At 68.3% G+C, this 46,092-nt stretch carries 44 protein-coding genes; 27 read left to right on the top strand and 17 right to left on the bottom strand.

All coding sequences use genetic code 11. The annotated features are described in order from the left end of the window. Positions 1-505, top strand: a 505-nt coding sequence (locus F9K34_RS03075; RefSeq protein ID WP_291335260.1) for a 5-formyltetrahydrofolate cyclo-ligase, incomplete at its 5' end; no start/stop codon positions are given. Positions 506-541: 36 nt separating this feature from the next. Here the strand turns inward: F9K34_RS03075 and F9K34_RS03070 are convergent. Continuing rightward, positions 542-1,198, bottom strand: coding sequence for a PEP-CTERM sorting domain-containing protein (locus F9K34_RS03070; RefSeq protein WP_291335258.1), 657 nt, complete (start codon positions 1,196-1,198; stop codon positions 542-544). A gap of 215 nt (positions 1,199-1,413) precedes the next feature. On the opposite strand from F9K34_RS03070, the gene F9K34_RS03065 reads away from it, so the two are divergent. Both F9K34_RS03065 and F9K34_RS03060 read left to right on the top strand, forming a co-directional pair. Continuing rightward, on the top strand, positions 1,414-2,226 hold the full coding sequence (locus F9K34_RS03065) for a TIGR00282 family metallophosphoesterase (RefSeq protein WP_291335256.1): 813 nt from the start codon (positions 1,414-1,416) through the stop codon (positions 2,224-2,226). 186 nt (positions 2,227-2,412) lie between these two features. Then, a complete protein-coding gene (locus tag F9K34_RS03060; protein ID WP_291335255.1) occupies positions 2,413-4,191 on the top strand; it encodes an SLC13 family permease in 1,779 nt (592 codons plus the stop codon). Positions 4,192-4,197: 6 nt separating this feature from the next. Here the strand turns inward: F9K34_RS03060 and F9K34_RS03055 are convergent, their stop codons facing one another. After that, positions 4,198-5,967, bottom strand: coding sequence for an SLC13 family permease (locus F9K34_RS03055; protein ID WP_291335253.1), 1,770 nt, complete (start codon positions 5,965-5,967; stop codon positions 4,198-4,200). Positions 5,968-6,081: 114 nt separating this feature from the next. On the opposite strand from F9K34_RS03055, the gene F9K34_RS03050 reads away from it, so the two are divergent. Next, positions 6,082-6,822 (top strand): YebC/PmpR family DNA-binding transcriptional regulator, encoded by a 741-nt coding sequence (locus F9K34_RS03050; protein ID WP_291335251.1) that lies wholly within the window; start codon positions 6,082-6,084, stop codon positions 6,820-6,822. Between the two features lie 13 nt (positions 6,823-6,835). On the opposite strand, the gene F9K34_RS03045 is transcribed toward F9K34_RS03050, so the two are convergent. Continuing rightward, a complete protein-coding gene (locus F9K34_RS03045; protein ID WP_291335249.1) occupies positions 6,836-7,702 on the bottom strand; it encodes a LysR family transcriptional regulator ArgP in 867 nt (288 codons plus the stop codon). An 89-nt stretch (positions 7,703-7,791) separates the two neighbouring features. On the opposite strand from F9K34_RS03045, the gene F9K34_RS03040 reads away from it, so the two are divergent. Together F9K34_RS03040 and F9K34_RS03035 are read left to right on the top strand one after the other, a co-directional pair. Then, positions 7,792-8,394: a LysE/ArgO family amino acid transporter gene (locus tag F9K34_RS03040; protein ID WP_291335247.1), complete on the top strand. Its 603-nt coding sequence runs from the start codon at positions 7,792-7,794 to the stop codon at positions 8,392-8,394. A 53-nt stretch (positions 8,395-8,447) separates the two neighbouring features. Then, entirely contained in the window at positions 8,448-9,353 is a 906-nt protein-coding gene (locus F9K34_RS03035) for a DMT family transporter (protein ID WP_291335245.1), read from the top strand. A gap of 79 nt (positions 9,354-9,432) precedes the next feature. On the opposite strand, the gene choV is transcribed toward F9K34_RS03035, so the two are convergent. From choV to F9K34_RS03020, 3 genes are all read right to left on the bottom strand, one after another. After that, on the bottom strand, positions 9,433-10,476 hold the full coding sequence (gene choV / locus F9K34_RS03030) for a choline ABC transporter ATP-binding protein (protein ID WP_291335243.1): 1,044 nt from the start codon (positions 10,474-10,476) through the stop codon (positions 9,433-9,435). Next, entirely contained in the window at positions 10,473-11,330 is an 858-nt protein-coding gene (gene choW, locus F9K34_RS03025) for a choline ABC transporter permease subunit (RefSeq protein ID WP_291335241.1), read from the bottom strand. Before choW ends, choV begins: the two co-directional genes overlap by 4 nt. A gap of 86 nt (positions 11,331-11,416) precedes the next feature. Further along, positions 11,417-12,355, bottom strand: coding sequence for a choline ABC transporter substrate-binding protein (locus F9K34_RS03020; protein ID WP_291335239.1), 939 nt, complete (start codon positions 12,353-12,355; stop codon positions 11,417-11,419). 225 nt (positions 12,356-12,580) lie between these two features. On the opposite strand from F9K34_RS03020, the gene betI reads away from it, so the two are divergent. From betI to F9K34_RS03005, 3 genes are all read left to right on the top strand, one after another. Further along, the gene (gene betI / locus F9K34_RS03015; RefSeq protein WP_291335238.1) at positions 12,581-13,156 is read left to right on the top strand and encodes a choline-binding transcriptional repressor BetI; all 576 of its coding nucleotides are present in this window, start codon (positions 12,581-12,583) and stop codon (positions 13,154-13,156) included. After that, positions 13,153-14,805 (top strand): choline dehydrogenase, encoded by a 1,653-nt coding sequence (gene betA / locus F9K34_RS03010; RefSeq protein WP_291335237.1) that lies wholly within the window; start codon positions 13,153-13,155, stop codon positions 14,803-14,805. Before betI ends, betA begins: the two co-directional genes overlap by 4 nt. A 63-nt stretch (positions 14,806-14,868) precedes the next feature. Then, the gene (locus F9K34_RS03005) at positions 14,869-15,396 is read left to right on the top strand and encodes a DUF1003 domain-containing protein (RefSeq protein WP_291335236.1); all 528 of its coding nucleotides are present in this window, start codon (positions 14,869-14,871) and stop codon (positions 15,394-15,396) included. 27 nt (positions 15,397-15,423) lie between these two features. On the opposite strand, the gene F9K34_RS03000 is transcribed toward F9K34_RS03005, so the two are convergent. Both F9K34_RS03000 and F9K34_RS02995 read right to left on the bottom strand, forming a co-directional pair. Further along, positions 15,424-16,050, bottom strand: a complete 627-nt coding sequence (locus F9K34_RS03000) for an aminotransferase class IV family protein (RefSeq protein ID WP_291335235.1) — start codon at positions 16,048-16,050, stop codon at positions 15,424-15,426. Beyond that, positions 16,014-17,147 carry an aminodeoxychorismate synthase component I gene (locus F9K34_RS02995; protein WP_291335234.1) on the bottom strand — a complete coding sequence of 378 codons (1,134 nt, stop codon included), beginning with the start codon at positions 17,145-17,147 and terminating at the stop codon, positions 16,014-16,016. The genes F9K34_RS03000 and F9K34_RS02995 overlap by 37 nt, the downstream gene beginning before the upstream one ends. 173 nt (positions 17,148-17,320) lie before the next feature. Here F9K34_RS02995 and F9K34_RS02990 point away from each other — a divergent pair, with 173 nt between their 5' ends. Then, positions 17,321-17,560, top strand: a complete 240-nt coding sequence (locus tag F9K34_RS02990; RefSeq protein WP_291335233.1) for a YdcH family protein — start codon at positions 17,321-17,323, stop codon at positions 17,558-17,560. Between the two features lie 3 nt (positions 17,561-17,563). Here the strand turns inward: F9K34_RS02990 and F9K34_RS02985 are convergent, their stop codons facing one another. The 3 genes from F9K34_RS02985 to F9K34_RS02975 form a co-directional block, all read right to left on the bottom strand. Further along, the gene (locus F9K34_RS02985; RefSeq protein ID WP_291335231.1) at positions 17,564-18,958 is read right to left on the bottom strand and encodes a helix-turn-helix domain-containing protein; all 1,395 of its coding nucleotides are present in this window, start codon (positions 18,956-18,958) and stop codon (positions 17,564-17,566) included. Positions 18,959-19,034: 76 nt separating this feature from the next. Beyond that, a complete protein-coding gene (locus tag F9K34_RS02980; RefSeq protein ID WP_291335229.1) occupies positions 19,035-20,249 on the bottom strand; it encodes a multidrug effflux MFS transporter in 1,215 nt (404 codons plus the stop codon). Positions 20,250-20,318: 69 nt separating this feature from the next. Further along, entirely contained in the window at positions 20,319-20,672 is a 354-nt protein-coding gene (locus tag F9K34_RS02975; RefSeq protein WP_291335227.1) for a DMT family protein, read from the bottom strand. Between the two features lie 179 nt (positions 20,673-20,851). Between F9K34_RS02975 and F9K34_RS02970 the strand changes: the two genes are divergently transcribed. From F9K34_RS02970 to F9K34_RS02935, 8 genes are all read left to right on the top strand, one after another. After that, positions 20,852-22,384 carry an acyl-CoA carboxylase subunit beta gene (locus F9K34_RS02970; protein WP_291335225.1) on the top strand — a complete coding sequence of 511 codons (1,533 nt, stop codon included), beginning with the start codon at positions 20,852-20,854 and terminating at the stop codon, positions 22,382-22,384. Positions 22,385-22,487: 103 nt separating this feature from the next. Further along, entirely contained in the window at positions 22,488-22,907 is a 420-nt protein-coding gene (locus F9K34_RS02965; RefSeq protein ID WP_291335223.1) for a DUF6497 family protein, read from the top strand. 211 nt (positions 22,908-23,118) lie between these two features. Next, positions 23,119-23,250, top strand: a complete 132-nt coding sequence (locus F9K34_RS02960) for a hypothetical protein (protein ID WP_291335221.1) — start codon at positions 23,119-23,121, stop codon at positions 23,248-23,250. Positions 23,251-23,325: 75 nt separating this feature from the next. Next, a complete protein-coding gene (locus F9K34_RS02955) occupies positions 23,326-23,679 on the top strand; it encodes a hypothetical protein (protein WP_291335219.1) in 354 nt (117 codons plus the stop codon). A gap of 262 nt (positions 23,680-23,941) precedes the next feature. Next, positions 23,942-24,220, top strand: coding sequence for a hypothetical protein (locus F9K34_RS02950; RefSeq protein ID WP_291335217.1), 279 nt, complete (start codon positions 23,942-23,944; stop codon positions 24,218-24,220). Positions 24,221-24,346: 126 nt separating this feature from the next. Continuing rightward, a complete protein-coding gene (locus tag F9K34_RS02945; protein ID WP_291335215.1) occupies positions 24,347-26,347 on the top strand; it encodes an acetyl-CoA carboxylase biotin carboxylase subunit in 2,001 nt (666 codons plus the stop codon). 2 nt (positions 26,348-26,349) lie between these two features. Then, the gene (locus F9K34_RS02940) at positions 26,350-27,903 is read left to right on the top strand and encodes a hypothetical protein (RefSeq protein ID WP_291335213.1); all 1,554 of its coding nucleotides are present in this window, start codon (positions 26,350-26,352) and stop codon (positions 27,901-27,903) included. Continuing rightward, positions 27,900-28,796, top strand: a complete 897-nt coding sequence (locus F9K34_RS02935; protein WP_291335211.1) for a hypothetical protein — start codon at positions 27,900-27,902, stop codon at positions 28,794-28,796. Before F9K34_RS02940 ends, F9K34_RS02935 begins: the two co-directional genes overlap by 4 nt. Before the next feature lie 7 nt (positions 28,797-28,803). Here F9K34_RS02935 and F9K34_RS02930 read toward each other — a convergent pair whose 3' ends face one another. After that, positions 28,804-29,241, bottom strand: a complete 438-nt coding sequence (locus tag F9K34_RS02930; protein WP_291335210.1) for a DUF4174 domain-containing protein — start codon at positions 29,239-29,241, stop codon at positions 28,804-28,806. A gap of 100 nt (positions 29,242-29,341) precedes the next feature. Here F9K34_RS02930 and scpA point away from each other — a divergent pair, with 100 nt between their 5' ends. Next, on the top strand, positions 29,342-31,474 hold the full coding sequence (gene scpA, locus F9K34_RS02925; protein ID WP_291335209.1) for a methylmalonyl-CoA mutase: 2,133 nt from the start codon (positions 29,342-29,344) through the stop codon (positions 31,472-31,474). A 42-nt stretch (positions 31,475-31,516) separates the two neighbouring features. On the opposite strand, the gene nhaA is transcribed toward scpA, so the two are convergent. Beyond that, positions 31,517-32,731 carry a Na+/H+ antiporter NhaA gene (gene nhaA / locus F9K34_RS02920; RefSeq protein ID WP_291335207.1) on the bottom strand — a complete coding sequence of 405 codons (1,215 nt, stop codon included), beginning with the start codon at positions 32,729-32,731 and terminating at the stop codon, positions 31,517-31,519. A 128-nt stretch (positions 32,732-32,859) separates the two neighbouring features. On the opposite strand from nhaA, the gene F9K34_RS02915 reads away from it, so the two are divergent. From F9K34_RS02915 to F9K34_RS02895, 5 genes are all read left to right on the top strand, one after another. Next, positions 32,860-33,471: a VOC family protein gene (locus tag F9K34_RS02915; RefSeq protein ID WP_291335205.1), complete on the top strand. Its 612-nt coding sequence runs from the start codon at positions 32,860-32,862 to the stop codon at positions 33,469-33,471. Beyond that, the gene (locus F9K34_RS02910; protein ID WP_291335262.1) at positions 33,471-33,956 is read left to right on the top strand and encodes a GNAT family N-acetyltransferase; all 486 of its coding nucleotides are present in this window, start codon (positions 33,471-33,473) and stop codon (positions 33,954-33,956) included. The genes F9K34_RS02915 and F9K34_RS02910 overlap by 1 nt, the downstream gene beginning before the upstream one ends. Before the next feature lie 63 nt (positions 33,957-34,019). Beyond that, the gene (locus tag F9K34_RS02905; protein ID WP_291335203.1) at positions 34,020-34,703 is read left to right on the top strand and encodes a molecular chaperone DjiA; all 684 of its coding nucleotides are present in this window, start codon (positions 34,020-34,022) and stop codon (positions 34,701-34,703) included. A 4-nt stretch (positions 34,704-34,707) separates the two neighbouring features. Continuing rightward, on the top strand, positions 34,708-35,739 hold the full coding sequence (locus tag F9K34_RS02900; protein WP_291335202.1) for an endonuclease/exonuclease/phosphatase family protein: 1,032 nt from the start codon (positions 34,708-34,710) through the stop codon (positions 35,737-35,739). Positions 35,740-35,783: 44 nt separating this feature from the next. Beyond that, positions 35,784-36,134, top strand: coding sequence for an AAA+ family ATPase (locus F9K34_RS02895; protein WP_291335201.1), 351 nt, complete (start codon positions 35,784-35,786; stop codon positions 36,132-36,134). On the opposite strand, the gene F9K34_RS02890 is transcribed toward F9K34_RS02895, so the two are convergent. From F9K34_RS02890 to F9K34_RS02875, 4 genes are read right to left on the bottom strand one after another with little or no spacing between them, the layout of a single operon-like run. Continuing rightward, a complete protein-coding gene (locus F9K34_RS02890) occupies positions 36,135-37,691 on the bottom strand; it encodes a Ppx/GppA family phosphatase (RefSeq protein WP_436405704.1) in 1,557 nt (518 codons plus the stop codon). Between the two features lie 36 nt (positions 37,692-37,727). Next, complete coding sequence (locus F9K34_RS02885) at positions 37,728-39,893, bottom strand: RNA degradosome polyphosphate kinase (protein ID WP_291335197.1); 2,166 nt, start codon at positions 39,891-39,893, stop codon at positions 37,728-37,730. Between the two features lie 52 nt (positions 39,894-39,945). Continuing rightward, entirely contained in the window at positions 39,946-40,617 is a 672-nt protein-coding gene (locus F9K34_RS02880) for a DnaA ATPase domain-containing protein (protein ID WP_291335195.1), read from the bottom strand. A 1-nt stretch (position 40,618) separates the two neighbouring features. Next, on the bottom strand, positions 40,619-41,686 hold the full coding sequence (locus F9K34_RS02875; RefSeq protein WP_291335194.1) for an AI-2E family transporter: 1,068 nt from the start codon (positions 41,684-41,686) through the stop codon (positions 40,619-40,621). Between the two features lie 141 nt (positions 41,687-41,827). Between F9K34_RS02875 and F9K34_RS02870 the strand changes: the two genes are divergently transcribed. The 3 genes from F9K34_RS02870 to F9K34_RS02860 form a co-directional block, all read left to right on the top strand. After that, entirely contained in the window at positions 41,828-44,386 is a 2,559-nt protein-coding gene (locus F9K34_RS02870) for a putative PEP-binding protein (RefSeq protein ID WP_291335193.1), read from the top strand. A gap of 184 nt (positions 44,387-44,570) precedes the next feature. After that, positions 44,571-45,260, top strand: a complete 690-nt coding sequence (locus F9K34_RS02865) for a cell wall hydrolase (protein ID WP_291335191.1) — start codon at positions 44,571-44,573, stop codon at positions 45,258-45,260. Positions 45,261-45,349: 89 nt separating this feature from the next. Beyond that, on the top strand, positions 45,350-46,092 hold a 743-nt coding region (locus F9K34_RS02860), incomplete at its 3' end, for a dihydroneopterin aldolase (RefSeq protein WP_291335190.1).

Genomic DNA, 46,092 nt, shown 5'->3' with positions numbered 1-46,092 from the left:
GCGCAAGACGGCCTTCGCGGGACGGGCGCCCGGCGACGCGGCGCGGCTTGCGGCCGGACTCGCGCGCTTCGCGGGCCAACCGCTCGCCGGCTACATGCCGATGCGGACGGAAATCGACTGCCTGCCGGCGATGGAAGCGCATGATGGTCCCGTCGCCGTGCCGGTGATCCTCGCCCCCGGCGAGGCGCTGAGGTTCCGCCGCTGGACTCCCCAGGCGCGGATGGTTCCCGGGGACTTCGGCGCGCTGATCCCCGAGGCGGGCGACTGGATCGAGCCTCGGGTGCTGATCGTGCCGCTTCTGGCCTTCGACCGGCGGGGCTACCGGCTCGGCTATGGCGGCGGCTTCTACGACCGGACGCTGGAGGGCCTCAGGGCCCGTGGCCCGGTGACCGCCATCGGCTTCGCCTTCGCGGCGCAGGAGGTGGCGGCGGTGCCAACGGAAGCGACCGACCAGAGGCTCGACCTGATCATCACGGAAGATGAAACGATCGCGCCCGGCGCATGATCCGGCCGGCCGTTGGGAGAGGCGCGCTGCCGGAGGTCAGCCCCGGCGCCGGCGCCAAGCCGCGATCGCCAGAACGCCCGCGCCGAGGAGGAGCCCCGAGGCCGGCAGCGGCACCGGGGCGATGCCGCCGAAGCTTATGCTGTCAAGCTCGATATGCCCGCAGGGCGCGTCGCAATTGGCCCGGGTATCGGGATAGATCAGTTCGATGGAGAACGCATCCAGACCGGCGAAGGCCGAGTCGAGCACGATATCCTGAGCGGTCCCGAAGACCGGCGACATCGTGACATGGTCACGGACAACCTGTACCCCGTCGAGGAAACCGCGGATAAGGATGCTGCCGGTAACGGTCGGGGCCTCGTCGAAGAAAGCGAAGCCAAGCGAGACGAAGGAGAAGCCGAGGACGTCAAAGGTCGAACCCGTCGTGAAGATCACCCCTTCGGTGAAGCCTGCGGGCGCGTCGTCGATGTGCAGGGCCCCGGCCATCGTGAACTCGGAAAGGATGCCGCCGAACGGGTCCGTCGAGGTCACGGTGACGCCGTTCTCGACATAGGGCAGGTCAAGGCCGCCATGGCTGTCGTAGTACGCCGGCGACAGGTAGTCGAAGGTGACGGTCCGTGCCGACGCGGGTTCCGCAAGTCCGGCAACGACAGAGCCTGCCAGGAGCGCGGCCGTCCGGAGGGATCTGATCACCATGGGGCACCTCGATACCGTGACTGCAATCGTTCCTCGAAGGGTAGCGGCGGTGTTCGCGGGGCGTCAACGAATACGGCAAGATCTGGGCAATTGGGGCGGAACTGAGGCGAATGGGTCACGCGCGCGCGCGGGCACAAGGCTGCCCGGCTTCCGGCGCCGAACTCCACCCGCGTCTCGTGCTTGCCCTTGGACCGCAGGCCGACTAGGCAGGAGCCATGCGGATCCTCTTTCTCGGCGATGTCATGGGGCGGGCAGGGCGCGCGGCCGTAACGGCGCGGCTGCCGGGCCTGCGCGCGAACTGGGCGCTGGATTTCGTGGTCGTGAACGGCGAGAACGCGACCTCCGGGGCGGGTCTGTCGCCCGAGCACGCCAAGGCGCTCCTCGCGGCCGGCGCCGACTGCCTGACGCTCGGCGACCATGCCTTCGACCAGAAGGACATGCTCTCCTTCATCGAGACCGAGCCGCGCATCCTTCGGCCGCTGAACTATGCGAAGACAGCGCCCGGGCGGGGCGCGCGCGTGTTCGCAGCCACCGGCGGCCGGAAGGTGATGGTCGCGCAGGCGCTCGGCCAGGTCTTCATGAAGCGGCCCTTCGACGATCCCTTTTCGGCGGTGGACGCCGTTCTGCGTGCGCATCCCCTTGGCGGCGCGGTGCAGGCGACGCTCATCGACATGCATTGCGAGGCGACGAGCGAGAAGATGGGCATGGGCCACTGGTGCGACGGACGCGCGAGCCTCGTCGTCGGCACCCATACCCATGTCCCCACGGCGGATGCCCAGGTGCTTCCGGGCGGCACGGCCTTCCAGTCCGACGCCGGCATGTGCGGCGACTACAACTCGGTCATCGGGATGGAAAAGCTCGAACCGATGCGCCGCTTCGTCACCGGCATGGGAAAGGATCGCTTCACCCCCGCGGCGGGCGAGGCGACGCTCTGCGGCACGCTGGTGGAGACCGACGACCGCAGCGGCCTTGCCACTGCGGTGCACATGATCCGGCTCGGGGGCCGGCTCGCGCCATCCGGCCCGTGATTCCCGGCCGCGAACCGGGGGCGCCCCGCCGGTTCCGGCCCATGCCCATGGCCGCATCGGCAACGATTCGGGCCCGTGCCCGGGATATGTGCCCCGTTTCGCGAGTCCTTGCGGCCCGTGCCGGCGCGGCTTGCCCAATCGCCCCGCGTCGATATGATCGCGCCGCATGACACGCGGTATCGGTGAATGATCACTCTGCCCCTCTCGCCGGACGGTGAGGCGATTCTCACATTGCTCATCGTCGCGGGCATGTTCGTCATGTTCGTGCGCGAGAGATTCCCGACCGAGGTCGTCGCGATCGCCGGCGCCGCGCTCTTCCTCGTCCTCGGCATCCTGCCCTATGACGAGGCATTGAAGTCGCTCACGAATCCCGCACCCTGGACGATCACGGCCATGTTCCTCATCATGGGGGCGCTGGTCAGGACCGGCGTGCTGGAATGGCTGACGCACACGGCCGAGGCCAATGCCGGCCACCGTCCGACGGTGACGCTGATCATCCTTTTCGGCTTCGTGGCGCTCGCGTCGGCTTTCCTGAACAACACGCCGGTCGTCGTGGTGATGATCCCGGTGATGGTCTCGATCGCCCGAAAACTCCACATCTCGGCCTCCAAGCTCCTGATCCCGCTGTCCTATGCGGCCATCCTCGGCGGCACCGTCACGCTCATCGGCACCTCGACGAACCTTCTCGTCGACGGTGTGGCCAAGGCGCAGGGAATGAAGCCCTTCTCGATCTTCGAGATCACTCCCCTCGGCGCGATCCAGGTCCTCGTCGGCATGATCTATGTCGCCACGATCGGCCGCCGGCTCCTGCCCGACCGGCAATCGATGGGCGTAATGCTCGGCGACCGGCGCAAGCTCAAGTTCTTCACGGAGGTCGCGGTGCCCGAGGACTCCAAGCTCGCCGGCCAGCGGGCGCTCGAGGTCGACCTCTTCAAGCGTCCGGGCGTGCGGGTGATCGACGTCCTGAGGGGCGACGCCTCGCTGCGCCGCGACCTCGATCCGGTGGTGCTGCAGGCGGGCGACCGCGTGGTGCTCCGCACCGAGATGGCGGAGCTGCTGGGCCTGCAGGAGAATAGGGACATCCGACTTGTCGACAAGCTCTCCTCCGTCCAGACCGAGACGGTGGAGGTGCTGATCTCGCCCGGATGCCGGATGGTCGGCCGCTCGCTCGGCGAACTGCGCCTGCGGCGGCGCTACGGTGTCTACACGCTCGCCGTGCACCGCCGGAACCAGAACATCGGCCGCCAGCTCGACGACCTTGTCGTCGTGGTGGGCGACACCCTGCTCCTCGAAGGCGCCCCCGAGGATATCCAGCGGCTCGCGGCCGACATGGAACTCGTCGACGTGACGAAACCCACCGTGAAGGCCTACCGGAGGTCGAAGGCCCCGATCGCCTTCGGTGTGCTCGCGGGGATCGTGGCGCTCTCGGGGCTTGGCGTCGCGCCGATCCTGTCCTTGTCGGTGGTGGGGGTGGCGCTCGTGCTTCTGGCCCGCTGCATCGACGCGGACGAGGCTTTTTCCTTCATCGAGGGCCGGCTCCTCGCGCTGATCTTCGCGATGCTCGCGGTGGGCGCCGCGCTCGACCATTCCGGCGCGGCGGAGCTTCTCGTCAGCTGGGTCAGCCCGGCCCTCCGCGACCTGCCGCCGCAGTTCGTGGTGCTTGCGGTCTATCTGCTGGCGATGGTGATGACCGAGATCATCTCGAACAACGCGGTGGGGGTGATCTTCACGCCCGTGGCCATCGAACTCGGCCATTCGCTCGGGCTCGACCCGCGCGGCCTTGTCGTCGCCGTCATGTTCGCGGCGTCTGCGGCCTTCTCGACGCCTATCGGCTACCAGACCAACATGCTGGTCTACGGGCCGGGGGGCTACAGGTTCTCGGACTACCTGAAGGTCGGCATTCCCCTGAACCTCCTCCTTGCGCTCACGGCCTGCATGACCATCCCGGCTCTCTGGCCGCTCTAGGTCGGGTCAAAGCGGCCAGAAGAAGAGGATCGCCGGCAGGCCCGTGGCGATCACGAGAACCTCGAGCGGCAACCCCATCGGCCAGTAGTCGCCGAACCGGTAGCCGCCGGGGCCGAGGATCAGCATGTTGTTCTTGTGACCGATGGGCGTGAGAAACGCGCAGGAGGATGCGACGGCCACCGCCATCAGGAACGGATCGGGCGAGGCTCCCAGCGCATGGGCCATGGAGATGCCGACCGGCGCGGCGACGATCGCGGTCGCAGTGTTGTTGAGCACGTCCGACAGCGACATCGTCACCACCATCAGCAGGAGCAGCGCCACCCATGCGGGCGCGCCGAGCGAGAGGCTGACGAGCGCCGCCGCAATCAGGTCCGTGCCGCCGGAGCTTTCGAGCGCGCCGCCGAGCGGGATCATCGAGCCGAGAAGTACGATCACCGGCCACTCGACATGATCGTAGATCTCGGCCAGCTGCAGGACGCCACTGGCGACATAGGCGATCACGACGATGCCGAGGGCGATGGGAAGGTCGATCAGCCCGACGCTCGCCGCGACCACGGCCGCCGCGAAGATGCCCACGGCGGGCCAGAGCTGGTGCTCCTTCGTGACCGAAACGCTGCGCCCCCCGAGTGGAAGGCAGCCCAGCCACTCGATGACCTGGTCGGCCGCATCCGCCGGAGTCAGGAGCAGCAGGATGTCGCCGGCCCGGATGCGGGTCTTTCGCAGAGGGCCGCGGATCCGCTGGCCGCGGCGGGAAATGCCGAGCAGCACACTGCGCTGGCGCCAGGTCAGCCCGACCGCATCGGTCGTCTTGCCGCGGACGCGCGCCGTGGCCGGAACCACCGCCTCGACCACGTCGAAGCCGGCCTTCTCGGCGGTGAGATAGGTCTTGCGGCGCTGGTCGGCGAAGTCCAGCCGCAGACCGGACCGCAGCTCGTCGAGAGCCTCGGCTCCCGCCTCGAAGAGCAGCACGTCGCCCGCTTCGATGATCCGGTCGCGGGCCACGGCATAGCGCCGCTTGCGGTCGCGGATCAGGGCCAGGACGGTTGCGTTCGACCTGTCGGCCTCGTCGAGAAGCGCCGACATCGGCTTGCCCACGAGGCGCGATTGCTCGCCGACGACCAGTTCGGCGAGATAGGCGGCGGGGGCCGCGGCCGTCCCGGCATCTGCCCGGCGGGGGATCAGTCGCCAGCCGACCAGCGCGACGAAGAGTGTGCCGGCCAGCGCGACGACCGCCCCGACCGGCGCGAAGTCGAACATCCGGAACGGCGCTCCGAGCGACTCCTGCCGCAGGGTCGCGATGATGATGTTGGGGGGCGTGCCGATCAGCGTGATCATCCCGCCGAGAATCGTCGCGAAGGACAGCGGCATGAGCGACATCGCCGGTTCGCGCCCGGCCTTGCGGGCGGTCTCCACATCGACGGGCATGAGCAGCGCGAGGGCCGCGACATTGTTCATGAAGGCCGACAGGAGTCCGCCCGTGGCCCCCATCACCGCGATATGGCCCTGAAGCGGACGCTCCGGACTGAGCAGCCGCCGCGCGATCGCCATGACGACCCCGGCGCGCGTGAGACCGGCCGAGACGACGAGGACGAGCGCCACGACGAGGGTCGCCGGGTGGCCGAACCCCGCGAACGCGGCCTCGGCGGGCACGACGCCGAGCACGACGGCGGCCAGCAAGGCCGAGAAGGCGATGAGATCATAGCGCCAGCGCCCCCAGATGAGCGCTGCGAAGACAAGCCCGAAGAGCGCGAAGAGGATGGTCTGCTGCTGTGTCATGACCCCAGTGAACCGGTCGCGTCTGCGGAATGCAACCGGTGCTCCGGCTTGCAGGTTCCCCGCCCTCTGACATATAGAGGCGCCGGTTTACCGAAAGCACGGACGGAGAGGGTCATGGCAGGCCATTCGAAATGGGCCAACATCCAGCATCGCAAGGGCAAGCAGGACAAGCTGCGCTCCAAGATGTTCTCGAAGCTTGCGAAGGAAATCACCGTCGCCGCCAAGATGGGCGACCCCGATCCCGACAAGAACCCGCGCCTCAGGCTCGCCGTGAAGGCGGCGAAGTCGCAGTCGATGCCGAAGGACGTGATCGACCGCGCGATCAAGAAGTCGCAGGGCGGTGACGCGGCGGACTACACCGAGATCCGCTACGAGGGCTATGGCCCGAACGGCATCGCCGTGATGGTCGAGACGATGACCGACAACCTCAACCGCACCGCTTCCAACGTGCGCAGCACCTTCGCCAAGTTCGGCGGCAACCTCGGTACCACCGGCTCCGTCAGCTTCATGTTCGACCGGGTGGGAGAGATCACGTTTGCCGCCTCGGCCGGGGATGCCGACACGGTGATGATGGCCGCGCTCGAAGCCGGCGCCGAGGACGTGGAGTCCGACGACGAGGGCCATTGGATTTACTGCGCTGCCGACAGCCTTTCGGACGTGACCGAAGCGCTGGAACGGCAACTCGGCGAATGCGAGGAAGCCAAGCTCGTCTGGAAGCCGCAGACCCGCACCGATGTGGACCTTGAGACCGCGCAGAAGCTGATGCGGCTCATCGACACGCTCGAGGAGGACGATGACGTGCAGACCGTCACCGCGAACTTCGACGTGCCGGAAGAGGTGGCCGCCCAGCTCTGACCGCGCGCGGATCTCAGGCCAGCGCAGCCGCGGCCGCCCGTCGCACGGAGGCCGTGAGCGGAGCCAGCGCCCGCCCGGCGAGTCGCGTCACCTGCCAGTGGAGCGCGAGATCCAGCGTCCTGTCCGCCAGTGCCACCAGCTTGCCGGCGGCGATTTCCCCGCGGATGAGGGGCAGGGGGTTCATGCCCCAGCCGATCCCGAGCCGGGCGGCCTCGACGAAGGCATGGCTTGACGCCACGAGATGGGTCGGCAGCGATACCGTCCGCCCGGCAATGTCGCGTGCCCAGTCGGCCTGAAGCCGGTCCTTGCGGTTGAAGGTGAGGGCAGGGGCCGCGGCAAGGGCCTCTGCCGTCACCCCGTCCGGAAACCAGCGCGCCACGAATGCGGGGCTGGCCGTCGCGACGTAGGCGAGCCGGCCGAGCGGGTGCGCGTCACAGCCGGCGAGGGGGGCGCCATGGGCGGTCACTGCCGCCTGCACCTCGCCCCGGCGGAGGAGGTCGGCCGAGTGGTCCTGATCGTCGATGACAAGATCGAAGAGAAGCCCCGGCACCGTTGCGAGCGCCGGCAGGAACCAGGTCGCGAGGCTGTCGGCGTTGACGGCGATGCGCACCTGCGCCAGACCCTCAGCCTGCCCGAGATCGGTGGCGAGCGTGCGCTCCAGAAGCGCCACCTCCTCGGCGTGCCGCGCCAGCCGGGCGCCGGCCGTGGTCGGCCGGCACGGGTCCGCGCGGACGACGACGGCGGTGCCGAGCCGTTCCTCGAGGCCGCGGATGCGCTGCGAGACCGCCGAGGGCGTGACGTTCAGCGCCGCTGCGGCGGCCTCGAAACTGCCGGTGCGGAGGATCGCGGCGAGTGCCTGCAGATGAGCGGGTTCAAACATTAGCCGAACTTATCTGAGCTTCATCAGTTTAACTGGAATGATCTCCTCCGCAGGGATAGTCAAGGCGCGTCGCGGTCACGGAGCCCACAATGCCCATCCCCTTTCTCGCCGGTTTCCAGATTTCGCTCGGCCTGATCATGGCGATCGGGGCGCAGAATGCCTTTGTCCTGCGCCAGGGTCTCCGGCGCGAGCATGTGCTCGCCGTCTGCCTCTTCTGTGCCGCCTCGGATGCCGTTCTCATCGCCGCGGGGGTGGCCGGCATGGGGACGCTGGCCGACCGCGTGCCGGCGGCGGGTGCGGTACTGCGCTGGGGCGGGGTGGCCTTCCTTCTCTGGTACGGCGCGCGCGCCTTCCGCGCCGCCTGGGCGGGTGGCGAGACGCTTCAGGCCGCGCGGGGGGGCGGTGAGCCCCTGACCCGGGTCATCGCGACGCTGGCGCTCCTGACCTGGCTCAACCCGCATGTCTGGCTGGATACGGTCGTGCTGATCGGCTCCATCGCATCGCAGTACTCCGGCGGATCGGTCGGCTTTGCTGCGGGGGCGGCGACGGCCTCCTTCGTCTTCTTCCTGTCGCTTGGCTTCGGCGCGCGGCTTCTCGCGCCGCTTTTCGCCCGGCCGCGCGCCTGGCAGGTGCTCGACGGGGTGGTCGGCATCATCATGTGGACGATCGCGGCCCGGCTGGCCATCGGATGAGCTGCGGGGATGCCCCCTTGCGGCCGCCCGTCTGATCGCGTTCTGTCGGCGTCATGGCGACCACCGATCAAGACCGCCCGCTCGCCGGGATCCTCTGGATGCTCGCGACGGGGCTGTCCTTCGTCGTCGTGACCGGCGCCGTGCGCCATGTCGGGACCGGCCTTCCGGCCGCGCAGTCGGCCTTCATCCGGTTCCTCTTCGGCCTGGTCTTCCTCATGCCCTCGCTCGTCCCCGTTCTGCGCCGCGGCCTGCCTGCTGGCGCCTGGCCGCTCGTTCTCGGCCGCGGGGGGCTCCATGTCGTCGCGGTCACGCTCTGGTTCTTCGCGATGGCGCGCATCCCCGTGGCGGAAGTCACGGCCATCGGTTACCTCAACCCGATCGTCGTGACGGTCGGCGCGGCGCTCCTCTTCGGCGAGACGCTCGCCGCGCGGCGGATCGCGGCCATCGCGATCGCCCTCCTTGGCGCGCTGGTGGTCCTGCGGCCGGGCTTGCGCGAGGTGACGCCGGGCCATCTCGCGCAACTCGGCGCGGCCGTGAGCTTCGGGTTGTCCTACCTCATCGCCAAGCGGCTCTCGGCGGATCTGCCGGCCGGTGCCCTTGTGGCGCTCCTGTCGCTCACGGTCACGGTCGGGCTTGCGCCCCTCGCGCTCTCCGCCTGGGTGCCGCCCGCACCCGAACAACTCGCCTGGCTCGGCGTCGTCGCGGTCTTCGCGACCTTCGGCCATTATGCCATGGCGCGGGCCTTCGCCGCCGCGCCGCTTACGGTCACTCAGCCCGTGACCTTCCTGCAGCTCGTCTGGGCGAGCCTGCTCGGATGGCTGGCCTTCGACGAGGCCGTCGATCCGTTCGTCCTTCTCGGCGGCGCCATGATCATCGCCGCGATCAGCTACATGACCTGGCGCGAGGCGACGGCCCGTCGGCGCGCGATCACGCCGCCCGCCGACGCGGCGAAGCTCTGAGCCGCGCCTCCCGGCCCGCCGCCGGGCGAGGGGCGCTCGGCGCTGACGACCTTCCGCCGGAAGGCCGTGAGAGCGCTCTTCAGCCCCGCGGGTCCAGAAGCCGCGCGATCACGGTCTTGCGCGAGACCTGGCCGACGACCGCGCCGTGGTCGGTCACCTCGAGCGCGCGCGTCTCGTCCTTGAGCCGCGCCATGACTTCCTTGATCGGCGTGTCGATGTCGGTCGTCCCCGCGGTGGGGATCGCGTTCGGCGTCGGCTCCACCGCGTCGCGCGCGGTCAGGACGGAAAGCGGGTTCATGTGGTTGACGAAGTCGGCCACGTAGTCCGAGACCGGGTTGGCGATGATCTCGCGCGCCGTGCCGCACTGGACGATCCGCCCGCCTTCCATCAGCGCGATCCGGTTGCCGATCTTGAACGCCTCGTCGAGGTCGTGGCTGACGAAGATGATCGTGCGCTTGAGCTTTTCCTGCAGGTCCAGCAGTTCGTCCTGAAGCCGGGTGCGGATCAAGGGATCGAGCGCCGAGAACGGTTCGTCCATCAGCAGGATCGGCGCATCGGTGACGAAGGCGCGGGCCAGGCCGACACGCTGCTGCATGCCCCCGGAAAGTTCGCCCACCTTGGCGTCGGCGCGTTCGTAAAGACCGACGAGCTTCAGTTGCGCATCGACCTTCTCGCGCATCGCCTCGGCCGTCATGCCGGCGAGTTCCAGCCCCAGTCCGACGTTTTCGCGCACCGTCCGCCAGGGCAGGAGGCCGAACTGCTGGAACACCATCGCCACGCATTCTCGGCGCACGCGCAGGAGGTCTTCCTTCGACGCGCCGCCGACTTCGCAGTTCCAGTCGCCGTCGTGGATCGTCACCGATCCGCGGCAGACCTTGTTGAGCCCGTTGACGGCCCGCAGGAGCGTCGACTTGCCCGACCCCGACAGGCCCATGAGCACCAGGATCTCGCCGCGTGCCACGGTCAGCGAGCAGTCGTGGACGCCCAGCACCTGGCCGGTGGCCTTCTGGATCTCGGTGCGGCTCTGCCCCTGGTCCATCAGTGGCAGGGCGCGTTCGGGATGGTCGCCGAAGACGATGTTGACCTTGTCGAACGCGACTGCGATTTCGGGCGCGGCGGTCATTTCGCGTCTCCCTTCCGCAGCATCCGGTCAAGCACGATGGCCACGACCACGATGACAAAGCCGGACTCGAACCCCAACGCCGTGTTGACGGAGTTCAGCGCCCTGACGACCGGAACCCCAAGTCCGTCCGCCCCTACGAGCGCGGCGATCACCACCATCGACAGCGACAACATGATCGTCTGGTTCAGCCCCGCCATGATCTGCGGCAGCGCATAGGGAAGCTCGGCCTTGTATAGCACCTGCCGCTTCGTCGCGCCGAAGGCGGTCAGCGCCTCGGTCAGCGCGAGCGGCGTGTTGGAGACGCCCAGATGCGTCAGCCGGATCGGCGCGGGCAGCACGAAGATCACCGTTGCGATCAGCCCGGGCACCATGCCGAGCCCGAAGAAGACGATGGCCGGGATCAGGTAGACGAAGGTGGGCAGGGTCTGCATCAAGTCGAGGACCGGCTGCATCGCCGCATAGAGCTTCGGCCGGTGGGCGGCTGCGATTCCGATGGGCACACCCAGCCCCATGCAGACGACGCAGGAGGCGAGGATCAGCGTCAGGCTTTCCGTGGTCGGCTTCCAGTAACCCTGGTTGAGGATGAAGAGCAGGCCCAGGAGGACCAGGAGGCAGATTTTCCAGTTGCGCTGGAGATACCAGGTCAGCGCCACCGCGATGGCGACGATGATCAGCGGATGCGGCGTCTCCAGCAGCCACAGGATTCCCGCGATCAGCCCCTCCATGACCCATGACATGAAGTCGAAGACCGGTTTGAGGTTCTCCTTCATCCAGTCGAAGGCAACCTTCGACACCTTTCCGACCGGAATCTTGTGGTCGGCCAGCCAAACGCTTTCGAGCCAGCTCCAGTCCATCGCGTCCCCCTCCCGCGCAGGTCCATATGGAAAGCGGCAACAGACGGGTCCGTTGCCGCTCTCCGCATCGCCTCAGTCCCGGCGCCTCAGCCGAGGGCCGCGCTGACCGCCGCCATCGCGTCGCCGCCATCCTTCGTCGTGACGCCGTCGAGCCAAGGGGTCATCGCGTCGGGGTTGGCCTTCAGCCACTCCTTCGCCGCCTCCATCGGATCGGCCCCGTCGTTCAGGATCTTGCCCATGATCTCGTTCTCCATCTGGAGCGAGAACTCGAGGTTCTGGAGGAGCTTGCCGGTGTTCGGGCATTCGGCGACATAGCCCTTGCGGACGTTCGTGGCCACTTCCGCGCCCCCGAAGTTCGGTCCGAAGACGTCGTCGCCCCCCGCAAGGTAGGTCATCTTGAAGTTCGCGTTCATCGGATGCGGTTCCCAGCCGAGGAACACGATCGGCTTGCCGTCGCCGTCATGCTTGGCGACCTCGGCCAGCATCCCCTGCTCGGAACTTTCCACGAGCTTGAAGTCGCCCAATCCGAAGGTGTCGGCGGCGATCATGTCGAGGATCAGGCGGTTGCCGTCGTTGCCGGGCTCGATGCCGAATATCTGGCCTTCCAGCGCATCCTTGTTGGCGTCGATCTTGGAGAAGTCGTCGATCCCCAGGGCCGCGCCGGCCTCGTTAGTCGCCAGCGTGTACTTCGCGCCCGTCAGGTTGGTGCGCACCGTCTCGACCGTGCCAGCGTCGCGATAGGGCGCGATGTCGGCCTCCATCGTCGGCATCCAGTTGCCGAGGAACACGTCGATGTCGCCCTCGGCAAGCCCGGTATAGGTCACCGGCACGGAGAGGATCTTGGTCTCCGTCTCGTAGCCGAGCGCCTGCAGGATCGTGCTTGCGACCGCGGTGGTCGCCGTGATGTCGGTCCAGCCGACGTCCGAGAAGATGATGCTGTCGCAGCCGGCCGCATTGGCCGGGGCCGTGACGACAAGCGCGGCGGTCGCCAGGAGGCTTGCGCGCAGGCTGTTGGCGAGGATCATGGTGTTGCTCCCTGTTTTGTTGATTGATGAGTCAATAAACTTTAGTTTCCCGCTTTCGCGCAAGGAAAATCTTTGCCCCTCGGGCATTCCCCGGGGCCATCCGGGGGAGCGTAGAACAAGTTTGCGCTCTGGAAAAGGAAGCTCTGGAGCGGCACCGAAGGTTTTTCTTGATTGACGAGTCAATAAAAGGTCAGCTAGCGATGGAGAGACCGAAAGGATGGAACGATGCCGAAACTGGGGATGGAACCGATTCGCAAGGCGGCGCTGGTCAAGGCGACGATCACCGAGATCGGCCGCGCCGGGTCGCTCGATGTCACGGTGAGCCAGATCGCCAAGCGCGCGGGCATGTCCTCGGCGCTGGCGCATCACTATTTCGGCTCGAAGGAGCAGATATTCCTCGCCGCGATGCGCCATATCCTGACCCTCTACAGCGCGGAGGTGCGCGGGGCGCTGGCGGCGGCCGAAGGGCCGAAGGGACGGGTGCAGGCCATCGTCCGGGCGAGCTTTGCCACATCGAGTTTCCGGCGCGAGGTGATCGGCGCCTGGTTGAACTTCTACGTCCTCGCCCAGACCTTGCCGGAGGCGCGGCGGCTGCTCGGCGTCTATCAGCGCCGGCTGCAGTCCAACCTCGTCCATTCGCTCCGCCCGCTCGTCGGCGTCAGGGCAGAGGCGGTCGCGAGGGCATTGGGCGCGATGATCGACGGTGTCTACATCCGCGAGGCGCTGAAGCCCGGCGCGCCCGACAGCCCGGGCGCGGCCGGAATCGTGCTCGACTGTCTGGAACGGGAGCTTGCGGCATGACCGAAGCGGATTACGTCGTCGTCGGCGCCGGCTCGGCCGGCTGCGCCATGGCCTACCGGCTCGCCGAAGCGGGGCGGAGCGTGGTCGTCATCGAACACGGCGGATCGGACGTCGGTCCGTTCATCCAGATGCCGGGCGCACTGTCCTATCCGATGAACATGGGGATCTACGATTGGGGCTTCCGGACGGAGCCCGAGCCGCATCTGGGCGGCCGCACGCTTGCCACGCCGCGCGGCAAGGTGATCGGCGGTTCTTCCTCGATCAACGGCATGGTCTTCGTGCGCGGCCACGCCAAGGACTTCGACCACTGGGCAGAGAGCGGCGCGGCTGGCTGGGCCTATGCCGACGTGCTCCCCTACTTCCGGCGGATGGAAACCTGGCACGGCGGCGATGGCGGGGCGTTCCGGGGCACCGACGGCCCGCTTCACGTCACCCGGGGGCCGCGCCGCAACCCCCTCTTCCACGCCTTCGTGGAGGCGGGCCGGCAGGCCGGCTACGAGGTCACCGAGGACTACAACGGCGAAAAGCAGGAAGGCTTCGGCCCGATGGAGGCGACGATCTGGCGCGGCCGGCGCTGGTCGGCGGCGAACGCCTATCTGAAACCCGCGATGAAGCGGCCGAACTGCCGGTTGATCCGGGCCCTCGCGCGCCGGGTCGTCCTCGACGCGGGCCGCGCGGTGGGCGTGGAGGTGGAGCGCGGCGGGCAGGTGGAGGTCATCCGCGCCCGCGCCGAGGTGATCCTCGCCGCCTCCTCGATCAACACCCCGAAGCTTCTCATGCTCTCCGGCGTCGGCCCGGCGCGGCACCTGTCCGAACACGGGATCGCGGTGGTGGCCGACCGTCCCGGTGTCGGGGCGAACCTGCAGGACCACCTCGAAGTCTACATGCAGTACGCCTCGCAAAAGCCCATCACGCTTTACAAATACTGGAATCTCTGGGGCAAGGCCATGGTCGGTGCCCAGTGGCTGTTCACCGGCACCGGACCCGGCGCTTCCAACCAGTTCGAAAGCGCTGCCTTCATCCGGTCGGACAAGGGCGTGGACTACCCGGACATCCAGTATCACTTCCTGCCCATCGCCGTGCGCTACGACGGCAGGGCCGTGGCCGAGGGCCACGGATTCCAGGCCCATGTCGGACCGATGCGGTCGAAGTCGCGCGGCTCCGTGACGCTGCGCTCGGCCGATCCCAAGGCCCCGCCGGTCATCCGCTTCAACTACATGTCGCATCCCGACGACTGGGCGGAGTTCCGCAAATGCGTGCGGCTTACCCGCGAGATCTTCGCGCAGGAGGCGTTCCGTCCCTTCGTGAAGCACGAGATCCAGCCCGGACCGGCCGTCGAGTCGGACGCGGAGATCGACGCCTTCCTGCGCGAACACGCCGAAAGCGCCTATCACCCCTGCGGCACCGCGAAGATGGGCCGGCGTGACGATCCGATGGCGGTCGTGGGGCCCGATTGCCGGGTGATCGGCGTCGAAGGGCTCAGGGTTGCCGACAGTTCGATCTTCCCGCGCATCACCAACGGCAACCTCAACGCGCCCTCGATCATGGTGGGCGAGAAGGCGGCCGACCATGTGCTTGGCCGGCCCATGCTCGCGTCGGCCAATTCCGAACCCTGGACCAGCCCGCGCTGGCGGACCGCGCAACGCTAGGCACCCTTTTCGCGGCGCGTGCGCTCTGGCTATGCTCTGCGAGTGGCGTGGCCGGAGGGAAAGATGGACGAGCGTGTGCGCGAACTGGCCGAGCGGCTGCTGAGCAAGGGCTACGACGACCTGCCCGAACGGGAACAGCGCGTGCTGCGCCGCATCGCGGGCCGTGCGGCGATCTCGCGCAACGTCAACGAGTCCTTCCGCCAGGAACTGAGCTTCGGCGACCGCGTGGCCGACCGGGTGGCGGCCTTCGGCGGGTCGTGGAGCTTCATCATCCTCTTTGCCGCGGTGATTCTCGGCTGGGTGGCGGCCAATGTCTGGATCATGGTGCGGCCGGCCGATCCCTATCCCTTCGTATTCCTCAACCTCATCCTGTCGATGGTCGCGGCGATCCAGGCCCCCGTGATCATGATGTCGCAGAATCGCCAGGCGGCAAAGGACCGGCTGGCGGCGGCGCATGACTACGAGGTGAACCTGAAGGCGGAACTGGAGATCATGAGCCTGCACGAGAAGGTGGACGACATCCGCATGCGCCAGCTCGAGGCGCTGTTTGCGCGTCTCGAGGCGAAGATCGACGCACTGTCACGCCGCTAGGACGCGGGGGCTTGGGCAGCGCAGATGCTAGGCGAGCAGCCGGGCGGGAATCAGGCCGCGAAGCGCATTGCCGACGTAGAGGCGGGCGCGCGGGAGGTCGGAGGCGCGAATCACCGCCTCGCGCGCCGCGCCGATGGCGAGAAGCTCGGCGCGGAGGATGCCCGGCAGACAGCCCGAGGCGAGCGGCGGTGACAGGAGCCCGCCGCCGAAGTCGGCGAAGAGGTTGGTGATCGTGCCTTCGCAGGCCTCGCCCCGCGTATTGAGGAAGATGACTTCGTCGATGCCGGCGGGCAGCGCCGCGCGGGTGCGGTCGTAGAGCGCGCGTTCCGTCGTCTTGTGGCGCAGGAGCGGCGCGTCGGGGTCGAGCCGATCCGCGGCGACGGTGACGCGCCATTCGGGCGGGTTGGGTCCGAGGGGCCCGGTCGTGACCTCGGCCGTGCCGGAGCGCGAGATGGTCAGCCGGACGCGGAGCTGCGCCGGCCCGCCCACGGTGTCCAGCGCCGCCCGGACCCTCGCCTCGTCCCAGAGGAAGCCCAGTTCCGCGGATGAGGCGCGGGCGCGGGCGAGATGGGCGTCGAGTCGGCGGAAGGCGGTGCCGTCCCAGCCGAAGGTCTCGATCAGCCGCGTATCGGGTCGGCAAAGCGGGCTTTCCACAACGCCTCCTCGTATTCGCCCTCGGGGGTGGAATCGGCGACGATGCCGCCGCCGACGCCGAAGCTGGCGGTGCCGTCGGCCGCAAGCGTCAGCGTGCGGATCGCCACGTTGAAGGCCGAGCTTCCGTCCGGGCCGAGCCAGCCGATCGCCCCGCAATAGGCGCCGCGGGGCGCGGGCTCCAGTTCGCGGATGATCTGCATCGCCCGGATCTTCGGCGCGCCGGTGACCGAGCCGCAGGGAAAGAGCGCATGGACAAGCGCGGAGGGCGGCGTTCCGGGGCGCAGCCGGCCCGTCACGCGGCTGACCATCTGGTGCACGGTGGCATAGCTCTCGACCGTGTAGAGCTCGGGCACCCGCACCGATCCGACGGTGCAGATGCGGGAGATATCATTGCGAAGAAGATCAACGATCATGAGGTTCTCCGCGCGGTTCTTCACGCTTTGCTGCAACTCCAGCCGCAGCGCCGCGTCATGGGCGGGGTTCGAGGCACGGGGCGCGGTGCCCTTCATCGGCCGGGTCTCGATCGCCCCTTCCGCATCCGTGGCGAAGAAGAGTTCGGGTGAGCGCGAGACGAGCACGGGGCAGCCGGCAAGGGCGACGAATGCGCCGTGGCCGACCGGCTGGCGGGCGCGAAGGGCGCCATAGAGGCCGAGCGGGGAACCGGCAAAGCTGGCGCGCATCTGCATCGTCAGGTTGGCCTGGTAGATGTCGCCGGCGCCGATGTAGTCGAGAACGCGGGCCATCGCCCCGGCATGCTCCGCTGCGGTCCAGTCGGGCGTCGCAGGCGAGAGGTGCGTCCCGGCCGCCTCGGCCGCGGCCCGGGCAAGGACCGCCCCGGCCGCAAGCGGATGGTCGTAGAGACCGAAGGCGAGGAGCGGCAGCCCTCGCGCCTCGGGCATCAGCGCGGTGAGGCGCGGCTCCAGCGCGTAGCCTGCCTCGTAGCTCAGGAACCCGGCGGCCCAGAGGCCCCCGGCGCGGGCGGCATCGAGCGCGGCAAGCGCCGGGGCGACCTCGGCCGCCGTCTCCGCCCGGATGATTCGGCGCAGGGCGTCGAAGAGGGCCGGCGCGCCGCCGGGGCCATTCTCGATCAGGATCATGCGTTCCGCCCGCGATAGGGTAGTGCCGCAATAGGCTCCGGCCAGGGTTTGGGCAATCCCGTTCGCGGCCCTTCGCGCGCCGTTCGCGGCCTGGCGGCTCCGGATTGACCGAGGTCAAAGCCGGACGCGCTCAGCCGCGCGAGAAAGGGGCGAAGCGATGAAAGGAAAGCTCAATGTCGAACACACCGCACGAACTGCACGAGGAGTTCCCGGCCGAGGCGGACAAGATCCACGCCCTGAAGGTCTCCAACACGCATTTCGCCCGGCTGGCGGAGGAATACCACGAGTTGAACCGGCAGGTGCATCGTGCCGAGTCCGGCATCGAGCCCGTCGACCAGTTCGCCGAGGTCGAGATGCGCAAGAAGCGCGCCCAGCTCAAGGACGAGATCTACCGGATGATCCAGGCGGCGTGAGGCTCAGCCGATCTCGTAGGGCAGGAGCCCGCGCCGGTTGGGGTCCACCCTGAGTTTGCGTTCGAGCGGCGGGACGGAGCGCTGATGGCACTCCGTCCGGTCGCAGATGCGGCAGGATATGCCGATGGGCTCGAAGGCGCGGGCGTTCGTCACGTCGAGCCCGTCGGCGTAGACGAGGTCCTTGGCGTGGCTCACCTCGCAGCCGAGCCCGATCGCATAGCGCCGGACGGGCGCGTGGAAGGACCCTCCGGGCTTCGAGATGTCGCGCGCGAGGCTCAGGTACCGCACGCCGTCGGGCGTCTCGGCAAGCTGGCGCAGGAAGCGCCCGGGCGTCTCGAAGGCCTGGTGGACGTTCCACAAGGGACAGGCGCCGCCGAAACGCGCGAACTGGAGCCGCGTGGCCGAGTGGCGCTTGGTGATCGTGCCCGCCTGATCGACGCGGACAAAGAAGAAGGGAATGCCCTTCATCCCCGGCCGCTGCAGGGTGGACAGCCGGTGCGCCACCTGTTCGATCGAGGCGCCGAAGCGGTCGGCGAGGCGTTCGAGATCGTGCCGGGTTTCCTGCGCTGCCGCCAGGAACGCGCGGTAGGGCAGGAGCGCGGCACCCGCGAAATAGTTGGCAAGACCGATCTTGGCGATGGCGCGGGCGGCATCGGACTGGAAGCGGGCAAGGTCGAGCGTCGCCTCGATCAGGTCGCCCTGCGTCAGGAGCGCGACCTGGTGCAGTAGCTGGAAGCGCTGCGTCGGCGCGCTGGCGCGGGTAGAGAGGGTGAGTACCTTGCCGCTGAGCGAGCGGACCTGCTCCGCATCGGCGAGGCTGAGGGAGATGCCGTGGGCTGCAAGGGCGGCACGCGCCGGCTTGCCGACGTCGCCGAGCGCTCCGTCGGGCGACGCAAACCGTTCCGCCGCGCGGTCCACGGCGTCGAGATAGTTGTCGCAGTAGTGAAAGAAGTCGCGCACCTCTTCCCAAGGCGAGGCGCGGCTCGAGCCCCCCTCGCGCCCCAGCGCCTCGTCGAGCGAGGCGAGGCGTTCGTGGTTCTGCCGGTAGCCGCGGTGCAGCTCGAGGAAGGCACGGGCGAGCATCGGCGCATTCGACGCCGCAAGCCGGAGGTCGGCAAGGGGCGGCATCGTGTCGGCGAAGACCGGGTCCGCGAGCGCCTCGCGCATGTCGGAGACGAGACGCTCGGCATCGCCCGCCGAAAGCTCCGTCACGTCAAGGCCGAATTCCCCCGCCAGCGCCAGCACCACCGCGGCGGAGACCGGGCGGTGATTGTTCTCCATCTGGTTGAGGTAGGGGAGAGAGACGCCGAGCTTGGTGGCGAACGCCTTCTGGGTCAGGCCGAGCCGCGCGCGCGTCTCGCGCAGCTTCGCGCCGGCGTAGAGTTTCTGGGTGGCCATCGCCCCGGGCTCCGCAGGTTTGCGAAGCCGAGAGTAGCCTTTGCAAAGCCCGCTGCCAAGGTCCCTGCCGGATCGCTCAGAGGCCCAGCCTGCGGGCGCGGCGGATGACGAGGAGGATCGAGGCGACCGCGGCCACGGCACAGGCGAACATCAGGATTGCGAGCGGTGCAGCGCCGCCGCCGAGGCCGAGCGCCCAGCCTGCGGCCGCAGAGATCGCCGCGCCCCCGCCGATCATGATCGCACCGCCGAGCCCGGAGGCCGTGCCCGCGAGCCCCGGCCGGACCGAGAGCATCCCGGCGTTCGCGCCGGGCAGCGCCATGCCGTTGCCGAGGCCGACCGAGATGACGAGGCCGAAGAACGTGTTTGCTCCGGCAGACCCGGCAAGCGACAGGGCGACGAGCAAGCCCATGCAGACCGCCGTCAGGAGCGTGCCCAGGAGGATCATCCGGTCGATGCCTATACGGACCGAATAGCGCCCTGCGAGGAAGTTGCCCAAGGCGTAGCCGACCGCGGGCGCCCCGAGGTAGAGGCCGAGCCGTCCGGGAGAAAGGTGGAACACCTCGCTGCCGACGAAGGGCGCGCCGCCGAGATAGGCGAAGAACGCCCCCGAGGCGAACGCGGCGGAAAGGCTATAGCCCCAGAACCGGCGCGAGGCGAGAAGCTCGGGGTATTGCCGGACCTGGTCGGCGAAACGCGCCCGATGGCCGGCCGCCGTCTCGCCGAGGTCGGCCCAGATCATCCAGAGGACCGCGAGGCCGAGACCGAAGAGCACGACAAAGTTCGCGTGCCAGCCGAAGGCCCCGTCGAGAATGCCGCCGATCATCGGCCCGACCATCGGCACGAAGGCCATTCCCATGGTGACGTAACCGATCATCGACGCGGCCTCGTCTGCCGGCACCATGTCGCGGATGACGGCGCGGCTCAGGACCATTCCGGCGGCGACGACCGCCTGCATCATTCGGAAGGCGAGGAAGATACCGGCGGAGGGGGCGACAAGCGTGCCCGCCGTCGCGATCAGGAACAGCACGACGGACCAAAGGAGGACGGGCCGACGCCCGAACCGGTCCGAGATCGGGCCGATGACGATCTGCAGGCCGGCGCTGACGCCCAGATAGAGCGAGACCGAAAGCTGCATCAGCCGGTAGTCGGTGGCGAACCACTCGGTCATCGCCGGAAGCGAGGGCAGGAAGATGTTCATCGCCAGCGCCGAGAGCCCCGTGACCGCGACGAGGGTCGCGACATGCGGGGCGGTGGAGCGGTCGAGGAAGCGGACGACGGGGCGCGCGGTCATGCCCGAGGCGTAGCGGGCAGATTTGCGGCTGTCCATGCTCGGAGTGCACAGGGGGCTGTGCGAGCCCTCTCAGGCCCAGGGCTGGAAGACGAAGACGGCGCCGGCCGCGATCAGCGTGAAGCCGACGGCGTGGTTCCAGCCGAGCCCTTCTCCGAGCCAGGTCGCGGAGAAGACCGCGAAGACGACGAGGGTGATCACCTCCTGGATGGTCTTCAGTTCGGCCGCGGAGAAATGGCCGTGGCCGATCCGGTTGGCGGGCACCTGCAGGAGGTACTCGAAGAAGGCGATGCCCCAGCTTGCAAGGATGACGACGGCAAGCGGCGTCGCCTTGAACTTGAGATGGCCGTACCAGGCAAAGGTCATGAAGACATTCGAGGCCAGTAGAAGGCCGATCGTTATCAGCGGAACGGGAATACGGTCCATGATGCCTCGCACGGTTTTCCGATGCTATAGCCCGCGTCATGGAGGGCGGAAAGTCCCGTGGTTTTGCAGATATTCAATTCGCAGCATAGTGCTTGCGAAAATGTTGCAAATTTCCGGAAATCCGCTTTGACCGACCGGTGCCAGCGGATAGGGTGCGCCATCGCCTGGAGGGGGACCCGATGAAGGACATTCTCGAACAACTCGAATCCCGCCGCGCCATCGCCCGCGCCGGCGGCGGCCAGCGCCGGATCGACGCCCAGCACGCCCGTGGCAAGCTTACCGCGCGCGAGCGGATCGAGCTTCTTCTCGACGAAGGCAGCTTCGAGGAGTTCGACATGTTCGTCGCCCACCGCTGCACCGACTTCGGCATGGAGACCGACCGGCCGGCCGGCGACGGTGTCGTCACCGGCTGGGGCACGATCAACGGCCGCATGGTCTACGTCTTCAGCCAGGACTTCACGGTCTTCGGCGGCTCCCTGTCGGAAACCCACGCCCAGAAGATCTGCAAGATCATGGACATGGCGATGCAGAACGGCGCGCCGGTGATCGGGCTGAACGACTCGGGCGGCGCGCGCATCCAGGAGGGCGTGGCCTCGCTCGCCGGCTATGCCGACGTGTTCCAGCGCAACATCATGGCCTCGGGCGTGGTGCCGCAGATCAGCGTCATCATGGGCCCCTGCGCGGGCGGCGCGGTCTATTCGCCGGCGATGACCGACTTCATCTTCATGGTGAAGGATACGTCCTACATGTTCGTCACCGGCCCCGACGTGGTGAAGACCGTGACGAACGAGATCGTGACGGCCGAGGAGCTTGGCGGCGCCTCGACCCACACGAAGAAATCCTCGGTCGCCGACGGCGCCTTCGAGAACGACGTGGAGGCCCTGGCCGAGATTCGCAGGCTCTACGACTTCCTGCCGCTCTCGAACCGCGACAAGGCGCCGACCCGCCCCTTCTTCGACGATCCCGCGCGGGTGGAGCCGAGCCTCGACACGCTGATCCCCGACAACCCGAACCTGCCCTACGACATGAAGGAACTGATCCTAAAGGTGGCAGACGAGGGCGACTTCTTCGAGATCCAGAAGGATTATGCCGGCAACATTATCACCGGATTCATCCGCATCGAGGGGCAGACCGTGGGCGTGGTGGCCAACCAGCCGATGGTGCTGGCGGGCTGCCTCGACATCGACAGCTCGCGCAAGGCCGCGCGTTTCGTGCGCTTCTGCGATGCGTTTGAAATCCCGATCCTCACCTTCGTCGATGTGCCGGGCTTCCTGCCGGGCACGAGCCAGGAATACGGCGGCGTGATCAAGCACGGGGCGAAGCTCCTCTTCGCCTATGGCGAGGCGACGGTGCCGAAGGTCACGGTGATCACCCGCAAGGCCTATGGCGGCGCCTATGACGTAATGGCGTCGAAGCACCTGCGCGGCGATTTCAACTACGCCTGGCCGACGGCGGAGATTGCCGTGATGGGCGCCAAGGGCGCGGTCGAGATCCTCTACCGGGCGGAACTCGCCGACAGGGAGAAGATCGCCGAGCGGACGAAGAACTACGAGGACCGCTTCGCCAACCCCTTCGTGGCGGCCGAAAAGGGCTTCATCGACGAGGTGATCATGCCCCATTCCACGCGCAAGCGGGTGGCGCGGGCCTTCGCCTCGCTGCGGACGAAGAAGCTCGCGAACCCGTGGAAGAAGCACGACAATATTCCACTCTGAGGGCCGGGAGGCAGGGCGTGCGATGACCAGCACCGTGCCGAGTTGCAGGACGTCTCGGGCCGCTCTGCCGGGGCGGGGCACAGCGTCGGCGGGTGGCCTGCGGATGACAAGGGGAGCGGTGGCAGTCGCCATGATCGGGTTCGGCCTCGGCGCAGGAGCGCAGGAAACGGCGGTGACGGGCGGCACGGTCGTCGCCGTGCCTTCCGGGCAGGACGTGACCTATCTCGATACGGTGCAATCGGCGCCGGGACCGGAGGGTCTGACGATCCGCTTCCGCTTCGTCGCGCCGGCGATCGCACGCGATGCCGCCACCGTCGATGTGGAGGCCGCACAGGCCGACATGGAGGCGCTCTGCAACGACTTCGCCCTGCCGCGGCTGCCGGCCACCGGGCCAGCGCCGGCGCAGGTCATCATCTCGCTCTCCGACCGCGCGGTTGCCTTTGGCGAGCCGGCGCCCGAGGCCACACAGTTCTTCGAGGCCTATGCGATCACCGACGGGCGCTGCCAGTGGGAGCCGTTCTGATGGCGACGCCCGGCGATTTCCGGTCAATCACGTCCGGTGGGGCGGGTGGTGCCCCCGCGCCACAGCCCGCCGCCTTGCGCGGTGCACGGTGGGATAGTATCGTCAGAGCGGGTATGATCGCCAAGGGATGCGGCGACGCAGCCCGTAGCGATAACAACAGGTCGGGGTGCACCGCGAGAGGCGCAACCGCCGAATTGAGCAGGAGATTCGAATGTCCAGAAAAGCCCTTGTTGCCGCCATGCTCGTGGCCGTCGTGGCCGGTTGCGCGGCAAAGAAGGAAACCGTCTACGCGGAACAGCCCGTCACGACGGAGCCCGTCTTCACCGGCAAGTACGGCAGCTGATCCCATCGGCCGGGTCCGGGCGCCACGCCCGGCCCCGGCCCGCCGCCCGGCCGCCCCATCCGGGAGGGGTGTGCCATGCTGAAGCACCGCGGCTTTCCCGGCCGCCTTCCCGGCACCGACCACCAGTTCGTGATCCGCCGCGCCAATCCGAAGGGCGCAACGCGGCTCGTCGCGCGCGAACGCTTCCGTGACCGCAGTCCCGCCGACCGCCGTGCCGACCTGGCCTTCATGGCCGCGCTCTGGGACAATTTCGGCGAGGAACCCTTCGAGCGCGGCAATCTCGATGCGGGCCGGCTTTCCTGGCTTTTCGGCCGCGAAGTGGTCCCGGCCGGGCTCCCGTTCGATCCGGAAAGCTACGAGGCGCTCCTGCGCATCGACCTCGCCCGGGCCCGCGCGAGCTTCCCCGAAGTCTTCGAGGGGGAGGAATAGGCATGTTTCTGCGTGTTCCTGCAGCGTTTCAGCATGAAATTGCCGATCGTTTCCTCACTGGAAACTTTGTCTTTGCGCAAATGGCGCGTCCAGCACATGCTCCGTGCGGGGCGTCACCCTACAGCAAGCTTCGCGCCCCGATTTGTCAAAACCGTTACCCTTCCCCTTCTCTACGGCCTGATCCCATCGGGGTCAGGCCACTTTTGTCTCAGGATGGCCGCCCGCGTTTCGGTCGACATTGCGCCGCCGATGGGCGTCATTCATGGCGAATCCGCTTTTCGGCCGCCGGGAATACGCTAGAATTATTTTCCATATCAACTCTAACCGGAGGAAGAGCAGAATGCGTTATACAAGGATCATCGTTGCCGTCGCGCTGGTGGGAAGTCTCGCCGGCTGCCTGCAAAACGACGCCGAGCGCGGCGTTGCGGGCGCGGCCGCTGGCGCGGTCATTGCCGACGCTACGGGCAACAGTGCGGTCACGGGTGCCATCATCGGCGCGGGCGCCGGTGTCTTCTGCGACGACGCGGGCATCTGCAACTGACACCCTGACGGCGGCCCTATCGCGGCCGCATGTGTCTTGCATCAGGGCCACCGGGGCAGCACGCCCGGGTGGCCCTTCGTGTTTTCATGACCGGGAGAGCCCGGCGCGGCCTGAGAAGGGGACGACATGTTCAAGAAGATCCTGATCGCGAACCGGGGCGAAATTGCCTGCCGGGTCATCAAGTCGGCCCGCAAGATGGGCATCAAGACCGTCGCCGTCTATTCCGATGCCGACCGCGAGGCGCTGCACGTCAAGATGGCGGACGAGGCCGTGCATATCGGCCCGCCGCCCGCCGCGCAGTCCTACATCGTCATCGACAAGATCATGGAGGCCATCCGCAAGACCGGCGCGGAGGCCGTCCACCCCGGCTATGGCTTCCTGTCCGAGAACATGAAGTTCGCCGAGGCGCTGGAAAGGGAGGGCGTGACCTTCATCGGCCCGCCATCGCCGGCGATCGAGGCGATGGGCGATAAGATCACCTCCAAGAAGATCGCCATGGAGGCGGGCGTTTCCACCGTGCCCGGCTACATGGGGCTCATCGCCGATGCCGAGGAGGCGGTCAGGATCAGCCGAGACATCGGATATCCGGTGATGATCAAGGCATCGGCCGGCGGCGGCGGCAAGGGCATGCGCATCGCCTGGAACGACGAGGAGGCGCGGGACGGCTTCCAGTCCTCGAAGAACGAGGCGGCGGCCTCCTTCGGCGACGACCGCATCTTCATCGAGAAGTTCGTGACCCAGCCGCGCCATATCGAGATTCAGGTGCTGGCCGACAAGCACGGCAACTGCGTCTACCTGCATGAGCGGGAGTGCTCCATCCAGCGGCGGAACCAGAAGGTGATCGAGGAGGCCCCGAGCCCCTTCCTCGACGAGAAGACCCGCAAGGCGATGGGCGAGCAGGCCTGCGCGCTGGCCCGCGCCGTCGGCTACACCAGCGCGGGCACGGTGGAGTTCATCGTCGATGGCAGCCGCAACTTCTATTTCCTTGAAATGAATACCCGTTTGCAGGTCGAGCATCCGGTGACCGAGCTGATCACGGGCGTCGATCTCGTGGAGCAGATGATCCGCGTCGCGGGGGGCGAGAGGCTGCCCTTCCGGCAATCCGACCTCAGGATCAACGGCTGGGGGATGGAAAGCCGGCTCTACGCCGAGGATCCCTATCGCAACTTCCTGCCCTCGATCGGCCGGCTCACCCGCTACCGCCCGCCGGTCGAGGCCGCGACGGCGGAGGGCGTCGTGCGCAACGACACCGGCGTCTACGAGGGCGGCGAGATCAGCATGTACTACGATCCGATGATCGCCAAGCTCTGCACCTGGGCGCCGACGCGCGGCGCGGCTATCGAGGGGATGCGCGTCGCGCTCGACACGTTCGAAGTGGAGGGGATCGGCCACAACCTGCCGTTCCTTTCCGCCGTGATGGACCATCCCCGCTTCGTCGAGGGCGCGATCACCACGGCCTTCATCGCCGAGGAATATCCCGAGGGCTTCCAGGGCGTGACCCTGCCCGAAGGCGGCCTGCGCAAGGTGGCAGCGGCCGCGGCGGCGATGAACCGGGTGGCGGAAATCCGGCGGACGCGGATCACCGGCCGGCTTGGCAACCACGAGCGCCACGTCGGCGACGACTGGGTCGTCAGCCTTCAGGGCGAGGCGATCGCGGTCACGATCGCAGCCGACCGCGACGGCGCGACGGTGCATTTCGCCGACGGCAGCGCCCATCGCGTCACCTCGGACTGGACGCCGGGCCAGCCGCTTGCCCGGCTCACGGTGGACGGCGACCCGGTCGTGCTGAAGGTCGGGAAAATCCCCGGGGGCTTCCGTATCCGCACCCGCGGCGCCGACCTCAAGGTGCATGTCCGCACGCCCCGTCAGGCCGAGCTGGCGCGCCTGATGCCGGAAAAGGCCGCTCCCGACACCTCGAAGTTCCTCCTTTGCCCGATGCCGGGCCTCGTCGTGAAGATCAGCGTCGAGGTGGGGCAGGAGGTGCAGGAAGGCCAGGCGCTCGCCACCGTCGAGGCGATGAAGATGGAGAACATCCTGCGCGCCGAGCGGAAGGGCACCGTCAAGCGCGTCGTTGCCGCGGCCGGGGCGAGCCTTAGGGTCGATGACGTGATCCTGGAGTTCGAGTGAGGATGGGCGAAGGGGCAAACGTCAGCCGCTATCCCCTCTGGGGGATGCTTGCCGCGCTGGGGGGTTTTCTCGCCCTCCAGGCGGTGGCGGCCTGGCATGCCGGGGTCTTCGAATATCCGCTCGACGACGTCTATATCCACCTCGCCATGGCCGAGAAGATCGCCCAGGGCACCTACGGCGTGAACCTTGGCGAGCCTGCCTCGGCCTCCTCCTCCATCGTCTACCCGTTTCTCCTGCTGCCCTTTCCGGGCACGGAGGCCCAGCGGCTTCTGCCGCTCTTCTGGAACACGCTCGCGGTCGCGGGGGCCGGCTGGGCCTGGGGCCTTGTCGCCGCGGCCGCCGGACTGGCCGGCGCGGCCGGCGCGACCATCGTCATCGCCGGGCCGGTTTTCCTCAACATCTCGGGCGTCGGCTACACCGGAATGGAGGCGGCCCCGCATCTGCTGGCGAGCCTCCTCGTGGTACTCGGGCTCTGGCGGGCGCTGAACGGGCAGGGGGCCGCATGGTGGCTGGTCGCGGCGGCGATCGCCGCGCCGCTCTTTCGCTACGAGGGGCTGGCGCTTTCGCTGGCGGCGGCGGTGGCGCTCTGGCTCTGGGGGCATCGTCGCGCGGCGGGCCTGATCGCCTGCGGCGCGCTCGGCGCGGTCCTCGGCTTCAGCCTCTTCCTCCTCCATCTCGGCCTCGACCCTCTGCCGGGTTCGATCCTCGCCAAGACCGGCGGCCTCGACCCTCAGGGTGGTATCGGGTTCCGCCTGCTCGTCGGTCTCATCGCCAACCTGGTGAAGCCGGCGGGGGCGATCCTCGCGCTTCTCCTCGTTGTCCTTCTGGCCACGGCGGGGGCCATCCCCGCGCTCCGGCGCGGACCGGCCGGGGCGATGGTGGCGACCGTCGGGGCGGCGGCGCTCGCGCATCTCGTCTTCGGGCAGGTCGGCTGGATGCACCGGTATGAGCCCTATGTCCTCGTGATCCTCCTCGGCGCCTTTCTCCTCGCCGGATCGGCGGCGGGGTCCCGGGCGGCGCGGATCGGGCAGGGCGCGTCGCTTGCGACGATGGCGGCCGCCGCGGTGGCCTATGGACCGACGCTCTGGGGCGCCTATGTCTGGAACCCGCGCGCGATCCACTTGCAGCAGGCGCAGATGGCGCGGTTCGCGCAGGATTACCTCAAGGCGCCGGTGGCAGTGAACGACCTCGGCCGGGTGGCCTGGGGCAATCCCGACTACGTGCTCGACATCTGGGGGCTCGGCTCCGCCGAGGCGCGAAGGACCCGCTTCGGCCCGGTGGCGCCCGCGGACGGCTGGGCCGGCCCGCTCGCCACCGCGCATGGCGTGAAGGCGGCGATGATCTACGACAAGTGGTTCGCCTCTGCCGTCGCGCCGGGCTGGGTCCGGGTGGCGACGCTCTCGGTGACCCGGCCCAAGGGCGCGCTCGGCGACTGGAAGGTCGCCATCTACGCGACCGACGCCGCCGACGCGGCGGCGTTGCGCAACGACCTCGTGGCCTTCGCGCCGACGCTTCCGGGCGAAGCGGTGCTTACCCTGGAGGGCGGCGGGGCATGAGCGCGGCGACCGAGATCACCGTCCACCTTGGCGTTCATCGCACCGGCACGACCGCGCTCCAGCGGCTGCTCCAGCGCCATGCCGACCGGCTGGCTGCGGCCGGGATCGGCTATCTCGGCCCCGCGACCCTTCGCGGCGAGGAACTGGCGGGAGACCTGCGCGCCTGGACGAAGGCGCGCGCCGCGGGACACGCCCCCGTCCCCTCGCCGCTGACGGCGGAATGCGGCCGCCTGGTCGCGGCAGGCTGTACTCATGTCGTCATCAGCGAGGAGAACCTTCCCGGCACGATGGGACCGAACCTGTCGCGGGCCGAGCTTTACCCGAACGCCGAGGCGCGGCTCGCCGACCTTTCGGCGGCCCTGCCTGTCGCGCCCGCCCGCATCTTCCTGACGGTGCGCGATTACCCGGGCTACTGGCGCTCGTCCCATGCCCATGCCCTGCTTGCCGGCGACGACGCGGACTTCGACGCCAGCCGGTTCGCCGGGGCGGCGGGAAATTCCTGGATGCCGTTGCTGTGCGCAATCCGGGCGACCTTCCCCGACGCCCGTGTCATGGTCGCGCGGCACCGGGCGGACCGCTCCTTCGTTCCCGCGCTCGCCGCCGCGATGGTCGGGCCGGGGCCGCTTGCCGGCGTGGCGCGCCCCTGGACGACGGTGAACGCCTCGCTGCCGGCCGATGTGCTGGACACCCTGCGACGGATGCCCCGGGGCCCCGACCGTGCCAGGATGGCGGAGGCCGCGCGGCGCGCGGGAGGGCCGCCGCTGGACCCGTTCTCCGCGGCGCAAACCGCCGCGCTGATGGCGCGCTTCGAACGCGAATGGGCCGCGATCGGGACGGGTGCCGTTCCCGGCGTCGAAATCCTCGCGCTGGCGGAGCCGGAGGCGGCGCGATGATCCGGCGTCAGCCTCCGCCGCGCCCTTCGCGGATCTCCTGCTGGCGAAGCGGGAACTTGTCGATCGCATGGGCGATCTCGCGCACGCTCCAGGGCAGGGGCTTGCGCAGCATCACCTGTCCGTTCTTGTCGAGCAGCACCATCGAGAACCCGCGGGGGCGCAGTCTCTTCCGCGCGTCGGACGGAACCTTCGGATCGGTATCGGTCAGGATCACCACGTCGCGCTTGAGGAGTTCGCCGGGATCGTCGGCGAGGTACCTGATCTGCGTCTGGAACGCGGGATCGTTGGGGCTGTCGGCGAAGACGACGATCGGGCGCTTGAGCCAGAGGAAATCCGCAAGCGTGACCTCCGCCGCGGGGACGGGCGGCAATTCGGGCCGGGGCGTCTCGGCCACAACCGGGGTTGCGGCAAGAACCGCGAGGCACAGGGCGGCAACGAACTTCATGGGCACTCCTTTCGTTCAGATATAGGCGGAACGGGCGGAATGCCAAAGACTTACGCCGGATAACCCTGCGGGACTCCGGGCAAGGAGAAAGGACAAGGCGATGACCGATAAGCTGTCGACGTGGCGGCACCTGGCCGAGAAGGAACTGAAGGGGAAGTCGCCCGACGCGCTGGCCTGGGAGACGCTGGAAGGCATCCGGGTGAAGCCGCTCTATACCGAGGCCGACACCGCCGGTCTCGCGCACATGGGCTCCGTCCCTGGCCTCGCCCCCTTCACCCGCGGGGTCCGCGCCACGATGTATGCCGGCCGGCCCTGGACGATCCGGCAATATGCGGGCTTCTCGACGGCGGAGGAGAGCAACGCCTTCTACCGCAAGAACCTCGCCGCCGGGCAGCAGGGCGTCTCGGTCGCCTTCGACCTTGCGACGCACCGCGGCTATGACAGCGACCACCCGCGCGTCGTGGGCGATGTCGGCAAGGCGGGCGTCGCGATCGACAGCGTCGAGGACATGAAGATCCTCTTCGACGGCATTCCGCTGGAAAAGATCTCCGTCTCCATGACGATGAACGGCGCGGTGATCCCGATCCTCGCCTCCTTCATCGTCGCCGGCGAGGAGCAGGGTGTGGCGCGGTCGGCCCTGTCGGGCACGATCCAGAACGACATCCTCAAGGAATTCATGGTGCGGAACACCTACGTCTATCCGCCTGAACCCAGCATGAGGATCGTCGCCGACATCATTGAATACACGGCGAAAGAGATGCCGAAGTTCAACTCCATCTCGATCTCCGGCTACCACATGCAGGAGGCGGGCGCGAACCTGGTGCAGGAACTGGCCTACACGCTGGCCGACGGGCGCGAATATGTCCGCGCCGCCATCGCGCGAGGCATGAACGTGGATGACTTCGCGGGCAGGCTCAGCTTCTTCTTCGCCATCGGCATGAACTTCTTCATGGAGGCCGCAAAGCTGCGCGCCGCCCGGCTCCTCTGGCACCGGATCATGTCGGAGTTCGGGGCGACGAAGCCCGAAAGCCTGATGTTGCGCACGCATTGCCAGACCTCGGGCGTCTCCTTGCAGGAGCAGGACCCCTACAACAATGTCATCCGCACCGCCTACGAGGCGATGGCGGCGGTCCTGGGGGGCACGCAGTCCTTGCACACCAACGCGCTCGACGAGGCAATCGCGCTGCCGACCGAGTTCTCTGCCCGAATTGCGCGGAACACCCAGCTGATCCTCCAGGAGGAGACCGGGATCACCCATGTCGTCGATCCGCTTGCGGGATCCTATTACGTCGAAAGCCTCACGGCGGAACTGGCCGGCAAGGCCTGGGCGCTCATCGAGGAGGTCGAGGCGATGGGCGGCATGACCAAGGCGGTGGCCTCGGGCATGCCGAAGCTCAGGATCGAGGAATCGGCGGCACGGCGTCAGGCGATGATCGACCGGGGCGAGGAGGTCGTGGTGGGCGTCAACAAGTACCGTCCGACCCGGGAGGATCACATCGAGATCCTCGACGTCGACAACATGAAGGTGCGCGAGGCGCAGGTTGCCCGGCTGGAGCGCATCCGCGCGACCCGCGAAGCGGCCCGGTGCGCGGCGGCGCTGGCGGAACTCGAGCGGCGCGCGCGCGATGGCGGCAACCTTCTGGAAGCGGCCGTGGAGGCCGCGCGGGCACGGGCGAGCGTGGGAGAGATCAGCATGGCGATGGAAAAGGTGTTCGGCCGTCACCGGGCCGAGGTGAAGACGCTCGCCGGGGTCTATGGCGCCGCCTATGAGGGCGACGCGGGCTTCGCGGCGATCCAGAAGGACGTGGAGACCTTCGCCGAGGAGGAGGGCCGGCGCCCAAGGATGCTGGTCGTCAAGATGGGCCAGGACGGCCACGACCGCGGCGCCAAGGTCATCGCCACGGCCTTTGCCGACATCGGCTTCGACGTCGATGTGGGGCCGCTCTTCCAGACGCCGGAAGAGGCGGCGCAGGACGCGGTCGACAACGACGTGCATGTCGTCGGCATCTCCTCCCAGGCGGCGGGCCACAAGACGCTGGCGCCGAAACTGGTCGCGGCCCTGAAGGAGAAGGGGGCGGAGGACATCATCGTGATCTGCGGCGGCGTCATCCCGCAGCAGGACTACGACTTCCTCAAGTCCGCCGGGGTCAAGGCGATCTTCGGGCCGGGGACCAACATCCCGGCGGCGGCGAAGGACATCCTCGGGCTGATCCGGGCCGCGCGCGCGGCATGACCGGCCTCTTCCGCGCGCCGCCGGAGGGGCCGGCGCGCGGACTCACTCTGCCGAAACGGCCGACTGGCGCCTTTCGGCGGCGTGGCCCGTTTCAGACACCGGCCGGACGACGTAGCGCAGGACCGTATAGCCGATGATCGCCGAGATGGCCGAGCCGGTCAGTACGCCGAGGCGGACCTCGTTCATCAGCGCCTGGTCGGCGAAACTCAGACCGCCAATGAAGAGCGACATGGTGAAGCCGATGCCGGCGAGGCAGGCCAGGCCGTAGATGTGCATCCAGGTCACGCCCTGGGGAAGCCGCGCCCAGCCCATCCGCACCAGCGCCCAGGTCGCCAGGAACACACCCGCCTGCTTGCCGAGGACGAGTCCTCCCGCGATGCCGAGCGGCAGGGCGGAGACGAGGTCCGACGGCGTCAGCCCCTTCAGCACGACGCCCGCGTTCGCAAAGGCGAAGACAGGCACGATGAGGAAGAGCACATAGGGCGAAAGAGCGTGTTCGAGCGCGTGCAGCGGCGACTTACCGTACTTGTCCTTCAACGGCACGAAGAAGGCGGTCACGACGCCCGCGAGCGTGGCGTGCACACCGGATTTCAGGACGAGCACCCAGAGCACGATGCCCAGCATGACGATCGGCGCGATGCGGTGCGCGCCCGCGCGGTTCAGCAGGTAAAGGCCCGTGAGCGGAGCCAGCGCGAGGAGGAGGTAGTCGAGGTGAAGCTCCTTCGTGTAGAAGAGCGCAATGATGATGATGGCCCCGAGGTCGTCGAGGATCGCCAGCGTCAGCAGGAAGACCTTCAGCGCCGCCGGCACCCGTTTGCCGAGCAGCGCCAGCACGCCGACCGCGAAGGCGATGTCGGTCGCCGCCGGAATGGCCCAGCCGCCGCGCGTCACCGGGTCGGACCAGTTGAGCGCGAGATAGACCAGCGCCGGCACCGCCATCCCGCCAATCGCCGCCACGCCGGGGAGCATCACGTCGGAGGGGTTCTTCAGCTTGCCCTCCATCATCTCGCGCTTCAGTTCGAGGCCGATGAGAAAGAAGAACACGGCCATCAACCCGTCATTGATCCAGAGGATCAGCGGCTTCGAAAGCCCCTCGCCGTTCAGGAGCACCGAGAAGGGAGTCGTGAGCAGCGCGTGATAGCCGTCCGACAGGCCCGAGTTCGCGATGATCAGCGCAAGGAGCGCCGAAAGCATGAGGAGTACGCCGCCGGCGGCGTCGTGGCGGAAGAACTGGTCGATGCTGCGTATGAGGCTCATGGGGTCCCGTGATTATGAGTCTTTCGCTCAGACTTGGGGTCGCATTGCGGTGTGTCAACCGTACGGGGTGCGTTCTTTCCGCCCTTGCAGCTTTTTCCGCGCGGCCTAGGATGGTTACGGAGAGTGAGATGAAGGCAGCGTTCGATCACCTGGCAGTATCCGCCGCGTCGCTCGATCACGGCGCGCGTGTCGTGGAGGCCGCGCTTGGCGTGGGTTTGGAGCCCGGCGGAAAGCACCCCTTCATGGGGACGCACAACCGCCTCCTCAGCCTTGGGCCCGGAGAGTATCTCGAGGTCATCGCCATCGACCCGGACGCCACCGCACCCGACCGCCCGCGGTGGTTCCGTCTCGACACCTTCACCGGGCCGCCACGGGTGACGAACTGGATCCTGCGGACCGACGAACTCGACGCGGCGCTTGCGGCCGCGCCGCCGGGGGCGGGCCAGCCGGTCGCGCTTGAGCGCGGCCCCTATCGCTGGCGCATGGGCGTGCCCGAGGATGGCCGGCTTCCCTTCGATGATGCCTTTCCGGCGCTTATCCAGTGGCAGGGCGAGTGCCACCCGGCCGCCGCCTTGCCCGACCGCGGCTGCCGCCTGCGGCGGCTCGAGATCGCGCATCCGAAGGCCGACCGTCTCCGCCCGCTTGTCCCGCTTTCCGACCCGCGCATCTCCATCGTCGTCGGCCCGAAGGCGATCCGGGCCGAGATCACGACGCCGCACGGCGACTGGTGGATCGAGTGATCCTTCGCCCCGTCGAGGCGGAGGACCTGCCGCATCTTGCCGCCTTCTGGAATGGCATCATCCGAGAGACGACGATCACGTTCACCACGGTTCTCAAGACCGAGGAAGGCCTGTCCGCCATGATCGCGGCGCGGCGGGCGGCCGGGCGCGAGTTCTTCGTCGTCCGCGACGGCGGCGCGATCGGCTTCGCCAGCTATGACCAGTTCCGCGACGGTCCGGGCTACGCACATGCGATGGAGCACACGGTCCTCCTGCCGCCGGAGCTTCGCGGGCGCGGTGCCGGCCGCGCGCTGATGGACCGGGTGGAGGCCCATGCCCGGGCCGGCGGCGCGCATACGCTCTTCGCCGGCGTCTCGGGCGAGAACACGGCCGGAATCGCCTTCCACGCCCGCATCGGCTTCGACGTCTCGGCGCGCTATCCCGAGGCGGGGCGCAAGTTCGGCCGCTGGCTCGACCTCGTGCTGATGATGAAAAGGCTCGGCTGAGGGCTGCATTGCCGCACAGCCGGACCCGATGACAGCGCGCTGCGCTGCGGCTAGAGTGGCGCCATGTCGATCTGGACCCGCATCGCCGACGCCGTGGCCGCCCTTGCCAAGGGCGAGGGGCTTGCGTCCGTCTTCGACCGGCTCAAGGCGCCGCCGGAACGGTCCGTGGGTTTCACCATCGCGGTGATCGCGCTCGGCGCCAAGATGGCCAAGGCCGATGGCCAGGTGACGCGCAACGAGGTCGCCGCTTTTCGCGAGGTCTTCGCGATTCCGCCCGCGGAGGAGGACAACGCCGCGCGCGTCTTCAACCTCGCCCGGCAGGACGTGGCCGGCTTCGACCTCTACGCCGGCAAGATCGCCGCCATGTTCGGGCCGGGGGACCCGGTGCTGGTGGACCTCATGGAGGGGCTCTTCCACATCGCAATGGCCGATGGCGACTACCACCCGCACGAGGACGCCTTCCTGCGCGAAGTGGCCCGCATCTTCGGGGTCGACGACCGCTGCTTCCGTTCGCTTCTGAGCCGTCTCGTGCCCGACGCCCCGCGCGACCCCTATGATGTGCTGCGTGTGCCGCACGGCGCCCCGATCGAGGAGGTGCGCGCGGCCTGGCGGCAGGCGGTGCGCGACAGCCACCCCGACCGGATGCGCGCGCGCGGCCTGCCGGACGAGGCGCTGAAGATGGCCGAACAGCGGCTCATCGACATCAACCGCGCCTGGGAGGAGATCCAGGCGCGCAAGGCGGCCTGAGACGATGCGGCTGGCAACCTACAACGTCGAGTGGTTCTCCAATCTCTTCGACCGCAACGGCGTCATGCTCGAAGACGGCGGCTGGTCCGCGCGCTACAACGTGACCCGCGCGGACCAGCTCGGCTCGCTCGGCATCGTCTTCACCGCCATGGACGCGGATGCGGTGATGATCATCGAGGCGCCCGACAACAACCGCCGCCACAAGACTGTGGCGATGCTGGAAGCCTTCGCCGCGCGCTATGGCCTGCGCACCCGCAAGGCGCTCCTCGGCTACGAGAACGAGACCCAGCAGGAAATCGCGCTGCTCTACGATCCCGACAAGCTTTCGGCCGAGCACGATCCGATCGGGCTGCCCGACGAGCCCGTGGAGGGCGTGTCGAGCCCGCGCTTCGATTCGAGCTACAAGATCGACCTCAACATCGACGCGACGCTTGACGTGGTGCGCTTTTCCAAGCCGCCGCTCGAGGTGGCCATGACCACCGCCGCAGGCACGAAGGTCAGGCTGATCGGGGTCCATGTGAAGTCGAAGGCCCCGCATGGCGCCGAAAGCGAGGCGCAGATCAAGCGGCTCGCCATCGAGAACCGGCGCAAGCAGCTTGCCCAGTGCATCTGGCTCAGGGAACGCGTGCTCGAACATCTGCGGGCGAAGGAAAGCCTGATCGTGATGGGCGATTTCAACGACGGCCCGGGGATCGACGAATACGAGAAACTCTTCGGCCGGTCCGGGGTGGAGATCGTGCTGGGGTGGGACGAACCGCACGAGACGCGCCTGTTCGACCCCCACGCGCGGGTGGCCTTCGGCAAGAAGCTTGCCGCGATGCCCGCGACCGCGCGGTTCTACCTCGACGACAAGGGCGCCTATTTCTCGGCGCTGCTCGACTACATCATGGTGTCGCCGGACATCCGCGCGAAAGGGCCGAGGTGGCGCATCTGGCATCCGTTCGACGACCCCGGCTGCTACCGGGTGCCGGAACTGAGGGAGGCGCTCCTGACCGCGTCGGACCATTTCCCCGTCACCGTTGACGTCGATCTGTGATCGTCCGGCTGTGAATCCGGGGCCGGAGGGACTATATTCGGCTCATGTACCGTGTCGCCTCCGCCTTGATCGCCCTGATGGTTGCCTCGGCGCCTGTCCAGGCCGAAGAGCCGCCCGCCTCCGCCGAGGAAGGATTCAGCCTCCTGGAGGAGGGCGCAAAGATCATCCTGCGGTCATTCATCGACGAAATGGAGCCGGCGCTGAAGGACATGCACAAGGGCTTGGACGACGCCATGAAAGAGGTCGGGCCGATGCTTGGCCAGCTCGTCGAGATGATCGGCGATGTCCGCAACTACGAGGCTCCGGAGATGCTGCCGAACGGCGACATCATCATCCGCCGCAAGCGCCCCGAGGGCCCGCAGATGCCGGGACCCAACGGCGAGATCGAGATCTGATCAGTCCGCGACCACCGTCACCCGCGCCGTCGCGCCGAGCGCGTCGCAGAGCGACTTGAAGCGGGCCTCCGCCACCTCGCCGAAGAGCGCCTGCGATCCGGCCTTGAGTCGCAGTTCGAGAACCTTCTTCTTCGGCCGCCAGAAGAGTTCACCTGCATCCTCGGGCGACCGCACCGCGAACATCGCGCCGAAACGCATGGCCTTTCCAAGCACCTCGGCTTCGCGGAGCTGCCGGCCGTCGAGCAGGGTGAAGAGAGGTTCCATCCGCGACCCCGAGCGCGAGTTCTTGTAGCGGTGGAGCAGTGCCAGACCGAGATAGACGCGCTCGACGTGACTGAGTCCGCCGAGATTGGCGCGTGTCGCATTGTCGAAACAGGCCTCGGCCCGATAGTCGGGATGCGCCCGCCAGGTCGTGTCGTGCAAGAGACAGGCTGCCTTGATCACCCGCTGCCGGGCCTCCGGCAAATCGACGAAGATCGGAAGGATGAACTGGTAGAGCTTCTTGCCGAAGCCCGGCATGCGCGCCATCGTCCGTTCGGCGTGGCGGCAGGCCTCGATCAGGGGGTCGCGCATCCTCAGCCGCTCGGGCATCTGCTCGTAGAGCAGCCCCTCGCGGATGCCGTAGGAGGAAACGTCGATTTCCTTTGGCCGGAAGGTCAGCACCAGCTGGCGCAGCACCCGCGCGGCAAGCGGCACCAGTTCGAGCCGGGCCTCCGAGGTGCCGGTCCGGGCCTTGAGCGCGGCGATGTCGCTCTCGGCGATCCAGTGCGCGGTCTGCAGTACCGACTGCGGCCCCATCCGGTATTCATGCAAGACGGTGAGTGGATAGTTGCGCCGCACCATGTCGAGCCGGGCAAAGGCACGCCAGGAACCGCCCACCAGATAGACGCGCTCGTGTCCGCGCCCGACGGCCTCGGCGAGCGATTCCATCGTCTCCTCGATATATCGCTGAAGGCCCTTGCCGCCGCCGGTTACCTGCTGGAGCCGGAAGGGGCCGAGCGCCGAACTCACCCGCCGGCCGACCTTGCCGCCCGAAACCTCGGCCAGTTCCATCGAGTTGCCGCCGATGTCGCAGACGAGCCCCTCGGCCTCCGGCCAGCCGAGGAGAACTCCCTGCGCCGAGAGCCGCGCCTCTTCCTGCCCGTCGATCACCCAGAGCTTGAGCCCGGTGTCGCGCTCCACGAGCTTCTGGAACTCGGGTCCGTCGCTGGCCTCGCGCACGGCCGCGGTGGCGACGCAGGTCAGGGGGGGCAGCTTCATCCCCTTGGCAAGCATGGCGAAACGCCGGAGCGCGGCGAGCGCCCGCCGCTTGCCCTCCGGGTTGAGCCGGCCGGTTTCGGCCAGACCCTGGCCAAGGCCCGCCATGATCTTCTCGTTGTAGAAATAGGCCGGGCTGCGCGCCGCGCCGTCGAAGACGACGAGCCGGACCGAGTTCGAGCCGACGTCGACGACACCCACCCGGTCGAGCGCGCGCGCGGAAGGATCCTCGAACAACGGACGGCCGAAGGGCTTCCAGTCGTCACCATGCACGCGGCTATCGGCGGTCATGGCTGTCATCCCCCGGCTGCCTCGGACCCGGCACCCTTCTAACCTTCATTCCGGCGCGTGGGCAAGCTTCGGCACGTCCTTCGCCCCGGCCGAGCCGCGGCCCGAAAGCGACGGATTTTCCATGAAGAAACGGTGACAGGAAAAGAGGTCGTCGCGCCCGTCGGGAAGGTCGCGCAGATAGCGACCGTCGGGGCCGAGCACCCAGCTCTGCGCCTCGTCGGCGAGGTTCGCGGCCATGATCTGGCTGACGATCTGGGCCTTCACCGTGTCGTTCTTCGTCTCGATCAGCGTCTCCACCCGGCGGCTGAGGTTCCGCCCCATCCAGTCGGCCGAGGAGATGAAGACACGGGCCTTCTTCGAGGGCAGGCCGTGGCCGTTGCCGAAGCAGACGATCCGGCTGTGTTCGAGGAAGCGGCCGACGATCGACTTCACCCGGATGTTCTCGCTCAGGCCGTGGATACCGGGCCTGAGCCCGCAGATGCCGCGGACGACGAGCTGGATCCGCACGCCGGCCCGGCTCGCCGCATAGAGCGCGTCGATCACGTCGGGCTCGATGACCGAGTTCATCTTCGCCCAGATTTCGGCGGGGCGCCCGGCGCGCGCGTGCTCCGCCTCGACCGCGATGAGTTCCAGCAGGCGCGGCTTCAGCGTGATGGGCGAGATGGCGAGGTTTTCCAGATGCTCGGGCTGGACGTAGCCCGAGAGGTAGTTGAACACCTTCGTCGCATCGCGCCCGAGCGCGGGGTCGGCGGTGAAGAAGGACAGGTCGGTGTAGATGCGCGCGGTGATCGGGTGGTAGTTGCCGGTGCCGAAATGGGTGTAGGTCACGAGGTTCTCGCCCTCGCGCCGGACGACCGTCGAGATCTTGGCGTGGGTCTTGTAGTTGATGAAGCCGTAGACGACATGCGCGCCCGCACGTTCCAGCCGCCGTGACTGCCGGATGTTCGCCGCCTCGTCGAAACGGGCCTTGAGTTCCACGAGCGCCGTCACGGACTTGCCGCTTTCGGCCGCATCGCAGAGCGCCGAGACGATCGGGCTGTCCTGCGAGGTGCGGTAGAGCGTCTGCTTGATCGCCAGCACGTTGGGGTCCGCCGCCGCCTGGTTGAGGAAGCGGATGACCATGTCGAAGGTCTCGTAGGGATGGTGCAGCAGCATGTCCTTCTGGCGGATCGCCGCGAACATGTCGCCCTCGTGGTCCTGCACGCGCTCGGGCACGCGCGGGGTGAACGAGGGCCATTGCAGGTCGCGGCGGCTGTCGAGCACCAGTTCCTTCAGGTCGGCCATGCCGACCATGCCCTTGACCTCGACCACCTCGTCCGGCGTGACGCCCAGTTCGTCCATGATCAGCGCGCGGATGCCCTCGGGCGCGCCCGCGGTGATCTTCATGCGGATGACCTGCCCGCGCCGGCGCCGTTTCAGCGCGGTCTCGAACTCGCGCACCAGGTCCTCGGCCTCGTCCTCGACCTCGATGTCGCTGTCGCGCAGGACGCGGAACGTGCAGTGGCCGGTGTCCCGGTAGCCGGGGAAGAGCGAGTGCAGATGCAGCAGCAGCAGTTCTTCCATCGGCAGGAAGCGCCGGCCGCCCGGCATGGCGACGAAGCGGTCGATCTGCTGCGGGATCGGCAGGATCGCCTGCAACCGCCGCTTGTCCACCCCCCGCTCGAGCTCGAGCGCGAGACAGAAGCCGGTGTTGGGGATGAACGGGAAGGGATGGGCGGGGTCGATGGCGAGGGGCGAGAGGACCGGGAAGACCTTGTTGAGGAAATAGTCGGCGAGAAAGTCCTCGTCCCGCCTTGTCAGTTTCGATCGCGTCAGAAGCGCGATACCGCTCGTCTCCAGTTCCCGCCTGAGCTTGTTCCAGACGCTCTGCTGCGTCTGCATCAGCCGTCGTGCGTCCTCGTTGATGAGCTTCAGTTGCTCGGCCGGGCTCAGCCCGTCGTCCGAGAACATCGCGTTGCCTTCGCGGACGAGTTCCCGCAGGCCCGCCACGCGGACGGTGTAGAACTCGTCGAGGTTCGTGGCCGAGATCGACAGGAACCGGACGCGTTCGAGCAGCGGCACCCGCGGATTGCGCGCCTCATCGAGCACCCGCCAGTTGAAGGCGAGCCAGGACAGTTCCCGGTTGAAGAACCGTCTCGGTCCGGCAATCTCGGCTTCGGGAAAGGTGATCGGGGCAGGGAAGGGAGCCTTGAGGAAATCTGCTTGTGTCATTGGCGACTTGGGGGCCTCGGTCGGTACCTCGTTGATGCCGGACGGCGTCGCATCATGACCCCGGTTGCGAGCACAAGTCCAGCGCGTCTCGTGCCATCTCGCGCGTGACCGGCCCGCCGCGGGCGAGCGCACGCGCGTCAAGATCGGCGACGAGCCCGCGTGCGCTCGCGAAGGAGCGGTCCATCCTGCGGACCAGCCACTGGATCAGGCTTGGCGCGACGACGATCTGGCGGTCGGCGAAGAGCTTGACCAGCACCGCCGCGAGAAGCGCGTCGTCCGGGGCGGCAATTTCGGCGACCGCGGTCGCCTCCATCCTGCTGGCGAGGTCCGGCAGGCAAAGCCCCCAGTTCCGCGGCGGCGACGCCGCGGTGACGAGGAGCCGGCCGCCACGGGCGAGGACGTGGTTGTGCAGGTGAAAGAGCGCGGTTTCCGCCGCGCGGTCCCCCGCGATCCGGTCGGCATCCTCGACGACGACGGCCGGCGCCTCGACCGCCTCCTCCGGCACCGCGCCGGCAGAAAGGACCGCGGCATCGTTCTCGCCCGCCCAGACCTGGGCGAGGTGGCTCTTGCCGGCGCCCTCGGGGCCGATCAGCAGGAGCTTGCCCTCCGGCCAGTCGCCCGCGTCGACTTGCGCCACGGCAAGCGCATTCGCCGGCGACACGAAGAAATCCCCGCGCCCCAGTGCGGGCCGCACCGGCAGGTCGAAGGTCAGTTGCCGGGGCATCTCAAGACTCGTCGCTTCCCGACAGGCCTTGGTAGAGCCGGCTGCCGAGGTATTGGGAGATAGCAAAGCGCGCCAGCACCCCGAGCGCGGCGGCGACCGGGACGGCGACGAGCATCCCGACAAAACCGAAGAGCGTGCCGAAGGCCGAAAGCGCGAAGAGCAGCCAGACCGGGTGGAGCCCGACCGAATTGCCGACAAGCTTCGGCGTGACGATGTTGCCTTCGAGGAACTGGCCCACCGCGAATATGCCGGCGATGACGGCGATCTGGAACCACTCGCCCCAGAACTGGAAGAAGGCGAGCCCGATGGCGAGCGCCCCGCCGATCAGCGCACCGACATAGGGGATGAATGTGATCAGCCCCGCAATGGCCCCGACGATCAGGCCGAAGTCGAGCCCGGCGAGCATCAGCGTCACGGAATAGAACGTGCCGAGGATGAGGCAGACCGACACCTGCCCCCGGACGAAACCGGCAAGCACCCGGTCGATGTCGCGCGCGATCGTGCGCACGGTTTCGGCATGGTCACGTGGCAGGAGCGCGTCGATCTTCCCGACCATCTTGTCCCAGTCCAGGAGAAGGTAGAACGCCACGACCGGCACGACGACGATGAACACGACCGCGTTGATGACCGACAGCGCCGACGACAGCAGGCCGCTTGCCAGTTCCCCGCCCCTGGCCTGGATGGTCTTGCCGATGGAGACCAGGGTCTCGCGCACGACGCTTTCCTGATCCATGATCGAGGGGAAGTTCGCCGTCAGGAAGCCCTGCAACTCGCCGAAGATCGTTGGCGCCGCGTTCACGAGCTGGATGAGCTGGCGGACGAGCATCGGGACGATCAGAAGCGCCAGAAGCACGAAGATAAGAAGCGCGAGCGCCGAGATCGCGGCGGTGGCGGCCGCGCGCGACAGGCCCATGCGTTCCAGCCGGTCGGCGATGGGATCGAGGAAATAGGCCAGGGCGCCGCCCACGAGGAAGGGCAGGATCACGTTGCCGAGCCCCCAGAGCAGGGCCAGGAAGATCGCCGCGGCGATCCCCCAGTATCTCGCCTGTTGCCGGACCGTCAGCGCCATGGCGCACTCCTTTCGCTCCCGCCAGTCATGGCCCAAGCGCGGCGGCCGCGCAAGCGGAGCCCTGGTGCGCTGGCATTCGGCGCTTTTCCTTGCCAAGTTCCGCGCGGCGCGTATTCTGCCGCCAGGGAGGCCGGTGCCGCAGTGCAGAAACAGAGCATTTTCGCAGAGTTCACCGAGATCACGCCTTCGGCGCCGATCGACGCGGAGCGCCATGGCTGGCGCGCGAAATGCCTCCAGCGGCTCATTCGGCTCGACCTGCCAGTGCCGCGCACCGTCGCGCTATCCGCCGACACGGTGCGCGCCATCGCGGCGGGAGTGACGCCCGACACGGCGCGGCTCGCGGCCGCGTTCGGTGGCGCGCTGGTCACCATCCGGCCCTCTCCGGCCAATCCGGAATGGGGCGGACCGACCACGGTCCTGAATGTCGGCATGACCGGCGCCAAGCACGCCGAGATCGCCGCAGTGCACGGCCGGGCCTATGCAGACGCGCTCTACCTCGGTTTCGTGCAGTCCTATGCCATCCACGTCGCGCGGCTCGACCCCGACATGTTCACGGCCGAGCCCTCGCCCGAGGCGCTCGCAGCGGCGCTTGCCGCCTACGAGGCCGAGATGGACGAGGAGTTCCCGCAGTCGCCGGCCCGGCAGATGGGCGAGGTGCTCCGGTCGATGGCCCGTGCCTGGGAGGGGACCACGGCGCGGCTTCTGCGCGAGGCGAAGGGCGCGCCGTCCGATGCCGCGCTCGGCCTCGTCATGCAGGAAATGGCACAGGCCGTCGGGCCGGGACTCTCGGGCACAGGCACGATCCAGCTCATCGAACCGGTGACCGGTGCGCCGCAGGTGACGGGGCGCTTCCGCGGCCTCAATCCCGCGAACCGCAAGGCCGAAGAGACGCTCTATCTGGTGCGCGATCGCCGGGGCCACTCGCTCGAGGACGCGGCGCCCGAGGTCTTCGCCGCCCTTCAGGCCCATTGCCGCACCTGCCGCGAGCGGCTGCGCGAGGAGATGCTGATCGAGTTCGCGCTGGAAAACGGCGTGCTGAAGGTCATCGACGCCGTGAAGGTGCAAAGGTCCTCGCGCGCCTCTGTCCGCGTCGCGGTGACCCTGGCAACGGAAAGGATCATCAGCCGCGACGACGCGATCCTGCGGGTCGAGCCGCGCGCGCTGTCGGAGCTTTTGCACCATCAGGTGGACCCGCGCGCTCCGCGCGACCGGGTGGCGCGCGGCATCGCCGCGAGCCCCGGCGCCGCCTCGGGCCGGATCGTCTTCTCCTCGGCTGACGCTCAGGCTGCCGCCGCACGCGACGAACGCTGCATCCTCGTCCGGCGCGAGACCGCGCCCGAGGACATCCGGGGGATGCATGCGGCCGTCGCGGTCCTGACCGAGCGGGGCGGCATCACCAGCCACGCCGCCGTCATCGCGCGCGGGCTCGGCCTGCCCTGCATCGTCGGGGCGTCGGAGCTTTCGCTCAACCCGCGCGACCGGGTGATCGTGACGCGCTCGGGCCGGACCTTCCGCGAAGGCGACGTGATCACCGTCGACGGCACCAACGGCGAGGTGCTGGCCGGTTCGGCCGAGATGCTCGAACCCGCGCTCGACGAATGGTTCACGACGCTCCTGCACTGGGCCGACAATGTCCGCGACATCGGCGTGCGCGCCAATGCCGACACGCCCGACGACGCCCGTACCGCGCGGATGTTCGAGGCCGAAGGCATCGGTCTTTGCCGCACGGAGCACATGTTCTTCGACGAGGACCGGCTGACCGTGATGCGCGAGATGATCTTCGCCGACACGGCGAAGGACCGGAAGGTCGCGCTCGACCGGCTCCTGCCGATGCAGCGGGCCGATTTCATCGCGCTATTCGACATCATGGCAGGGCTTCCCGTCTGCATCCGCCTCTTCGACCCGCCCCTGCACGAGTTCCTGCCGCACGACCGCGAGGGGATGCGGGAGCTTGCCGAGGCGCTCGACCGGCCGCTTTCCGAGGTGACCCGGCGGGTGGAGGCGCTCTCGGAGTTCAACCCGATGCTGGGGCTGCGCGGCGTCCGGCTCGGCGTGACGGTGCCGGAGATCTACGAGATGCAGGCTAGGGCGATCTTCGAGGCCACGGTCGAGGCCTCCCGGCGCGGGGCGGCGGTGGTGCCGGAGGTGATGATCCCGCTCGTCTCGGCCAAGCGGGAGGTCGAACTGGTCAAGACCCGCATCGACGCGGTTGCCGCCGCCGTGCGCACCGCGACCGGGGCGGATTTCACCTATCGCATGGGCGTGATGGTCGAGACGCCGCGCGCCGCGCTGCGGGCAGGCGAGATCGCCCAGCACGCGGCCTTCCTGTCGTTCGGCACCAACGACCTCACGCAGATGACCTATGGGTTGTCGCGCGACGATGCCGGTCGCTTCATGGGCGATTATGTCAATCAGGGTGTCTTCCCGGAAGACCCGTTTCACGTCCTCGACGAGGACGGCGTCGGCGAATTGTTGCTCATCGGAAGCGCGCGCGGACGTCAAACGCGACACGATGTGACGCTTTCGATCTGCGGCGAGCACGGTGGAAACCCGGCATCCATTGCATTTTGTCGCAGATCCGGCTTCGATTACGTCTCCTGCTCGCCGTTCCGCGTTCCCGTGGCGCGCCTTGCCGCTGCGCACTTCGCCCTGAAAGACCCGGATATTGCGCAAGGAAACAAAGTGATTTCAAACGATTGAGGCTGACACCCCGGTTGCTGGTGCGCCGGGCCAATTGTTGAAGTAGCCGCGACAATCGTGGCGATCGGCGGCGTCCTGCCGCCGGGCCCCCCTGCGGGTGGACGTGCCGCGCTCGTTCGGCTATGCCCTGCCGGTCATTGCCTTTGGGGGGCTGTGGCTCGACGAAGCAATTCGGGAACGGAAAATGTCAGTGCTGAAGTGCTGGACCGGGAGCATGGTCATGCTCCTTGGCCTCGCCGGAGGCTTGCATGCCGAGATGACGGTAAGCCAGTCGAACGATCCCAGCGCCGCGATCGGGATGAACCTGACCGCGCTCCTGGGACAGGACCGTGAAGGCCTTGGGGCGGTCGCGGGAAATCGCCTTGCAGCGATCGTGACGCCGCCGGTCGTCACGAAGAAGGCCGGGAAGGCCGCCAAGGGCCAGATTGCCTATGACGATGCCTGGCTTGCGGCGCAGCCTGCGGCCACGGGCGGGGCGGAATTCGAATGCCTGGCCACGGCGCTCTACTTCGAGGCGCGCGGCGAGGGGGTCGCGGGGCAGGCCGCGGTGGCCGAGGTAATCCTGAACCGGGTGGAGAATCCGACCTTCCCTCGGACGGTCTGCGGCGTGGTCAACCAGTCGAACGGACGGGGGTGCCAGTTCTCCTACACCTGCGACGGCCGTGCGGACCGCATCGGCGACCGCGCCGCCTGGATTCGGGCGGGAAAGATCGCCAAGGCGATGCTCGACGGCGCGCCGCGTCCGCTGACCGAGGGGGCGACCTACTTCCACACGCCCGCGGTGCGGCCGTCCTGGGCGCGCCGGTTCGAGAAGACGGCGAAGATCGGCCGCCACATCTTCTACCGCGCGCCGGTCGTGACCGCGATGAACTGACGCCGCGGGCGGCGCCCGCCGCGCCGCCTTCGGCCTTCCGGCACCGGCCGATCCGGCTATGATGCCCCGACCCGAGCCGGAGCGCGACCATGACCGACGACAGATCCCCCGCCTTCGGCACCCTGGAGGAACGGGCCGCTGCCATGGCAGGCGCGAACGCGCTGGACCGCCTGTCGCTCCGCGACCATGTCGTCACGGCCGAGATCGGCGCCTTTCAGCATGAACGGGGGCAGGGCCAGCGCCTGCGCTTCAACGTCGTCGTCGAACTCGCGCCGCCGGCGAGGCAGGGGGAGGGCGCCGAGGACGACGTGGACCGTATCCTGTCCTACGACCGGCTCACCGAGGCCATCGCGGCCGAGCTTGCGGCGGAGCGCCTGAACCTCCTCGAAACGCTGGCGGAACGCGTCGCCGCGCGCATACTCGCCGCGCCGCAGGCGGCGCGGGTCTTCCTCAGGATCGAGAAGCTCGACCTCGTTCCGGGCGCGCTCGGGGTGGAGATCGTCCGCGACCGGTCGGCGGCGGCCACCGTCGACGCTGAGATCGCGCAAGCGCCCCGCGCCGCCGTGCACCTCCTCCTCGGACCGGGGCTACCGGAGCGCGTGGAGGGGCCTGCCGTCTTCGTTCCGCCGGCCCCCGGATTGCCACTGCCCGCGGCGGCCACGGACGAGGCCCGGCGCCACATCGCGCTCCTGGCACTCGAACAGGCGGCCTGGTCGCTGGCCGCCCGGGATGCGGCCCTTTCGGTCGTTGCCACGCGGACCGAGCTTGACTGGGCGCTGAAGCGCGGCCGGCGCGTGGTCTGGGCGCCGGCGAAGCTGGTCCGCGACACGCC

Origin of the sequence: Albidovulum sp. (assembly GCF_008933605.1) — a bacterium.
GTDB lineage: Bacteria > Pseudomonadota > Alphaproteobacteria > Rhodobacterales > Rhodobacteraceae > Albidovulum.
The sequence above is the reverse complement of the archived record's forward strand: the minus strand, read 5'-3'. Positions and strand labels throughout refer to the sequence as shown.

What these genes read in the sequence shown, in the direction of transcription:
- F9K34_RS02980 (WP_291335229.1), bottom strand. Translation starts at nt 20,249, where the DNA reads ATGACCGCGCGCCCCGTCGTCCGCTTCCTCGACCGCTCCACCGCCCCG.
- F9K34_RS02960 (WP_291335221.1), top strand. Translation starts at nt 23,119, where the DNA reads ATGTCCAGAAAAGCCCTTGTTGCCGCCATGCTCGTGGCCGTCGTGGCC.
- F9K34_RS03005 (WP_291335236.1), top strand. Translation starts at nt 14,869, where the DNA reads ATGGACGAGCGTGTGCGCGAACTGGCCGAGCGGCTGCTGAGCAAGGGC.
- F9K34_RS02890 (WP_436405704.1), bottom strand. Translation starts at nt 37,691, where the DNA reads ATGACAGCCATGACCGCCGATAGCCGCGTGCATGGTGACGACTGGAAG.
- betI (WP_291335238.1), top strand. Translation starts at nt 12,581, where the DNA reads ATGCCGAAACTGGGGATGGAACCGATTCGCAAGGCGGCGCTGGTCAAG.
- scpA (WP_291335209.1), top strand. Translation starts at nt 29,342, where the DNA reads ATGACCGATAAGCTGTCGACGTGGCGGCACCTGGCCGAGAAGGAACTG.
- F9K34_RS03070 (WP_291335258.1), bottom strand. Translation starts at nt 1,198, where the DNA reads ATGGTGATCAGATCCCTCCGGACGGCCGCGCTCCTGGCAGGCTCTGTC.
- F9K34_RS02995 (WP_291335234.1), bottom strand. Translation starts at nt 17,147, where the DNA reads ATGATCCTGATCGAGAATGGCCCCGGCGGCGCGCCGGCCCTCTTCGAC.
- F9K34_RS02970 (WP_291335225.1), top strand. Translation starts at nt 20,852, where the DNA reads ATGAAGGACATTCTCGAACAACTCGAATCCCGCCGCGCCATCGCCCGC.
- F9K34_RS03035 (WP_291335245.1), top strand. Translation starts at nt 8,448, where the DNA reads ATGGCGACCACCGATCAAGACCGCCCGCTCGCCGGGATCCTCTGGATG.
- F9K34_RS03020 (WP_291335239.1), bottom strand. Translation starts at nt 12,355, where the DNA reads ATGATCCTCGCCAACAGCCTGCGCGCAAGCCTCCTGGCGACCGCCGCG.
- F9K34_RS02865 (WP_291335191.1), top strand. Translation starts at nt 44,571, where the DNA reads ATGTCAGTGCTGAAGTGCTGGACCGGGAGCATGGTCATGCTCCTTGGC.
- F9K34_RS03050 (WP_291335251.1), top strand. Translation starts at nt 6,082, where the DNA reads ATGGCAGGCCATTCGAAATGGGCCAACATCCAGCATCGCAAGGGCAAG.
- F9K34_RS02930 (WP_291335210.1), bottom strand. Translation starts at nt 29,241, where the DNA reads ATGAAGTTCGTTGCCGCCCTGTGCCTCGCGGTTCTTGCCGCAACCCCG.
- F9K34_RS02975 (WP_291335227.1), bottom strand. Translation starts at nt 20,672, where the DNA reads ATGGACCGTATTCCCGTTCCGCTGATAACGATCGGCCTTCTACTGGCC.
- F9K34_RS03045 (WP_291335249.1), bottom strand. Translation starts at nt 7,702, where the DNA reads ATGTTTGAACCCGCTCATCTGCAGGCACTCGCCGCGATCCTCCGCACC.
- F9K34_RS02985 (WP_291335231.1), bottom strand. Translation starts at nt 18,958, where the DNA reads ATGGCCACCCAGAAACTCTACGCCGGCGCGAAGCTGCGCGAGACGCGC.
- F9K34_RS02900 (WP_291335202.1), top strand. Translation starts at nt 34,708, where the DNA reads ATGCGGCTGGCAACCTACAACGTCGAGTGGTTCTCCAATCTCTTCGAC.
- F9K34_RS02990 (WP_291335233.1), top strand. Translation starts at nt 17,321, where the DNA reads ATGTCGAACACACCGCACGAACTGCACGAGGAGTTCCCGGCCGAGGCG.
- F9K34_RS02950 (WP_291335217.1), top strand. Translation starts at nt 23,942, where the DNA reads ATGGCGAATCCGCTTTTCGGCCGCCGGGAATACGCTAGAATTATTTTC.
- choW (WP_291335241.1), bottom strand. Translation starts at nt 11,330, where the DNA reads ATGGACTGGAGCTGGCTCGAAAGCGTTTGGCTGGCCGACCACAAGATT.
- F9K34_RS03060 (WP_291335255.1), top strand. Translation starts at nt 2,413, where the DNA reads ATGATCACTCTGCCCCTCTCGCCGGACGGTGAGGCGATTCTCACATTG.
- F9K34_RS02895 (WP_291335201.1), top strand. Translation starts at nt 35,784, where the DNA reads ATGTACCGTGTCGCCTCCGCCTTGATCGCCCTGATGGTTGCCTCGGCG.
- F9K34_RS02945 (WP_291335215.1), top strand. Translation starts at nt 24,347, where the DNA reads ATGTTCAAGAAGATCCTGATCGCGAACCGGGGCGAAATTGCCTGCCGG.
- choV (WP_291335243.1), bottom strand. Translation starts at nt 10,476, where the DNA reads ATGACCGCCGCGCCCGAAATCGCAGTCGCGTTCGACAAGGTCAACATC.
- F9K34_RS02880 (WP_291335195.1), bottom strand. Translation starts at nt 40,617, where the DNA reads ATGCCCCGGCAACTGACCTTCGACCTGCCGGTGCGGCCCGCACTGGGG.
- F9K34_RS03055 (WP_291335253.1), bottom strand. Translation starts at nt 5,967, where the DNA reads ATGACACAGCAGCAGACCATCCTCTTCGCGCTCTTCGGGCTTGTCTTC.
- F9K34_RS02965 (WP_291335223.1), top strand. Translation starts at nt 22,488, where the DNA reads ATGACAAGGGGAGCGGTGGCAGTCGCCATGATCGGGTTCGGCCTCGGC.
- F9K34_RS03065 (WP_291335256.1), top strand. Translation starts at nt 1,414, where the DNA reads ATGCGGATCCTCTTTCTCGGCGATGTCATGGGGCGGGCAGGGCGCGCG.
- F9K34_RS02885 (WP_291335197.1), bottom strand. Translation starts at nt 39,893, where the DNA reads ATGACACAAGCAGATTTCCTCAAGGCTCCCTTCCCTGCCCCGATCACC.
- F9K34_RS02935 (WP_291335211.1), top strand. Translation starts at nt 27,900, where the DNA reads ATGAGCGCGGCGACCGAGATCACCGTCCACCTTGGCGTTCATCGCACC.
- F9K34_RS02905 (WP_291335203.1), top strand. Translation starts at nt 34,020, where the DNA reads ATGTCGATCTGGACCCGCATCGCCGACGCCGTGGCCGCCCTTGCCAAG.
- F9K34_RS02940 (WP_291335213.1), top strand. Translation starts at nt 26,350, where the DNA reads ATGGGCGAAGGGGCAAACGTCAGCCGCTATCCCCTCTGGGGGATGCTT.
- F9K34_RS02955 (WP_291335219.1), top strand. Translation starts at nt 23,326, where the DNA reads ATGCTGAAGCACCGCGGCTTTCCCGGCCGCCTTCCCGGCACCGACCAC.
- F9K34_RS03040 (WP_291335247.1), top strand. Translation starts at nt 7,792, where the DNA reads ATGCCCATCCCCTTTCTCGCCGGTTTCCAGATTTCGCTCGGCCTGATC.
- F9K34_RS02915 (WP_291335205.1), top strand. Translation starts at nt 32,860, where the DNA reads ATGAAGGCAGCGTTCGATCACCTGGCAGTATCCGCCGCGTCGCTCGAT.
- nhaA (WP_291335207.1), bottom strand. Translation starts at nt 32,731, where the DNA reads ATGAGCCTCATACGCAGCATCGACCAGTTCTTCCGCCACGACGCCGCC.
- betA (WP_291335237.1), top strand. Translation starts at nt 13,153, where the DNA reads ATGACCGAAGCGGATTACGTCGTCGTCGGCGCCGGCTCGGCCGGCTGC.
- F9K34_RS02875 (WP_291335194.1), bottom strand. Translation starts at nt 41,686, where the DNA reads ATGGCGCTGACGGTCCGGCAACAGGCGAGATACTGGGGGATCGCCGCG.